General features: G+C 51.1%; 53 protein-coding genes and 1 other annotated feature (2 of these 54 running past the window's edge). All 53 genes read right to left on the reverse strand.

Features of this window, described 5'->3' with window-relative positions:
* Nucleotides 1-354, reverse strand: partial view of a polyprenyl synthetase family protein gene (locus BBD38_RS01255; RefSeq protein WP_066683653.1) — the 5' portion only. Its footprint begins 528 nt before the window's first position; 354 of the gene's 882 nt are visible here — the first part of the coding sequence; its start codon is at nt 352-354; its stop codon lies off the left edge, out of view.
* A 3-nt stretch (nt 355-357) separates the two neighbouring features.
* Entirely contained in the window at nt 358-555 is a 198-nt protein-coding gene (gene xseB, locus BBD38_RS01260) for an exodeoxyribonuclease VII small subunit (RefSeq protein ID WP_066683655.1), read from the reverse strand.
* Nucleotides 548-1,753 carry an exodeoxyribonuclease VII large subunit gene (gene xseA / locus BBD38_RS01265; protein ID WP_066683657.1) on the reverse strand — a complete coding sequence of 402 codons (1,206 nt, stop codon included), beginning with the start codon at nt 1,751-1,753 and terminating at the stop codon, nt 548-550. Before xseA ends, xseB begins: the two co-directional genes overlap by 8 nt.
* Nucleotides 1,746-2,594 (reverse strand): bifunctional methylenetetrahydrofolate dehydrogenase/methenyltetrahydrofolate cyclohydrolase FolD, encoded by an 849-nt coding sequence (folD, locus tag BBD38_RS01270; RefSeq protein WP_066683659.1) that lies wholly within the window; start codon nt 2,592-2,594, stop codon nt 1,746-1,748. The genes xseA and folD overlap by 8 nt, the downstream gene beginning before the upstream one ends.
* A complete protein-coding gene (locus tag BBD38_RS01275; RefSeq protein ID WP_066683661.1) occupies nt 2,591-3,508 on the reverse strand; it encodes a tRNA (adenosine(37)-N6)-threonylcarbamoyltransferase complex transferase subunit TsaD in 918 nt (305 codons plus the stop codon). Before BBD38_RS01275 ends, folD begins: the two co-directional genes overlap by 4 nt.
* A complete protein-coding gene (gene nusB, locus BBD38_RS01280) occupies nt 3,505-3,924 on the reverse strand; it encodes a transcription antitermination factor NusB (RefSeq protein WP_066683663.1) in 420 nt (139 codons plus the stop codon). The genes BBD38_RS01275 and nusB overlap by 4 nt, the downstream gene beginning before the upstream one ends.
* 24 nt (nt 3,925-3,948) lie before the next feature.
* Nucleotides 3,949-4,167 carry a DUF2273 domain-containing protein gene (locus tag BBD38_RS01285; RefSeq protein ID WP_066683665.1) on the reverse strand — a complete coding sequence of 73 codons (219 nt, stop codon included), beginning with the start codon at nt 4,165-4,167 and terminating at the stop codon, nt 3,949-3,951.
* A gap of 18 nt (nt 4,168-4,185) precedes the next feature.
* The gene (amaP, locus tag BBD38_RS01290; protein ID WP_066683667.1) at nt 4,186-4,740 is read right to left on the reverse strand and encodes an alkaline shock response membrane anchor protein AmaP; all 555 of its coding nucleotides are present in this window, start codon (nt 4,738-4,740) and stop codon (nt 4,186-4,188) included.
* Nucleotides 4,741-4,866: 126 nt separating this feature from the next.
* Nucleotides 4,867-5,319 (reverse strand): Asp23/Gls24 family envelope stress response protein, encoded by a 453-nt coding sequence (locus tag BBD38_RS01295; RefSeq protein ID WP_066683669.1) that lies wholly within the window; start codon nt 5,317-5,319, stop codon nt 4,867-4,869.
* An 84-nt stretch (nt 5,320-5,403) separates the two neighbouring features.
* Entirely contained in the window at nt 5,404-5,961 is a 558-nt protein-coding gene (gene efp, locus BBD38_RS01300; RefSeq protein WP_066683673.1) for an elongation factor P, read from the reverse strand.
* Between the two features lie 18 nt (nt 5,962-5,979).
* The gene (locus BBD38_RS01305) at nt 5,980-7,035 is read right to left on the reverse strand and encodes an aminopeptidase P family protein (protein ID WP_066683680.1); all 1,056 of its coding nucleotides are present in this window, start codon (nt 7,033-7,035) and stop codon (nt 5,980-5,982) included.
* 1 nt (nt 7,036) lies between these two features.
* Nucleotides 7,037-7,885, reverse strand: a complete 849-nt coding sequence (locus BBD38_RS01310; RefSeq protein ID WP_066683682.1) for a TIM barrel protein — start codon at nt 7,883-7,885, stop codon at nt 7,037-7,039.
* Complete coding sequence (locus BBD38_RS01315) at nt 7,882-9,111, reverse strand: peptidase U32 family protein (RefSeq protein ID WP_066683684.1); 1,230 nt, start codon at nt 9,109-9,111, stop codon at nt 7,882-7,884. Before BBD38_RS01315 ends, BBD38_RS01310 begins: the two co-directional genes overlap by 4 nt.
* On the reverse strand, nt 9,108-10,409 hold the full coding sequence (gene mltG, locus BBD38_RS01320; protein WP_066683686.1) for an endolytic transglycosylase MltG: 1,302 nt from the start codon (nt 10,407-10,409) through the stop codon (nt 9,108-9,110). Before mltG ends, BBD38_RS01315 begins: the two co-directional genes overlap by 4 nt.
* A 17-nt stretch (nt 10,410-10,426) precedes the next feature.
* Nucleotides 10,427-10,780, reverse strand: coding sequence for a YlbF family regulator (locus BBD38_RS01325; RefSeq protein ID WP_066683688.1), 354 nt, complete (start codon nt 10,778-10,780; stop codon nt 10,427-10,429).
* Nucleotides 10,781-10,794: 14 nt separating this feature from the next.
* Complete coding sequence (locus tag BBD38_RS01330; RefSeq protein WP_066684199.1) at nt 10,795-12,432, reverse strand: ribonuclease J; 1,638 nt, start codon at nt 12,430-12,432, stop codon at nt 10,795-10,797.
* A 149-nt stretch (nt 12,433-12,581) separates the two neighbouring features.
* Nucleotides 12,582-13,961 (reverse strand): ATP-dependent protease ATPase subunit HslU, encoded by a 1,380-nt coding sequence (gene hslU / locus BBD38_RS01335; RefSeq protein ID WP_066684201.1) that lies wholly within the window; start codon nt 13,959-13,961, stop codon nt 12,582-12,584.
* A gap of 9 nt (nt 13,962-13,970) precedes the next feature.
* The gene (hslV, locus tag BBD38_RS01340) at nt 13,971-14,504 is read right to left on the reverse strand and encodes an ATP-dependent protease subunit HslV (protein WP_066683690.1); all 534 of its coding nucleotides are present in this window, start codon (nt 14,502-14,504) and stop codon (nt 13,971-13,973) included.
* Nucleotides 14,458-15,837, reverse strand: a complete 1,380-nt coding sequence (gene trmFO / locus BBD38_RS01345) for a methylenetetrahydrofolate--tRNA-(uracil(54)-C(5))-methyltransferase (FADH(2)-oxidizing) TrmFO (RefSeq protein ID WP_066683691.1) — start codon at nt 15,835-15,837, stop codon at nt 14,458-14,460. Before trmFO ends, hslV begins: the two co-directional genes overlap by 47 nt.
* Complete coding sequence (topA, locus tag BBD38_RS01350) at nt 15,818-17,998, reverse strand: type I DNA topoisomerase (protein ID WP_082989391.1); 2,181 nt, start codon at nt 17,996-17,998, stop codon at nt 15,818-15,820. Before topA ends, trmFO begins: the two co-directional genes overlap by 20 nt.
* Before the next feature lie 66 nt (nt 17,999-18,064).
* Entirely contained in the window at nt 18,065-19,171 is a 1,107-nt protein-coding gene (gene dprA, locus BBD38_RS01355; RefSeq protein ID WP_066683692.1) for a DNA-processing protein DprA, read from the reverse strand.
* Nucleotides 19,164-20,711 (reverse strand): YifB family Mg chelatase-like AAA ATPase, encoded by a 1,548-nt coding sequence (locus tag BBD38_RS01360; RefSeq protein WP_066683693.1) that lies wholly within the window; start codon nt 20,709-20,711, stop codon nt 19,164-19,166. Before BBD38_RS01360 ends, dprA begins: the two co-directional genes overlap by 8 nt.
* 19 nt (nt 20,712-20,730) lie before the next feature.
* Nucleotides 20,731-23,988, reverse strand: a complete 3,258-nt coding sequence (locus BBD38_RS01365) for a glycosyltransferase family 39 protein (protein WP_066683694.1) — start codon at nt 23,986-23,988, stop codon at nt 20,731-20,733.
* A 13-nt stretch (nt 23,989-24,001) separates the two neighbouring features.
* Nucleotides 24,002-24,361: a YraN family protein gene (locus BBD38_RS01370; protein WP_082989392.1), complete on the reverse strand. Its 360-nt coding sequence runs from the start codon at nt 24,359-24,361 to the stop codon at nt 24,002-24,004.
* Nucleotides 24,354-24,989, reverse strand: a complete 636-nt coding sequence (locus BBD38_RS01375; RefSeq protein ID WP_066683696.1) for a ribonuclease HII — start codon at nt 24,987-24,989, stop codon at nt 24,354-24,356. Before BBD38_RS01375 ends, BBD38_RS01370 begins: the two co-directional genes overlap by 8 nt.
* 2 nt (nt 24,990-24,991) lie before the next feature.
* Nucleotides 24,992-25,831 carry a ribosome biogenesis GTPase YlqF gene (gene ylqF / locus BBD38_RS01380; RefSeq protein WP_082989393.1) on the reverse strand — a complete coding sequence of 280 codons (840 nt, stop codon included), beginning with the start codon at nt 25,829-25,831 and terminating at the stop codon, nt 24,992-24,994.
* Between the two features lie 68 nt (nt 25,832-25,899).
* The gene (gene rplS, locus BBD38_RS01385; RefSeq protein ID WP_066683698.1) at nt 25,900-26,241 is read right to left on the reverse strand and encodes a 50S ribosomal protein L19; all 342 of its coding nucleotides are present in this window, start codon (nt 26,239-26,241) and stop codon (nt 25,900-25,902) included.
* Between the two features lie 104 nt (nt 26,242-26,345).
* Nucleotides 26,346-27,083 carry a tRNA (guanosine(37)-N1)-methyltransferase TrmD gene (gene trmD / locus BBD38_RS01390; protein WP_066683700.1) on the reverse strand — a complete coding sequence of 246 codons (738 nt, stop codon included), beginning with the start codon at nt 27,081-27,083 and terminating at the stop codon, nt 26,346-26,348.
* Nucleotides 27,073-27,591 carry a ribosome maturation factor RimM gene (gene rimM, locus BBD38_RS01395; RefSeq protein ID WP_066683702.1) on the reverse strand — a complete coding sequence of 173 codons (519 nt, stop codon included), beginning with the start codon at nt 27,589-27,591 and terminating at the stop codon, nt 27,073-27,075. The genes trmD and rimM overlap by 11 nt, the downstream gene beginning before the upstream one ends.
* A complete protein-coding gene (locus BBD38_RS01400; RefSeq protein WP_066683703.1) occupies nt 27,588-27,815 on the reverse strand; it encodes a KH domain-containing protein in 228 nt (75 codons plus the stop codon). The genes rimM and BBD38_RS01400 overlap by 4 nt, the downstream gene beginning before the upstream one ends.
* Nucleotides 27,816-27,828: 13 nt before the next feature.
* Nucleotides 27,829-28,068 carry a 30S ribosomal protein S16 gene (gene rpsP, locus BBD38_RS01405; RefSeq protein WP_066518717.1) on the reverse strand — a complete coding sequence of 80 codons (240 nt, stop codon included), beginning with the start codon at nt 28,066-28,068 and terminating at the stop codon, nt 27,829-27,831.
* Nucleotides 28,069-28,138: 70 nt separating this feature from the next.
* Nucleotides 28,139-29,461, reverse strand: coding sequence for a signal recognition particle protein (gene ffh, locus BBD38_RS01410; RefSeq protein ID WP_066683706.1), 1,323 nt, complete (start codon nt 29,459-29,461; stop codon nt 28,139-28,141).
* Nucleotides 29,462-29,701 carry a YlxM family DNA-binding protein gene (gene ylxM / locus BBD38_RS01415; RefSeq protein ID WP_066683708.1) on the reverse strand — a complete coding sequence of 80 codons (240 nt, stop codon included), beginning with the start codon at nt 29,699-29,701 and terminating at the stop codon, nt 29,462-29,464.
* Nucleotides 29,702-29,863: 162 nt separating this feature from the next.
* Nucleotides 29,864-30,505 (reverse strand): MBL fold metallo-hydrolase, encoded by a 642-nt coding sequence (locus BBD38_RS01420; protein WP_066683709.1) that lies wholly within the window; start codon nt 30,503-30,505, stop codon nt 29,864-29,866.
* Between the two features lies 1 nt (nt 30,506).
* Nucleotides 30,507-31,406 (reverse strand): signal recognition particle-docking protein FtsY, encoded by a 900-nt coding sequence (gene ftsY / locus BBD38_RS01425; protein WP_066683710.1) that lies wholly within the window; start codon nt 31,404-31,406, stop codon nt 30,507-30,509.
* A 22-nt stretch (nt 31,407-31,428) separates the two neighbouring features.
* Nucleotides 31,429-34,980: a chromosome segregation protein SMC gene (gene smc, locus BBD38_RS01430; RefSeq protein WP_066683711.1), complete on the reverse strand. Its 3,552-nt coding sequence runs from the start codon at nt 34,978-34,980 to the stop codon at nt 31,429-31,431.
* Nucleotides 34,981-35,415 (reverse strand): SoxR reducing system RseC family protein, encoded by a 435-nt coding sequence (locus BBD38_RS01435; protein ID WP_066683713.1) that lies wholly within the window; start codon nt 35,413-35,415, stop codon nt 34,981-34,983.
* Entirely contained in the window at nt 35,412-36,113 is a 702-nt protein-coding gene (locus BBD38_RS01440; RefSeq protein WP_066683715.1) for a tRNA threonylcarbamoyladenosine dehydratase, read from the reverse strand. The genes BBD38_RS01435 and BBD38_RS01440 overlap by 4 nt, the downstream gene beginning before the upstream one ends.
* Nucleotides 36,113-37,897, reverse strand: a complete 1,785-nt coding sequence (aspS, locus tag BBD38_RS01445) for an aspartate--tRNA ligase (protein ID WP_066683717.1) — start codon at nt 37,895-37,897, stop codon at nt 36,113-36,115. The genes BBD38_RS01440 and aspS overlap by 1 nt, the downstream gene beginning before the upstream one ends.
* A 27-nt stretch (nt 37,898-37,924) precedes the next feature.
* Entirely contained in the window at nt 37,925-39,175 is a 1,251-nt protein-coding gene (gene hisS / locus BBD38_RS01450) for a histidine--tRNA ligase (protein ID WP_147568036.1), read from the reverse strand.
* A 61-nt stretch (nt 39,176-39,236) separates the two neighbouring features.
* Nucleotides 39,237-39,460, reverse strand: a binding site (T-box leader).
* A gap of 64 nt (nt 39,461-39,524) precedes the next feature.
* Nucleotides 39,525-41,009 (reverse strand): coproporphyrinogen dehydrogenase HemZ, encoded by a 1,485-nt coding sequence (gene hemZ, locus BBD38_RS01455; RefSeq protein WP_066683721.1) that lies wholly within the window; start codon nt 41,007-41,009, stop codon nt 39,525-39,527.
* Nucleotides 41,010-41,012: 3 nt separating this feature from the next.
* A complete protein-coding gene (locus tag BBD38_RS01460; RefSeq protein ID WP_066683723.1) occupies nt 41,013-41,633 on the reverse strand; it encodes an MBL fold metallo-hydrolase in 621 nt (206 codons plus the stop codon).
* A 1-nt stretch (nt 41,634) separates the two neighbouring features.
* A complete protein-coding gene (gene dtd, locus BBD38_RS01465) occupies nt 41,635-42,084 on the reverse strand; it encodes a D-aminoacyl-tRNA deacylase (protein WP_066683724.1) in 450 nt (149 codons plus the stop codon).
* A 12-nt stretch (nt 42,085-42,096) separates the two neighbouring features.
* Complete coding sequence (locus BBD38_RS01470; RefSeq protein ID WP_330672270.1) at nt 42,097-44,235, reverse strand: RelA/SpoT family protein; 2,139 nt, start codon at nt 44,233-44,235, stop codon at nt 42,097-42,099.
* A 16-nt stretch (nt 44,236-44,251) separates the two neighbouring features.
* Nucleotides 44,252-44,764 (reverse strand): adenine phosphoribosyltransferase, encoded by a 513-nt coding sequence (locus BBD38_RS01475; RefSeq protein ID WP_066683726.1) that lies wholly within the window; start codon nt 44,762-44,764, stop codon nt 44,252-44,254.
* A 1-nt stretch (nt 44,765) separates the two neighbouring features.
* Nucleotides 44,766-46,715: a single-stranded-DNA-specific exonuclease RecJ gene (recJ, locus tag BBD38_RS01480; protein WP_172807728.1), complete on the reverse strand. Its 1,950-nt coding sequence runs from the start codon at nt 46,713-46,715 to the stop codon at nt 44,766-44,768.
* A 177-nt stretch (nt 46,716-46,892) separates the two neighbouring features.
* Nucleotides 46,893-47,825 (reverse strand): protein translocase subunit SecF, encoded by a 933-nt coding sequence (secF, locus tag BBD38_RS01485; RefSeq protein WP_066683730.1) that lies wholly within the window; start codon nt 47,823-47,825, stop codon nt 46,893-46,895.
* Nucleotides 47,822-49,126 (reverse strand): protein translocase subunit SecD, encoded by a 1,305-nt coding sequence (gene secD / locus BBD38_RS01490; RefSeq protein ID WP_066683732.1) that lies wholly within the window; start codon nt 49,124-49,126, stop codon nt 47,822-47,824. Before secD ends, secF begins: the two co-directional genes overlap by 4 nt.
* 145 nt (nt 49,127-49,271) lie before the next feature.
* On the reverse strand, nt 49,272-53,606 hold the full coding sequence (locus BBD38_RS01495; protein ID WP_066683733.1) for a PolC-type DNA polymerase III: 4,335 nt from the start codon (nt 53,604-53,606) through the stop codon (nt 49,272-49,274).
* A complete protein-coding gene (ispG, locus tag BBD38_RS01500) occupies nt 53,603-54,667 on the reverse strand; it encodes a flavodoxin-dependent (E)-4-hydroxy-3-methylbut-2-enyl-diphosphate synthase (RefSeq protein ID WP_066683739.1) in 1,065 nt (354 codons plus the stop codon). Before ispG ends, BBD38_RS01495 begins: the two co-directional genes overlap by 4 nt.
* Nucleotides 54,668-54,679: 12 nt before the next feature.
* Nucleotides 54,680-55,702: a M50 family metallopeptidase gene (locus BBD38_RS01505; protein ID WP_066683741.1), complete on the reverse strand. Its 1,023-nt coding sequence runs from the start codon at nt 55,700-55,702 to the stop codon at nt 54,680-54,682.
* An 18-nt stretch (nt 55,703-55,720) separates the two neighbouring features.
* Complete coding sequence (gene dxr, locus BBD38_RS01510) at nt 55,721-56,866, reverse strand: 1-deoxy-D-xylulose-5-phosphate reductoisomerase (protein ID WP_066683743.1); 1,146 nt, start codon at nt 56,864-56,866, stop codon at nt 55,721-55,723.
* Nucleotides 56,867-56,882: 16 nt separating this feature from the next.
* A protein-coding gene (locus BBD38_RS01515) for a phosphatidate cytidylyltransferase (protein ID WP_066683745.1) crosses the window boundary here: on the reverse strand, nt 56,883-57,671 show its 3' portion. The gene runs 54 nt beyond the window's last position; only the last 789 of its 843 coding nucleotides appear in the window; the start codon falls outside the window, past its right edge; it ends in the stop codon at nt 56,883-56,885.

The raw sequence follows: 57,671 nt of genomic DNA on the forward strand, positions 1-57,671 counted from the left end.
TGCAAAATTAAGAAGAGCATCCCCGCATAAAATTGCAAATGCCTCGCCGAACATCACATGGCTTGTGGGTTTGCCGCGCCGCAGGTCGTCGTTATCCATTGCCGGCAGGTCGTCATGGATCAGCGAATACGTATGGATCATTTCAATTGCGCACGCAATATCGAGCGTTTCACGCATATTGCCGGATAAAAGCGCGTTCGCCATAATGTTAAGCGTAGGGCGCAGCCGCTTCCCGCCCGCCATCACACTGTAATTCATGGCGTCCTTAATCATAGGATTCACGTTGTTCAAATCCAGCAGCTCTTTCAGGCGCTGGTTCACAATTTCCGTATATTTGCTCAAAATATCAGGCATTTTTTACTCCTCGCTTTCGTCGTCGTGGATAATTTCAAGTTCCTGTTCAAATTTTTCCAGGAGTTTGGATGCTTTATCCGCGGCGGCCATTCCCTTTTTATAGAGGGAAACGGCGTCCGCAAGCTTAATATCCTCATCGGATATTTTTTCGGATATTTTTTTTAGTTCGTCAAGATATGCTTCAAGGTCCTTTTCAGGCATATTTTTTGCTCCCCGTGACACATGTGCTTACCGTGCCGTCTTTCAAAATAATCTCGACTATGTCCCCTTCCGCCACCTCGCCAACGCTGCGAAGTTCCTTGCCCTCGTGCATCGCAATGGAATATCCCCGCTCGAACGCGCTCATGGGGCTCAGGTTCTCGATCGCCGATTTATAGCTATTATACTGCATCGCACGATTTTTATAAAGATGCAATGTGCTGTTTTTAACAGTCCCGCGGTACGCGTCTATCTTCTCCTGCGCATGCGACAGGCGAAGCGCAAGCACCTCTCTTCTCAAAGAGCGCTTCCCCTGCTCGAAAACGGTCTTCTTTTCATACAATATCTGGAAAAGCCGCTGCGCGATCCCTTCCCGGAAAGCAAGGATGCCGGAATAAATGTCGTCACGCGCCGGAATAGCAAGCTCTGCCGCTGCCGAAGGCGTGGGCGCGCGCAAATCCGCCGCCATATCGCATAAGGTAAAATCGGTTTCATGGCCGACCGCGCTTACAACGGGGATGCGGGAACGGTAAACGCTCAGCACGACCTCCTCCTCGTTGAAGGCGAACAAATCCTCCGCGCTGCCGCCGCCGCGGCCGACAATCAAAAGGTCCGCGTCGGTGCTTTCATTCAGGTATTCAATCCCGCGGACAATTTCCGCAGGCGCGTCCGGCCCCTGTACCTTAACGGGGTACAAAACCAGCTTCACCTGCGGGTTCCGGCGCTGCGCAATATTGCGAATGTCCTGGACCGCCGCTCCCTGCCCGGAGGTCACGATGCCAATCTTCTTCGGATATTTGGGAAGCGGGCGTTTGCGCGCTTCGTCAAACACGCCAAGCTTGCTCAGCTTTTCCCGAATACGCTGGAACCGCGCATATAACTCGCCGAGCCCTACCCGTTCGACTTCCTTTACAACAATCCGGTAGTTCCCATTTTTCCGGTAAAGCGAAACTTCCCCGCGTACGAGGATCGTCTGTCCCTCGACAATCGCATCAGAGCATTCGATTGCCTCCGCGCAATTGAACAAAAGGCAGCCTACGGAAGCCATATCGTCCTTCAGGACAAAGTACAGCGTATCGTGCCGCAGATTCACATCCGTTACTTCCCCGCGTATCCAGATTTCCTCCAGAAACGGGTCGCCGGACAGCTTGTCCGAAACATAAGTATTCAGTTCGTGGACGGAAAGGACAAGCTCATCCATACATTTCTCCCGCGTCCACCGTGTTTTCCATCAGCATCGTAATCGTCATCGGGCCGACCCCGCCCGGAACCGGGGTAATATATCCGGCGACCTCGCTGACCTCGTCAAACTTCACATCGCCTTTCAATTTTCCGTCCACGCGCGACGTACCGACGTCGATAACAACCGCGCCCGGTTTCACAAATTCCTTGGTCACAAACTCCGGGCGGCCGATTGCCGCCACCAGAACGTCCGCCTGCGCACAAACCCCGGGCAGGTTCTTTGTTTTGGAATGACACATCGTGACGGTTGCGTTTTCATTCAGCAGCAGGATCGCCACCGGCTTCCCTACGATGTTGCTCCGCCCGATTACCACTGCATTTTTCCCGGTAAGGTCAATCCCGGATTTCTTAATCAGTTTAATAATTCCCTTGGGCGTGCAGGCGACAAGACCCGGAAGGCCGGTAAACAGGCTGCCCGCGTTCTGCACATGGAAACCGTCCACATCCTTTTTCGGGTTAATGGCCTTCAAAATCTCGGTTTCGTCAATATGTGCGGGAAGCGGAAGCTGCACCAGCAAGCCGTGAATTTTTGGATTGCTGTTATACTGCTCTACCATGGCAAGGAGTTCTTCCTGCGTCGTTTCCTCGGGAAGACGGTTTACCTCGGAATAAATCCCGACCTCCGCACAGGCCTTTTCCTTGTTGTTGACATAAATTGTGGAACCGCCGTCGTCCCCGACCTGGATAACCGCAAGCCCCGGTGTGATTCCTTTTTCCTTCTTAAGCTCCGCGACGCGCTCCTTCAGCTGCTCCCGGATTTCCGCGGAAAGCTCTTTCCCGCTTAAAATTTGTGCGCTCATTTTTCTGCCCCCTTTTTCGCTGCCAAAACGGCGAGCCCCGCCGCGTTGTCAGAAGAATATTCTATTTCTGCAAATTGGATTCCTGCCAATTTTGAAGACAAATCATTACGGATAAGGCGGTTGCACATGACCCCGCCAAACATCAGCACATCCTGCAGCCCGGTATGGAGAACGGCGCTTTTCAGCATGCTTTCCAATGTCGCGGCAATTGCATGGAGTGCGGAGCAGCAGACATCCGCCGGGTTTTTCGTTTCGGCTGCACGAATCGCCTGCGCCTCCAGGCCGGAAATATTGCATTCCCTCCCCTGGACGCTAATCTTAAACCCCAGGTCTTTCCCGCCCTTGGCAAGCGCCTCGATATGCCTGCCTCCGGGAAACGGAAGTTCCAGCTTTTGTGCAAGCCGGTCGACAAGCTGGCCCGCGGCAATATCCTTGGTTCCGCCAATTCTTTCAATAAGAAAACCGCTATCGTTTTTTACGCGGAGAAGCTCCGTTGTACCGCCGGATACATGCATGGCAAGGAATTCCGCAGGCATCTCTTTGCCGATCATGGCGGCTGCCAGATGTCCTTCCTGGTGCGTCGAATATAGCACGGGAACCCCGGCCGCACTGGCAATTCCCTCTGCCAGCATTGTTCCCACGGTAAAGACCGGCATATAAGAGCCTTCCTGCGGGCGGGGTTTTTCGCTTACCGCAACCCCGTTTATGCTGCCATATCGCGCAATCTGGTTTTCCCGGAACAGCCGGTCAAAATTTTTGATATGAAGAAATACAGCCTGAGACTGCTGCAGGCCCTTTTGTCCCTGCGCAACCTCAAGCGGTATCTTTAAATTACATAAAATTTGCTTTGTTTCGTCCGCCACTGCAAGCGAAGTTGTATAACAGCTCGTATCAATTCCCAGATATACGGTCACTTCTCCGGCCCCCCGTTTCGGAGGTATCCTCCCAAAAGGCCGTTGACAAATTGATAGGATTTCTCCGCGGAATACTTCTTTGCAAGCTCAATGGCTTCATTAATGGTTACCTTCTGCGGAATATCCTCCATATAAAGAATCTCGTACAAAGCGAGCCGCAGGATTGCCAGGTCCACCTTTGCAATCCGCTCCAGCTTCCATGATTTGCTGTTGCTGGAAATAATCCCGTCAATTTCATCGCATTTCCCGGGGAATCCGGTAATGATGTCATTGATATAAAGCAGATTATTTTCATCCAACGAATCCGCGCCAAGAGCGTCCGGCGCATTCTCGAGGGAATCCTTGCAAAGCGTACCAGTGATGCTGTATTCATATAGAAGTTTCATTGCAGTCTCGCGTGCGCTCGTCCTGCTCATGCCAAAACAATACCTCCGTACCAGTTAATTTCTTTTTGTAAAAAGTCCCATAAACCATTCCCGAATCATCAGGCGAATATCCGGGCGCGAGCCCAGGAACGCGCCGACCCCCACGCACAGCGCAATCAAAAGCGTCGCCCAAAACCCAATTGTCAGGAACAGGATTGCGACGAGAAGGCCGATTATAATACCCCAAAATAATCCGCTGTTCTCACCATACCACTCAAAAAATTTATCTTTCATTCCCGCGCCTCCGATTTGTCAGGAAAGTTTTGCGGAATTTTCTTTCAGCCCCGTCACCATAATCTTCGTCTCATTTACCGTAATCCCGGTATGCTGCTGGATATAGGCCGCCAGTCCCGCCTGCAAATCCTTTGTTACCGCCGGGATATCAACATCGGGAAGTACGCAGATATCGATGGCAAGGTCAAGCGTATCCTCGTGCGAAGTAACGTTTGTCCGCAGCCCTTTTACATCCTTGTTCTCGTGGACATACCGTTCAACAAGCTCCTCGATTGCCTTTACGGTAATCAGGATGTTGCCGCTTTCAAACGACGCAACCCTTGCCGTTTTCGGCGCGGGAGCCTTGCCCGTTCCGAAAAACATCAGTATAAAGCTTACAATGATAACAACTACCGCAATCACCGCATACAGCACCTTAAACCAAATGGAACCATTGAGCACCGTATTTGTAAAATCCGACAGGCTGCTGCCGGGAATAAGCCCGCCAAGCGTCGCCAGAATAAATCCGCATACCGCAATCACCGCAATGAGATAAATTGTCAGGACAACGCGCGTCCCCACCTTCATTTTCATATGTTTTTCCTCCAAATGATATCGCCGAATAAAGACCTACTGAATATACCCGGCCTGCATAGACCGGGTATATTGGATTTTATGCTTAACCAAGCACAGAACCTGCCCGCCGTTGCGGGCTGCATTTTATTTTACTCTGGGGGCTTTTTCCGGCTTTTCTTCTTTGGGTTCTTTTTCCTTGCGTACGACCGGCGCCTGTTCCTTGAACTTGATCCCCTGTACGTTCAGGTTGACTTCCACAACCTTAAGTCCCGTCATGGTTTCAATCGCCTTCATTACCGCCATCTGGATATTCTGCGCAATTTCAGGAACGGGGGTGCCATATTCAACAACAATCGCAATATCTACCGCAACTTCTTCCGTACCGACTTCAACCTTGATCCCCTTGGAAAGGTTCTTACGCCCAAGCAGTTCTGTGAAACCGTCTACAAAACCGCCGCTCATACCCGCGACGCCGGGAATATCAACTGCCGCAAGACCCGCAATTGTTGCGATTACCTCATTTGCAAATGTAATCGTACCATTGCTTTCCTTTTTGACCGCGCTTGTATCCTGTGTGCTCAGTTTCGTGTCTGCCATAATTAAATCGCCTCCGATTCATTTTTATATAAAGCATTGATACCCCAAACGTTTCATAAAAAAACATATTTGTGGCAAGTTGCTTTATACGCGTTCCATATACTCCCCTGTCCTGGTGTCAATACGGATTTTATCGCCTGTATCAATAAAGAGAGGAACCATGATCTTTGCGCCTGTTTCCATAATGGCGGGCTTGTTCCCGGCGGTTGCCGTATCGCCCTTGAAGCCGGGCTCGGTCTCCGTAATCGTAAGCTCGACAAAGTTCGGAGGTTCGACGGAAAAAGCCTCTCCCTTGAAAAATTTGATCGTGACATTCATGTTTTCCGTAATATAGGGAAGCGCGTCCTCTACCTTATCATGATTCAAAGGAAGCTGCTCATATGTTTCGGTATCCATAAAATAGTAAAGCTCGCCGTCCGAATACAGGTACTGCATTTCCTTCCGGTCAATATGCGCCTTGGGGAATTTTTCCGTCGGGTTGAACGTACGTTCCAGTACGCTTCCCGTAACGACATTTTTGATTTTCGTACGCACAAATGCCGCGCCCTTTCCCGGCTTTACATGCTGGAAGTCAACAATGACCCACACCTGTCCGTCTATTTCTACTGTCATGCCTTTTCTGAATTCTCCGGCTGAAACCATACAACCATACCTCCTGTTTTATAACAAAATTAAATCTTTCGTAAACGTATAAACACTGCCCTGGCCGCCAATATGCATATCCTCGATCCGCACGCCGCCCGTTCCCGGAACATATATGCCCGGTTCAACGGTATACACCATGTTTTCTTCAAGGATTGAAGAAGAACGTGGATTCAAAACGGGAAGCTCGTGGATAAACCTTCCCACTCCGTGCCCGGTGCCGTGATCGTAATGCTTTCCATACCCGCTGTCTGTGATAATATCCCGCGCAACCGCATCTACGGCAAGCGTATCGGCCCCCGGGACTGCGGCCATCGCCGCGCTTTCCTGCGCATGCTTAACTATATCATATATTTTTTTTCGTTGCCCGTCAATATTTCCGATGCCGAAAGTACGGGTCATATCGGAACAATATCCCTGATAGCGGCATCCAAAATCAATTGTAAGCAAATCGCCTTCGCATAATTTATAGCCGGTCGGGGTTGCGTGCGGCAACGCCGAATTAAGCCCCGCCGCCACAATCGTCGGAAACGCAAGGTCCATCCCCTGCCGCTGCATGCGGTATTCAAGCTCTGCGCGAATATCGAGCTCGCTTACGCCGGGCTTGATAAACGGAAGAAGTTCGCTCAGCGCCGTTTCGTTTGCTTTTGCCGCTTTTCTGATTTTCGCGAGCTCCTCCCCTGTCTTCACCATGCGCAGCAGCAAGAGGTCGCCCGCAATATCGACGTAACTGTAATAGGGCTCGAACGTGCCCTGGTATCCTTCGAATACCTTGACCGTTACGTCATCCTTTTCAATGCCGAGCGTACGGATTGCGTTCCCGGACAGGTATTCGTTTATCCTGTTCAGCCGGTCCCCGCCGCCCGTCTCGATTACCTCCGCATTTTCCACTTCCTTGCGGGCTTGCTCCGTATAGCGGAAGTCCGTAAAGAAATAGGCTCCGTTCGCCGTAATCAAAAGCTGCGAACAGTCTCCTGAAAAATCAGTCGCATAAGCGACGTTCTGCACGGATGAAAGCAGATATGCGTCCGCTTTATCCGTATTCCTGATTGCTTCAATGATATGATTTCCCATATTATGCTTCCTCGTACATTCGTTTCATTTCCATTGCATCCCTGGCCTGGGTCCCGCTTGATTCACAGATAATAACCGGTTCCATTTTGGGGTCGGCCTTCAACAGTTCCGCAAGGGGTTCAAAAAACGGGCCCCATGTATCATCTTCAAAGGTAAGATGCATCTTTTCTCCCTTGTCCGTATATTGAATATGGGAAAAATGGACATGCATTTTATGCGTTTTTTCCTCTCCCGCGCTGTTCTTAAGGCTTTCCAAAACGGCCGAATAATCCTCTTTCGTCCGAATTCCGCCCAATGTCCGCGCATTGAGATGGCCAAAATCAATGGCCGGGTAAACACAGTCGTCAAGCCGCGCCAGGATGCCAACCTCGTCAAGGTCTGCAATCTGGTTTATTTTGCCCATGGTTTCCGCGCAATAGATAAAATTATCATACCCCTCGCCGCGCAGGATGAAAAGAATTTTTTCGAGGTTTTCACATACGTTTCCGAATGCAATATTGCGGTCCATTTTTGCGCAGGAGCCCGGATGAAACACGATCCGTTTGGCTCCAAGAAAGCCTGCCGCAATTGTTGATTCGCGGAAATATGCAAGGTTTTTTTCGAACTTTTCCGGATCGCTGTTCGACAGGTTAATGTAATACGGCGCGTGCACGCTCATGGCGATATCATATTTTTCCGCCTGTCCGCGAATTGCGGCCGCAGTATCCTCCTTCAGCTTTACCCCGCGTCCAAAAGAATACTCAAAGGCGTTCAATCCCTGTTCATGCAGCCATTTTGGCGCTTCATAGGTATGCTTATACCCTTCCTCATAAAAAGCCCGGGAGTTCCCGGCCGGGCCGAATCTTATCATATGCTTTCCCTTTCGTCATGCCTGCGTAAAAGATCGCCCGGCCGCAAGGGGTACGGGCAATTGACCTTCACATGCTGCTGCGGATGCGGAGCGCTTTCCTGCGGTGTTCCCTCCATGTCGCAAATACTCTCAACCGTAAACGACGCGTTCTCGAGATGCGGGGAGAGCACTTCCAATGTTTCCCATACGCTGAACTTATTGCGCTGCTCAACCTCCACCACGCCGGCGCACGGCGCTGAAACGACCTTTCCCGCGAAGGTATATGTCCGGGGGTCGAGGAGGCGCTGCGTATCCTGTCCTTCTTCATGCGGATTCCCAAAATAAAAACCTGTTGTAAAGCCGCGCGATGCGGATTTCACCAGTTCATTTTTCAGGCTCTCATCAAAACGGTAGCCCTGCGGATCGCGCTCATATGCGTCAAGCGCACGGCGGTATGCATGCACCACGGATGCAACATAGTAAGCCGACTTCATCCGTCCTTCAATCTTGAAGCTTGAAACGCCCGCCCCGGCAAGCTCGGGGATATGCCCGATCATCATCAAATCGCGCGAATTCATGATATAGGTCCCCTGATCGTCCTCCATAACGGGAAAATATTGTCCCTCATACCCTTTTTCATACAGGTGGTATTCCCAGCGGCAGGGCTGGGCGCATGCGCCGCGGTTTCCGCTCCTTCCCGTAAGAACCGAACTTAAAAGGCAGCGTCCGGAATGGGCAATACACATCGATCCGTGGACAAACGCCTCCAGTTCCAAATCTGCGGGAATATGTTTCCGTATTTCCTCGATTTCCGCGAGCGAGACCTCACGCGATAAAACGACACGGCTCGCGCCGCATTCATGCCAAAAAGAAGCAGACAAATAATTGGTCGTATTTGCCTGCGTGCTTATGTGTACGGAAAGCGGAATGTTGGAACGCTTTATAAGCTGTAAAACTGCCGGATCGGTTACAATCACGGCGTCGGCGCCAATCTCCGCAAGATAGCAAAGATACGGTTCCAGGCCGGGCAGGTCACGGTTCCAAAGCACCGAATTCACCGTAATATATAATTTTTTTCCCTGCGCGTGCGTCATATTGGCCGCCTGCTGCAGCCCGTCTTCCGTAAAGTTGTCCGCAAAGGCGCGCAGGCCATATTGCTTTCCTGCCATATAAACGGCGTCCGCGCCGAAATACAGGGCGGTTTCAAGCGTTTCGAGGTTCCCCGCCGGGGCGAGCAATTCGATCATTGCTCACCTGCCGAATTCGCCGAGGCCTGCGCATCGATACGCGCCCACTCGTCTCTCCATTGATCGGCAAGGGCCTCGAGTTCTTCGTTGGTATGGACAAATTCCACAACGCCGTTCTCAATATCTGTTGCAAGGAAGTAATAATATTCGTCCCCTTCCTGCATCAAATCTTCATCCGGATACAAGGCCGCCTCGATTGCAAGCCGTCCCGGGTTGCCAATTGGTCCAGCCGGAAGGCCTGCAAAACCGACTCCATTCCGCCTTGTGTTGTAAGGCGTAGGCGTAGTTAATTCTCCCGGTTCCAAAATAACCCGGCCGGTAATCCCAAGTCCGTATGCCTGCGTCGCATCGGAATCAAGGAAGTGCGCAAATTCCTCTTCCGAAGCCAAGCGGTTATGGAAAACAGCGGATACCTTCGGAAAATCCTCTGATTTCGAAGCCTCCCTCTCTATAATAGAGGCAAGCGTCACCATATCGTCGATACTCATGCCAATCTCGGCGGCACGCTCCTCATAGGTTTGCTCCTCCCCTTTCTTTTTCATGGAAAGGATTTTAACAAACTGGTCAAGCTGTTTCTTAATTACGTCCTCCGCGGTTGCATTCGTAAGATAACGGTAGGTATCGGGCGCCAGATAACCCTCGAGGAGGTAATACCTGCGCTGGTCTGCGGGCCGCGCGTCGTCCTTGGCCTTTGCTTCCGCGAGGAAAGGATATTCGTTTACAAAATTTCCTCCCGTTTTGACAAGCTGCATGTAATAATCGGTATTTTTGAGAATACCATAATTGTCCACCAGCTTCCGGCCATATTCCTTGGCTGTGCGGCCTTCGATAAACTGGATATCGATTTCCTCCACAACATTCCCCTCCTGAAGCGTATAAACGATATCGTCAAACGACATATCCGGGGACAACTCATAGGTACCGGCTTTCAGCTTGGAGGACATATCCGAAAAATCCACATACAGTTTAAAGACCTGCTTATTGCGGATCAGGTTGTTTTCATAGAGAATCTCAGCGATCGTGCTCAGGGAAGAATTTTTGGGAATCTCCACCTCGACGGCCGTGGAATCGTTCGCGTCCACCGGGTCAAAGTAATGCTCCCGGACATAATTAAACACGCCAAATACAATCAGGGCGACCACGGCAAGGCTGATCACAAAGGTCAGCAGCGGCCGCAGCTTATTCCAGGTCGATTTGGTGGAAGGCTTTTTTTTCGGTTTTTTGCCATTGGACAGGATTTCAGGCCTGTCAAGACCCATATCCCTGTCTGCATATGGATTTTCCAGTTTTTTTGCCAAGGGCTTTCACTCCTGTGTCAGTCTTCGTCAAACATGTTTGCGCCAACGTCGCATGCATCCCCGATAATTTTATAGATGTCCGAAACCAGCGTGTTAAACTTATACTCTGCCGAGAAGAACTCGGTAATTTTCGGGTTAAACTGAAGCACCTCGCCCATCTTCTGGATTTTTTCCATCAGCTCGGGCGCGGGCTCCTGTCCGGTCAGGTAGGCGGCCTGCGCCTCGAACTGGAGCTTCTTGTAGTCCTTAATCATGCGCTTGTTCTGCTCATCCTCGTAGACTTCATCCTTAACCTTGTCGTAAGCCTTGTATTCCTCGCTTTGCTTAATCAGCGAAGCAAGCTCATTCGCCTTGTCATAAACGTTTACCATAGTACAGCTCCTTTTTATACCTCGATAATGATCGGCAGGATCATCGGGCTTCTCTGGGTCATATCATACAGGTAATTTGAAATTTCCTTTTTGATAGAACTTTTAAGCGTCGACCAGTCTGAAAGGCCGTTTGCGTTGCAATGGGCGACGATGTCAATGACAAGGTCGCGCGCATGATCCAGCAAATCCTCGGATTCTTTCATATAGACGAAACCGCGCGAAACGATATCCGGCGCGGCAAGAAGCTCGCCCGTCTCGCTGGAGGTTGTTACCACGATAATAAACAATCCATCCGATGAAAGCTGCTTCCTGTCGCGCAGCACCACATTCCCGACGTCGCCGACGCCGAGGCCGTCGATGAGGACGCTGCCCGACTGCACGGTATCCTTCTGTACTCCTACCTTGCGGTTTAGTTCAATTACGGAACCGATTTCCGGGATAAAGATGTTTTTCTTTTTGATTCCCATTTTTTCCGCGAGCGCCGCATGCTTATACAAATGCCTGTATTCGCCGTGTACCGGAATAAAGAATTTCGGTTTCACAAGGGAAAGCATCAGTTTTAATTCCTCTTCACAGGCATGGCCGGAAACGTGCACCATGTCAACCGAATCGTTGATGACGCTCGCTCCTTTACGGTACAGCATATTAATCACGTCCGATACGTAACGTTCATTGCCCGGAATCGGAGACGCGGAAATAATCACCAGGTCTCCCTCTTTCACACTGAGCTTCGCGTGCTGCCCGGTCGCCATCCGCACAAGACCCGACATTGTCTCGCCCTGGCTTCCGGTGGTCAGGATTACCACCTGGTTATCGCGCAGCTTTTTCAGTTCGTCAAAACTCACAAGCATATCGTCGTCAACATTCAGGTATCCAAGCTCCCGTGTGACGTTGACAATTTTAATCATACTCCGTCCGGAAAGGCATATCTTCCGGTTAAAAATACGGGCGACGTCGATTACCTGCTGAAGCCTGTGCACATTGGAAGCAAAGGAGGCCACAATAATCCGCCCCTTGGCCTGGCGGAAATAATTGACGAACGTTTCCCCCACCTGGCTTTCCGACATCGTAAATCCAAGGCGCTCCGCATTCGTGCTGTCCGACATCAGGGCCAGAACGCCCCGCTTTCCAAGCTCCGCAAAACGCGAAAGTTCCATCACTTCCCCGCATGCGGGCGTGAGGTCGATTTTAAAATCCCCCGTATGGACAAGAACGCCGATCGGCGTCGTGATTGCAAGCGCCATCGCGTCGTCAATGGAATGGCTGACATGAATATACTCTATTGTAAAAACGCCGGCCTTAACCTTATCGCCGTTTTTCACCACATGGATATCAGGCTCGATGCCCGGATGCTCGGTAAGCTTCGCCTCAATCAGGGCCATTGTAAGCGTAGACCCGTAAAGCGGAACATTCAGGGATTGCAACACGTACGGCACGCCGCCGATATGGTCCTCGTGTCCGTGCGTAAAGAATATTCCCTTGATTTTCTGGACATTCTTCTGGAGGTATGCCGTGTCTGCGATCACATAGTCAACGCCCAGCATTTCTTCACGCGGGAACATCATGCCCGCGTCAATCACGATGATATCATTTTCAAATTCAATCACCGTCATATTTTTTCCAATTTCCCCTATTCCTCCCAGGGGAATAATTTTTACCGACGGCGCCGGAGCCTTCGTCTGCTGCTGTTGCTTTTGCTTCGGCGTCCTGCTTTTTGTTTTTCTGTTTTCCAAAATCTTTCTATCTCTCTTTTCTCTCTAATTGCTTATTAATATTATACCATAAATGCGCATGATACGCATTACAGGATAAACTTTTGCAGGTTTGTATACTGCTCTTCGTTTTTCAGGTGCTCCGTCACATAGTTTTCGTCAATAACCACATCAACGGCGGGTTCAATGCCGCTTGCGTTGAAGGAAATATCATCGAGCAGGTTTTCCATAATCGTATGCAGCCTGCGCGCGCCGATATTTTCCGTGCTTTCATTGACCACCTGTGCGAATTCCGCAATCTTTTTCAGCGCGTCCGTCGTGAATTTCAGCTGCACTCCGTCCGCCGCCAAAAGCGCTTCATACTGCTTTGTGATTGCGTTCTTGGGCTGTGTCAATATCTGTTCAAATTCTTTTTTCGTCAGGTTCTCAAGTTCCACTTTAATTGGGAAACGTCCCTGGAGCTCGGGAATCAAATCAGAAATTTTTGCCACATGGAACGCGCCTGCGGCGATGAAGAGCATATAGTCCGTCTTTACCGGGCCATATTTCGTCACCACCGTGCTCCCTTCCACAATAGGAAGGATATCGCGCTGGACGCCCTCGCGGGAAACATCCGGGCCGTTGCCCGCGCCTTTACCGGCTACCTTGTCAATCTCGTCAAGGAAAATGATGCCGTCCTGCTCCGCCCGCTCAATCGCGGTCTGCGTGACCTCGTCCATATCGATCAGCTTCTCCGCTTCTTCCTGCTCCAGTATCTTTCTGGCTTCGATCAGGTTCACCTTGCGCTTTTTCTTTTTCGGGGGCAGGATTCCTGAAAGCAGGTCTCCCATGCTCTCGCCGCCCATGCCGGGAATTTCCATTCCCATACCCTGGCTCACTTCAACTTCGATATCGATCATCAGGTTGTCCAGCTTTCCCGCGCGCAGGTTCGTGCGGATTTCATCCCTGCGGGACATACGCTTCTGTTTTTCCTCGTCGCTCTCTGTGGGCGCGGCTTCGATCTGCGGGGCCCCAAACAATGCGCCAAGCGGATTTGAGTTCTGGCGCGCCTGCTTATTGGGTACGAGGATATCCACGAGACGGTCCTCTGCATTTGCCGCCGCCCGGTTTTTCACCGTTTCAAAGCGCTGCTGCTTTACCATGCGGATAGAGGACTCCACGAGATCGCGCACCATGGATTCCACATCGCGTCCCACATATCCCACTTCCGTAAACTTGGTTGCCTCCACCTTCACGAACGGCGCATCCATCAGCTTTGCAAGCCGCCGTGCAATTTCCGTTTTCCCGACGCCCGTCGGTCCGATCATAATAATATTTTTCGGGGTAATCTCTTCGCGCATCTCGGGATCGAGCTTGCTTCTGCGATAGCGGTTCCGCAAAGCGATTGCCACGGCCTTCTTGGCCTTGTCCTGTCCTACAATATATTTATCGAGTTCCGCTACGATTTCTTTTGGCGTTAAATATGACATGCTGTTCACCTACACTTCTTCCACTGTAATATTGTCGTTGGTATAGACGCAAATTTCGCTTGCAATCTTAAGGCCCTTATATGCAATTTCTTCCGGGGAAAGGTCCGTATTCTGCACAAGCGCCCGTGCCGCCGCAAGGGCATAGGTTCCGCCCGAGCCGATCGCGCACACGCCGTCGTCCGGCTCAATCACTTCGCCCGTCCCCGAAATAATCAGCAGGTTTTCCTGGTCCGCCGCAATCAGCATCGCCTCAAGCTGGCGCATCGCCTTATCGCTGCGCCATTCCTGCGCAAGTTCAACGGCGCTTCGCTGCAGGCTTCCGCCATACTCCTCGAGCTTCGCTTCAAATTTTTCGGAAAGCGCAAACGCATCCGCAACGCTCCCGGCAAACCCGATCACAACCTTGTCTCCATAAATACGGCGCACCTTGGTTGCGCCCTTCTTCATAATGACGCTTTCGCCGAGCGTTACCTGCCCGTCTCCGGCGATTGCGCATTTATTGCCCTTTTTTACTGCCAGTATTGTCGTTCCTTTGAGTCCCATTCGTGTCCTCCGTCTGCAATCCGTATTCATGGATTGCCGCTTTTATTTTTTCCAGTGCACGCTCAGCTATCCGCGTGTTTTTTTCTTCCTTGTTCCTGATTCTCTGCCCAAGCGGCCGCATAATGCCGAAATTGATATTCATCGGCTGGAAATTGCCGGTCACCGCCCCGGAAATATGCGCGCACAGCGCGCCTGAAGCGGTGTCGTTTTCAAATTCGGGAAGCGCTTTCCCCAAATATTCATATGCAGCGAATATTCCGTTCAAAAGGCCGCTTGACGTACTCTCCACATAGCCCTCTACGCCGGTAATTTGCCCCGCAAAGCGGATAACCGGATTTTTTTTAAGCCGGTAATACCTGTCGAGTAGCTTTGGGGAATTCAAAAATGTATTCCTGTGCATAACGCCAAAGCGCAGGTATTCCGCATTCCTGAGAGCCGGGATCAATCCGAATACCCGACGCTGTTCGGGAAATTTGAGGTGCGTCTGGAACCCGACAAGGTTATACATGGTCCCCTCTTCGTTTTCCCTGCGAAGCTGTACGACGGCAAAGGGTTCGCGACCTGTTTTCGGGTCGGTGAGCCCCTTGGGTTTCAGCGGTCCAAAGAGGAGCGTATCGTGCCCGCGCGCCGCCATCGTCTCAACCGGCATACATCCTTCAAATACGCCGTCCCGTTCAAACTCACGCAAATTGGCGCAGTCTGCCGTAATAAGCGCCTCGTAAAACGCCTCGTACTCCTCCCGCGTCATCGGGCAATTGATATAGTCGTTTCCCCGTCCGTAGCGTGACGCAAGGAAGGCGCTTTCCATATCGATGCTCTCCGCCGAAACAATCGGCGCCGCCGCATCAAAAAAATGCAAATGGTCTTCCCCTGTAAGCCTTCCGATCTCCGCCGAGAGAGCCTGCGAAGTTAGCGGCCCGCTGGCTACGATCACCATTTCATCACCAAAACCGGAAAGCTTTTCTACTTCCCCGCTGAAAATCTCAATCAGCCCGTTGCCGCGAATCGCTTCCGTAACATAAGATGAAAATTTTTCCCGGTCGACGGCGAGCGCGCCGCCTGCCGCAACGCTTGTCGCGTCCGCCGCCTGCATGATAAGGCTCCCGAGCAGGCGCATTTCTTCCTTCAGAAGTCCCGCGGCATTGCAAATCCGGTCCGAGCGAAGCGAATTGCTGCAAACAAGCTCTGCAAACAAATCCGACGTATGCGCGGGCGATTTCTTTTCCGGCTTCATTTCGTAAAGCCGTACGGGAACGCCGCGTTTTGCAAGCTGGTAGGCGCACTCGCACCCCGCGAGTCCCGCGCCAATAACATTAACCTTCTTTTTTTGCATCCGTTTTCTTTTTCTGGTTCGTCACACATTCCGGATTCGAGCATTTCTTATAAGTTTTGCCGCCGTAGCGAAATTTGGCTTCCACCATATAAGCGCCGCATTCCGGACATTTTTCCTCAAGCGGTTTATCCCACGATACAAAATCGCAGTTTGGATAATTTTCACATCCGTAAAAGCTTTTTCCGGATTTACCCGCACGCTTGATGACCACTTTTCCGCCGCATTTTGGGCATGGTACGTCAATTTGCTTAATAATGGGCTTGGTGTTTTTGCATTCCGGATAATTCGGGCAGGCAAGAAATTCACCGAACCGGCCGGTCTTATAAACCATGTTGGCCCCGCATTTTTCACAAATAACATCCGAAACCTTTTCCGGCAGTTTTACGCGCTCAATATTTTTTTCGCCGGCTTCAAGGTCCTTTTCAAAGGGCCCGTAGAAATCCTCGATTACTTTTTTCCAGTCGTTGCCTTCCTGCTCCACGCCATCGAGCTTTTCTTCCATGTCGGCAGTGAACGCAATATCAACAATATCGGAAAAATTCTTTGCCATCAAATCCGTCACAATTTCGCCAAGCTCGGTCGGGATAAAGGATTTTGCTTCCTTGTGAACATATCCCCGGTCCTGAATCGTCGAAATGATAGGCGCATAGGTACTCGGACGGCCGATTCCCCGTTCCTCGAGGAATTTAATCAGTGCCGCTTCCGTATAGCGCGCGGGCGGCTGGGTGAAGTTCTGTTTGGGCGTTACCCCAAGGCATTCCAGCGTTTCGCCCTCTTCCGCCTTCGGCAGCATCTTCTGGTCGTCGTCTTCCGTCTTGGAATCGTAAATTGCGAGATGCCCCTTAAACAGGATACGCGAACCGCTCGCCTTAAAGGTGTGCCCGTTCGCATCGATATCATAGCTTAACGTCTCAAACTGCGCAGGCATCATCTGGCTTGCCAAAAAACGCGTATAAATCAGCTTGTAAAGCTTATACTGGTCATTCGTCAGGTATTGCTTAATGCTGTCCGGCGTGTTTTCGATATAAGTAGGACGAATGGCCTCGTGGGCGTCCTGCGCATTTTTACGTCCTTTATAAACATTGGGTTTTGCCGGCGCGTATTCGTCGCCGTATGTCTGCCTGATATGGCCGAGCGCCGCCTCCTGCGCCTCCGCCGATACGCGCGTTGAATCTGTCCTCATATACGTGATGAGGCCGACGGTGTTCCCGTCTTTCAGCGGAACGCCCTCATACAGCATCTGCGCAAGCATCATTGTCTTTTTCGCGGTGAAGCCGAGCTTTCCCGAAGCGGATTGCTGCAAAAAGCTTGTCGTAAACGGCGGCAATGCATTTTTCTTACGCGTACCGCTCTTTACCTTGGAAACGACAAAATCCGCTCCCTTTACCGCATCCAGCACTGCCTGGGCGTCTTTTTCCATATCCAGCTTTGCTTTCTTGCTTCCCTGGCCGTAATATTTCGCCTCGAATTCCTGTTGGTCTTTTTTAAGGCTGGCGCTGATTGTCCAGAATTCTTCCGGTTTGAAATTGCGGATTTCATTTTCGCGGTCGACAATCACTTTCACCGCGACGCTCTGTACCCGCCCGGCGGAAAGCCCTTTCCTTACCTTTTTCCAAAGCAAAGGACTCAATTTATAGCCAACGAGACGGTCAAGAACCCGGCGTGCCTGCTGCGCGTCCACCCGGTCCATATCAATGGAACGCGGATGGCTGATTGCGTTCGTAACCGCGTCCTTGGTAATTTCATTAAATTCAATCCTGCTGACATCTGTCGGGTCCAGTCCCAAAATATTTGCAATATGCCAGGAGATCGCTTCCCCTTCGCGGTCCGGGTCGGTTGCCAGATACACCTTGGAAGACTTTTTTGCTTCGTCTTTCAGGGTCTTGATTAACTGCGCCTTCCCACGAATCGTCGTGTATTCCGGTTCAAAATTATTCTCGACATCCACCCCGATTTTGCTTTTCGGCAAATCGCGCAAATGTCCGTTCGACGCGCGCACCGCGTAGCCCTTACCGAGAAACTTTTCAATTGTTTTCGCTTTTGCCGGGGACTCTACGATCACCAGCTTCTGATTGGACGCTTTCGTTTTCCCCGTCGTCTTTTTTGCCGTTTTCTTTTTTACGGTAGTTTTCTTTGCAGCCACAGCCGCTTCCTTTGCCATTCGCTTCCTCCAAATAAATCCCTATACTATATTATTATAATCCATTCGAAACATTTGTAATGTAAACTAACTGTTAATTCTGAATCGGTCGCCCGGAAGCCCCTCTATCAGCCCTTTGAGCTCCATCACGGTAAGAGCCGTATTGACATCCTTTACTGCGATGCCGGTTTCCACCGCAAGCTCCCCTGCCGATAAATTCTCCTTTAAAAGCAGATTATATATCTGCGCTTCCAATAAATCAAGCTTATTTGTTTCATTTTCGTCTTTTTGCAGCGAGGCATTGCGCTTCATTTGCCATCCCATGCCATTCATGACATCAGCCGCATTCCGCACTGCCGGCGCGCCTGAATCCATCAAATAAAGGGGCAGTTTTGCCACCGGGGATTTCAGGTCGCATATCATGGCATAAACTTCCCGACCCTGGCGCAAGGCATCGTCCACCGTAATCCGCGCCCCGCTCCGCTCGCCGCCTTCTCCCGCAATAAGCACGCTGGAAAGTCCGGACACAATCCGGTTGCGCTGCGGAAAAAATTGCGGCTTCGGTTCCGTGCCGGGCAAAAATTCCGAAATGACGGCGCCCCGCTCCAAAATACGTTCGTACAAGATACGGTTTTCAGGCGGATATATCACATCGGCTCCGCAGCCGAGAACAGCGGCTGTGACCCCGTTTGCTTCCAGCGCGCCCGTATGCGCGGCCGTATCGATCCCGCGCGCCATACCGGAAACAATTACCACGCCTTCCCCCGCCAAGCCTCCGGCAATGGAACGGGCAGTTGAAAAGCCATTTTTAGTCGGTTTCCTTGAGCCGACGATAGCACAGGACATTTCATCAAAGCAGGGCAAATTACCCTTATAAAACAAAACCGGGGGCGGATTTTCGATTTCAGCCAGGATTTGGGGATAATTTTGGTTCAAGCGGGTCAAAATGCGAATCCCCTTTTTCGAGCAAACCTCCAGGAGCCCGTCTATATAGGCTTCGTTTGCACTCGTACAAAGAGCGGCTCCCTGCCGGGCGGTAACAGTTTTGACACGCTCCGGTATGGAACTGCATTCATGGAACGCCCGCTCAAGGTCTGTAAACACATTCAAGGTATCATAGAAGCGAACCGGCCCGATTCCGTCGACGGAGGAAAGCCACAGCCAATACCGTTCTTCCTGCGTAATTTCAGTCATAGGCGTTCCCCCAATATTTCCTGTCAAGCGTACGATATTGAATCGCCTCCGCGATATGCGCCGCCTGGACGGCGTCGCTTGCCTCGAGATCGGCAATCGTACGGGCTGTCAGCATCACGCGCGTATAGGAACGCGCGCTTAGGTTCAATTTCTCATACGCGCTTCGGAGAAGCGTTTCGGCCTGCGGTTCAATTGCGCAGAAGCTTTCCAATTGTGCCGAGGAAAGCTGTGCATTGCAGAATTTCCCGATTCCGCGATACCGCCGGACCTGGATATCACGCGCCGCATTGATCCGCTTGCGCACCTCGGCGGACGACTCCTGTTTTTCCCCGCTGCGCATATCGTCGTAACGAACCTTTCCCACCTCAACATGCAAGTCGATCCTGTCGAGAAGCGGTCCTGATATTTTAGACAAATACCGTGCAATCTGGTTCGGGCTGCACCTGCATTCTGCATCCCCGGAACCGAAATTCCCGCAGGGGCATGGATTCATGGAGGCAACAAACATAAAATCAGCCGGATAAATTACCTTTGCATTGGCCCGGGAAATTGAAATAATTCCATCTTCGAGCGGCTGGCGCAGCGCTTCCAGAATCGGCCGGCCAAACTCGGGAAGTTCGTCGAAATAAAGCACTCCCCTGTGGGCAAGGCTGATTTCCCCGGGACGGCTTTTACTTCCGCCGCCCGTTACGGCAACCGCAGATGATGTGTGGTGCGGACTGCGAAACGGGCGCGTGCTTACGATTTCCTGATTCCGGTTGCGCAGTTCTCCGGCAATGGAATGTATTTTCGTGACCTCGAGGGCCTCTTCAAACGTAAAATCAGGGAGAATACCGGGCAACGCTTTGGCCAGCATGCTCTTTCCCGCCCCCGGCGGCCCGATCAGCAGGATATTATGCCCGCCTGCCGCCGCAATTTCCATTGCGCGTTTGGCCTTTTCCTGTCCCCTGATATCGCAAAAATCAACGTCCGCCCGGCCGGAATTTTTGGGCGGATTCCATTCGGATGGCGGAAAAAGCTCCGGTTTTTCCTGCTTATTCAAAATTGCCGCAAGCTCTGATAAGCGCCGGATAGGCAAAATCCGGACATCGTTGATATAGCTGGCTTCCTGTGCATTTTCCTGTGGCACTACCATCAGGTTGAAGCCGCGCTGCCTTGCTTCAATTACCATCGGCAGGATTCCGTTCACCGGACGGACGTCTCCGTTCAATGACAGTTCGCCGAATATCACCATATATTTGAGCAAATCAGGCAACACCTGGTCGCTTGCCGCCAGCAAGCCAACGGCAATCGCAAGGTCATAGACCGGGCCTTCCTTTTTCAGGTCGGCCGGGGCCAGGTTTACCGTAATCCGTTTTGCAGGATACTCAAAACCGGAATTTTTGATAGCGGAACGAACCCGTTCCTTGGACTCCTTGACCGCCGTATCCGGAAGGCCTACAAGCTCATACGCCGGAAGCCCATTATATACATCGGTTTCCACCAGGACCGGATAACCGTCAAGCCCGGTAAGACCGAAGCTCAGTACCTTTGCGAGCAATCCCCAGTTCCCCCTTTATTTAGCCATAGAACGGCCATGACGGCAGCCAGCGCAGGGCTGTCACATAATTTGTATCAAATGGAATACCTGTGATGACAGGATAGAACACGGCGAACATCACGCCGCATGCAATTACAAATCCCCACATGAATTGCTTTCCATACTTAAAATCTTTTTCAATATTCCGCAACCAGTAGACAATTAAAATAATAAGGAATGGTACGGTAGCGAAATAATGGTAAATAAACACCTCGCGCGTAACAAACCACCACGGTACAAATTGCGACAGGGCGGCGATTGCGGTAAAGGTCACGCCATGATGCCTGTGCTTGCCGCGGGCGGAATCAATTATGAGCCAGACGCACGCAACCACCCCGGCCCACCAGATAAGCGGATTCCCCATTGTGGAAAGCGTAGAGGTGGTATGATTGAGGTCGTTATGCCCGTTGAAAAACAAAACCGGGCGCACATCCACCGGCCAGCTATACCACATCGAAGAGAACGGATGCACATGATCCGGGTTGAGCGTTGAATGGTAGTTGAGCATATAGAACTGGTTCCCGATAATGCTATGATGCTCCTTTAAATCCCCGGGCACGATAAACTGATAGGCTTCCCCCTGCGTAACGATTGTGTACGGATAATAGGACGCCACATAAATGACCGCGGGTACGACAATAAAGAAGAGCACGCACCAGCACAGGATGAGCGCGACATTTGTCTTGTATTTTTGAACGATTGAGCGGTAAAGCGCCGTCCCGCCCGCATCGGAGGCCTCTCCCGTTTCGTGGGCAAGCAGTTTTTCTTTGGCGAACCGGTATTCCTGATACCTTTTGTAAAGCGTCATGAAAAAGATTACGGCGAGCCCCGCCCCTGCATAAATACACAGCCACTTGGTCGCTGCCCCGATGCCGAAAAACAGCCCGCTCAGCGCCAATGGAACAAGCGTTTTGGATATTTTCTGCCGGTTGAAATTGCTCTGTGTGAACTGGTACATAAACAAATACATGAGCATGATCCATAAGATGCTGTAGCTGTCGATTGTGCCAATCCGCGTTTGTGCAAAATGCATAAAATCGACGGCGAACAAAATCGTTGCAATCGCGGCATACTTGCTCTTCTTAAAGAGCATTTTTGCAAATATGTAAAGCACCGGAAGCATCAGCACGCCCGTAAGCGTTCCCATAAACCGCCAACCGAACGGATTCATGCCGAAAAGCTGTATCCCGCAGGCAAGAATCAGCTTGCCGAGCGGCGGATGTGTAATTTCGTAGGGCTCGATCCCGTGAATATTTTCATAGGCAGTCCTGACGTGATATATTTCATCGAAATAGAAATCCGTCATATAGGTGGATTCCTCTGGAACAAGGGCCTGTTCATCGAAAAGCACCTGCGTCGAAGCAGGAGCGACGCTTTGCGGCTCAATTAAGGCTCCCTGCGCGTCCTTGAACGCGACCTCGAGGACCGGCAGTGAACCGGAAAGGGGTTCTATCTTGATATATTTGGCATCGACATCCGTAGTATAAATCTGCCATTTATACATATTGGCAAATTTATGTTCAATTTCCGAAACCGTGGTTCCACTTTTTTCAAGCGCAATGGGCGAATAGGATACGCCGTCTTCAGAATACAAAAACCTGAAATTTCCTTCCCCATACCCGGCATAATATTCTACTGTGGAAATTTGTTCTTCCCCCGGAAGCTCTACAATGACGGATTCGTTTTCAAGCTGTACCGGGGTTTCCGGGATTTGAAACGCCCCAAGGTTGGTAAACGCAACCACGGCATATATTGCAGAAATAACAAGCATGAAAAGTCCGTCTTTTTTATTTAAGGTCTTTTTCTCTTGGAAATTCTCAAGGCGAAGCTGGGCCGGAGGCTTTTCATACGTTTCCCCTGCGGCAGGCTCCCCGGCCGTCTCTATACCGGAGGGGCCAGAATCCTCCGCCTTCTCACGCACCGGGCCCAGGGCGAGACACGTAATTACATATCCCGTATAAATAAAAACTGCAAGGCTTACCGCCGACACGCTTACCGTCCATGCAACGGGAATCAGCACCTGGTAATAATACAGAGACAGCGCCTGATTTAAAAGCAACACTATGGACACGAGCACCGTCGGCCATATGAGGCGTTTGTCTTTCATAAACAGGAATGCAAAGAGCAGCAGTATGGGAACCGGATATAAATACCGGTCATGCATTCCGTGTCCTAGCGCGAAAACCCCCATGATGATAAACGCCGCCAGCGCGAACAGGAATTCCTTTTTCGGACTTTTGAGGAACAGGAACAGCGAATAGGCGCACACAAGCGCAATCAGGATAAAGCCCCATACGTTTGCGGGCAGGCCCAGGAATATCACATTGCTTACCGGAACAAAATTCTGGCCCAGCATCGCGAACAGGTTAAAGGCGTTGAGGGACGCCTGGTCGTACTGTCCGACCGTACTTAAGAACTGTTTAACAAGCCAAAGGGGTTCCTGGCTCCCCGCAAACGGCAGCGGAATCAGGAAGAAGAGCCCCACCATTACACCAATGGAAATAAGGAGGTTCAGGACATCTTTTTTCCGGTTTTCAGATACGATGACATTTCGTATTAAAACAAACGCAAGGATTGGAAAAATCATAATCGCCTGGGGTTTCAATAAGAATGCAACTATAAACGCAACCGAAGCCCAGATTGGCCGGTTTTTCACTAAAAGGTAGATTACAAGCACCATCATCAGCGTAATGATGATATCGACCTGCCCCCAGATGGCGGAGTTGAAAATAACGGCCGGGTTAAACAATACCAGCGCGGAAAGAAGCAGTGCAACATTGGGGCGGAATTTCTCCTGCGCCAAGCGGTATACAATATAGGCCGCAAGAATATCGCAAATGATTGCCGGAAGATGGATCATCAGGGCAAAGGCCGGCCCGCCAAGATTCATGGAAAACGTATTTTGCAGGAAACCAAAGAAGTACAGCACATAGATGTAAACCGGCGGATAATCCGCAAAGAAGCCGCCGGTATAGAAATTATCGAGCCCGCCGGTATAAGAATAATTCGCCCACGCTTTAAAACAATCGAGGTCGGTTTTGTATCCCGGCATATTGTATGCGAGCGCAAGCCTTATTACAATGGCAGCCAGCACAAATACGATAAACAGCGTATCCGCCGGAACCTGTTTTTGAAAGGGATTTCTTTTTTTCCTGCCATAATATAAATAGGCGATCGCAAATAAAAAAATGATGCCCAGAACAGTGAACCATACGATCAATTCATTTTGTGCTTCCATAAACTACCACCATTTAAAGAATTCCAAATGCATTCTCAATGTAATTGAGACGGTTTCCTTCCCTCGGATAGACCTCCGCCACATCAAAGCGGGCGTTGTTGTCATAAAGCATGCGCTGCGCGATGAAACGCTGTGCGGTTTGGATCAGCATTTGCTGCTTGCGATACCCGACCGCCTCCGCCGCCGTTCCGAAGTTCGTGTTGGAACGCGCCTTCACCTCAATGAATGCAATTGTATCACCATCGAGCGCGATAAGGTCTATTTCGCCTTTACCGGAACGATAGTTTCGGGCAAGCAGCTTCATTCCCCTTCGAAGGATATATTGGCAAACCGTATCTTCCCCGGCTTTTCCAAGCCGCATTGCATCAGTCATTTTGAAGCAGCTTCCTTAAAAACGTTTTTCTGTGGATATCCAGAATGCCATACGTACGAATCGCATCGTAATGCGCTTTTGTCCCATAGCCCTTATGCTTCGCAAAAAGATATTCCGGATATTGCCTGTCATACTCCTGCATAATGCGGTCCCGCGTCACTTTGGCAACAATGGATGCGGCCGCAATCGTATAAACCCTGGCGTCCCCTTTTATAAGCGGCGTATATGGAATATCCGTTTCTATATCCATTGCATCCGTATACACATGATGCGGGCGCACTTTAAGGCTGGAAAGCGCGCCTTCAAAAGCCTTGCGCGCGGCATTCAAAATATTGATCTCATCGATCGTGTGATTATCCACGATGCTGACCGAATAATCCACAGCCTTTTTTAATATTATATCATATAATGCTTCCCTGCGCTTCTCGGAAACTTTTTTTGAATCGTCGATTCCCAGAATCAGGTCGTCGGGCGGCATAATGACACACGCTGCAACAACAGGGCCCGCAAGCGGTCCCCTGCCGGCTTCGTCGATTCCGGCAACCATATCTCCCGTTTCCCAGTGCGACCGTTCATAGGAGGTCATGATTTGCAGCTTTTCCCGCCATGCATCTTCCCGTTTTCCCATAATTACCCCGGCTTTTCCAGGGAAAGCCTGCCAAGCTTTCCATTTTTAAATTCATCGAGCAGCGTTTTCGCTCCCCGCTCCGTATCGTATATGCCGCCCTTTAAAAGAAACCCCCTTGAACGGCAGATATCTTCCAGCAGTTCAAAGTCATTTTTATCCAGGTCGTCAAGACGGTAGCGTTCCCGCAGGAGTGCGGGCGCGGTGCATTTCAAAAGACCGATCAGGTAGTACGCCAAAGCCTCTTCGTCGAGGATATCGAGCTTTACGCTGCCAATAAGCGCAACAACGGCCCCTGTCTTTTCATCCTGGAATTTTGGCCACAAAAGTCCAGGAGTGTCCATGATTTCGAGGTGATCGTCAATTTTTACCCATTGAAGAGCCTTGGTCACACCCGGGCGGTTCCCCTCTTTCAGTTTTTTTTCACCGGAAAGGCGGTTTAAAATTGCGGATTTCCCAACATTTGGAATTCCGACAATTGCACAGCGCAGCGTTTTATTCATTCCCCGTTCGCGGTAACGCTGCAAAAGAGGAGCCGCACAATCGACAATCTGTTTTTTTAAACGCTCCACATTTCCATGTGCTGCGGAAAAGGAAACGGCGCGGATATCCTTCTCTCCAAAATAACGCAGCCAGCCTGCCGTGATATTTTCATCTGCCAAATCGGCCTTATTCAGGATATAGAACCGCATTTTTTGAGAAAGAAGGTCATCGAAATCAGGATTGAGGGAGCTTTCCGGCGCGCGCGCGTCAAGGACTTCGATCACAAGGTCCACGGTTTTCAGCTTTTCTTTCAATTGCCTGCGGGCTTTTGTCATATGCCCCGGGTACCATTGAATATCCACTTTTTCCTGCTCCTTCCCCTATACATGACCCATAATAAAAAATAAGGGGGCATAAGCCCCCCGCATTTTTAAGCTTCTTTGATCTTTGCCGCCTTACCGACTCTGTCGCGCAGATAAAATAGCTTTGCCCTGCGCACACGTCCGTGGCGAAGCACTTCGATTTTGTCCACACGGGGCGAATGGATCGGGAATGTTCTTTCCACCCCAATGCCATAAGATACGCGGCGGACGGTAATCGTCTCGGAAAGACCGCCGCCTTTCTTCGCAATCAGGTATCCCTCGAATGCCTGCAATCTTTCTCTCGTGCCCTCGACAACCTTTACATACACCTTAACGGTGTCGCCCACCTTCATCGCCGGCAGGTCTGCTTTCAGCTGTTCGGCTTCCACTGCTCTAATAATATCGTTCATTTGAATTTCCTCCTTCCCCTACAGACGTTCTTACCCGCATATTCGGGCAGCGGACCATCCTAATTCAAAAAACACTAAAATTTTATCACAACTTGACCGGAAGATCAAGTTTGTTTTTTCAACCGCTCCAAAGTCTTTAAATCTTCCTTTGTGAGCTCTGCCTTTTCCAAAAGCTCCGGACGGCATACGAGGGTTTTCAGGAGGGCCTGTTCCCTCTGCCATGCGGCAATATTTTTATGATGCCCGGAAAGGAGCACCTCCGGCACATCCATCCCCTGAAACGAGGAAGGCCGCGTATACTGCGGATATTCGAGCAAGCCGCCGGAAAAGCTTTCCTCGGAAAGGGACTCGTCATTGGATAGGACCCCCGGCACATAACGCATCACACAGTCCATCAATACCATCGCAGGCAATTCACCGCCCGTAAGGACGTAATCCCCGATGGAAATTTCTTCGTCGATCAGGTGGTCGAGGACGCGCTGGTCAACCCCTTCATAGTGCCCGCACAGAATGTTCACTACTTCATAGCCCGAAAATTCCGCCGCCTTTTCCTGCGTTAAAACACAGCCCGCAGGGCTCATATAAACGTTACGCGTTTTCTTTCCCGCATATTGTTCGCCCAGGGCCGAGAAACAACTGAACAGCGGCTGCGGCATCAGGAGCATTCCCGCGCCGCCTCCAAAAGGATATGCATCGACGCGGTTGTGCTTATCTTCCGTGTAATCACGAAAATTGACGGCATTGATTTCAACCAGTCCTTTTGCGATTGCCTTTTCACACAGGCTGGTGCCCGTGAACCCGGAAAACATCTCGGGAAAAATCGTAAGACAATTAAATATCATAAACCGCAACCTCGGAAAGTTTTTGCGCATCCACCGTAATAATGCCGCTTTCGACATCCCTGTTTATGAGAACGTGTTTTACGGCCGGAAACATACACGTTCCCGTTTCCAGCTTTACCACATAAACATCCGCCGCGCCATTTTGCAGGATATCCTGCAGAAGGCCGAGTGTTTTTCCCATATCGTCTTTTACGGTACAGCCAATCAGGTCCTGAATATAGTAAGAGCCCTCCGGCAGGCGTGCGGCATGCGCCCTGTCGATATACAGGAACACCCCGCGCAATTTTTCCGCGTCATCCCGGGTATTGATCCCTTTTAATTTCAAATAGGCATACCGGGCGTCAATCCGTGCGCTTTCAATCTCCACACGTTTATATTCCGCATCCTTGAAGTAAGCGAACCCGAGTTCAAGAAAACGGGACAGGTCGTCGGTAAAGGCATCAAGCTTTACTTCGCCCTTCACCCCCTGCGGTTTCAGGATACGGCCCAACTCGAAATATTCTGTCATATGATTTCGACGATATACTTTTTGGGCGATTTTGTTGTGGCTGCCTTTACCACGGTGCGGATTGCCTTGGCGATCCGCCCCTGCTTTCCGATTACCTTGCCCATATCGTCCGGCGCAACGGTAAGCTCGAGGATAAACGCGTTATCTTCCTCACGCTCGGTTACACGGACGGCATCCGGCTCATCCACCAGATTTTTGGCAATATACTCCACCAATTCACGCATTGTGATTCACCCTTCAGTTGATCGCGCCGCTTTTTTTCAGTAAAGCGCGCGCCGTATCCGTAGGCTGTGCGCCATTGCCGATCCAGCTTTGCGCTTTTTCGTTATCCAGTTTCAGGTCTTTTGTAAGCGGATCATAGTAACCAAGCTCTTCAATATACCTGCCGTCACGAGGCGCACGTTCGTCCGCGACTACCATTCTGTAAAACGGCCGCTTTTTGGAACCCATTCTTTTCAATCTGATTTTTACTGACATAATATACCTCCAAATAATTTCATAAATGAAACCTTATTATATTTGACCGCTCTAAGCGGCATATAGCTGATTAAAATGGCATTTTCATCATGCCCCGCCGCTTCCCGCCCTTGCCGGAAAACTGCTTAAGCATCTTCTTCATTTGGTCAAACTGGTTTAAAAGCCTGTTTACATCCTGCACTGTCGTTCCGCTTCCCGCGCTGATCCGCCGCCTGCGCGACGCATTAATCACCTGGGGATTCAAACGTTCCTCCCGCGTCATGGATTTAACAATCGCCTTGGTCCGCTCCAGCTGTTTTTCATCAACCGTCATGCCTTTTAGCTTATTTCCACCCGGCATCATGGCCAGAATATCGCTCATGGAGCCCATATCCTGGAATTGCTCCAGCTGATCGAGAAAATCCTCGAGCGTGAGCTGGTCCTTGGCGATCTTCTTCTGCAATTCAACGGCTTTCTTTTCTTCAAAGGTAGCCTCCGCCTTCTCGATAAGCGACATAACGTCCCCCATTCCGAGGATTCGCGACGCCATACGGTCAGGGTAAAACGGCTCGATATCCGAGAGCTTTTCGCCTACGCCTACAAATTTAATCGGCTTTCCCGTCACCGAACGAACGGACATCGCCGCGCCGCCGCGCGTATCGCCGTCAATTTTCGTGAGGATAACCCCGTCGATTCCAATGTTATCGTTAAAAGTTGTCGCCGCATTAACCGCATCCTGGCCTGTCATTGCATCGAGAACCAGTAAGGTTTCCGTCGGATTTGCCGTTTGCTTCAGCTCTTTCAGTTCAGCCATCATTTCGTCGTCGATGTGGAGACGCCCCGCCGTATCCACGATAATCATATCGCAGCCAAGCTTCATCGCATGCTTTGCCGCTTCTTTATAGATTTTAGAGGCATTATCCTGCCCCATATCGAACACGTCCACGCCTACCTGTTCGCCTACTACATGCAGCTGTTTGATGGCCGCGGGGCGGTAGATATCGCAGGCAACAAGCAACGGCTTTTTGCCTTTCTTCTTATAGTAGCCGGCAAGCTTGGCGCAGAACGTCGTTTTTCCGGCGCCTTGCAGGCCCATCATCAGGATTACGGTAGGCGGCGTGCCTGCAAGCCTGATTTCAGATTGCTTTCCACCCAGCAGTTCGGTCATTTCGTCCCGTGCGAGCTTGATTACCTGCTGTCCGGGAGTGAGGCTTTCGAGAATTTCGGAACCGACCGCTTTCTCCGACAGTTCTTTGATAAATTTTTTAACAACGAGGAAATTGACGTCCGCTTCCAGCAGCACCAGCTTCACTTCGCGCATTGCCGCCTTGATATCCCCCTCGGAAAGTTTCCCGCGCGACGTCAGTTTTCTGAATACGTTCTGAAGTTTTTCCGCAATGCCTTCAAATGCCATTTATTTCTCCTTGCTGGCCGCAACCAGGCCAAGCTTATTTTCCATATCCATAAGTTTCGCCTGCGCCCGTTTCAGGGTGTCCAGTACGCCCTGCCTCGAAATCCCATATTCCTGGGCAATCTCGGCAAGGGAATAATCGTCGTTATAATAGAGTTCAAACATTTTCGCCTGTTTTTCCGTCAAAAATCCGCCATAAAAATCATAGTACAGGCTGAGGCTCAAATCCTTTTCATGTTTCATCACACTACCGCCGGTCAGCCACCCTCTCCCGCACATGGGAATATGCGTATTACAGCGGCTGAATGCTCTCTTAATTCAAAAAACAGATGTAAAGCACAAGACCTTTACACCTGTATTATTATACATGATTTTCGGGAAGTGTCAAGCATAAGACCTTTACACTTACAATTTCAGCAATCGTTTCCGTGAAATCGGCCCTCCATGGCCGGGATAATAAACTTCCGCCGCCGTCCGCTTTAAGAGTTCAACGCTTTGGCCTACCGCTTCAAAATCCTCCGCGATTCGCGCCCTGCTGGCTCCGCCCATATTCATGAGCGTATCGCCGACGATACACGCCCCTCCGGCTATAACGCCGATCGAGCCGGCCGTATGGCCCGGAAGCCCGATGATCCGCGCATCAACCCCGAAGGGTTCCAGCCCCTGCCCGTCCTGTAAATAGAAATCCGGTTCAAACGATTCGATATGCGTCTTATTAATATTTGATATGGAAACCTTGCGGATCAAATACCCAAGCAGCCCGCGCGAATGGATCGCGCGGATACGGTTATCGCGCACAAGCGCTTCATCCGCTTTGTGAAGGGCAATCTTCGCGCCGAATTTCCGCGCCAGGAACGCCGCATTGTACGCATGGTCAAAATGGCCGTGCGTCAGCAAGATAAGTTCGATATTCCACGGACGCAGGGCTTCCAGCAAACCCGCCCTTGTGGATTCCCTTCCCGTATCCACAAGCACTGCGCGTCCGCCATTTTCAATTACAAAGCAGTTGTCTCCGCCGAAGCGCAAATGCGTTACACGCGTGCCCATCTTATTCGAGGATGGCCCGGGCAAACTCGCGCGCGTCAAAGGGCTGCAGATCGTCCACGCCTTCGCCCACGCCGATGAAGCGCACAGGCACGCCCGTCATATCCTTGACGGCGCATACAACGCCGCCCTTGGCTGTGCCGTCAAGCTTTGTTAAGATGATTCCCGTGAGCTTAACGCTCTCGTTAAAGACTTCCGTCTGCGAGATTGCATTCTGGCCTGTCGTGGCGTCCACCACAAGGAACGTTTCACGGTTTGCGTTCCCGTATTCCTTATCGATGACGCGGTTGATTTTTTCCAGCTCGCCCATCAGGTTCTTTTTGTTATGCAGGCGTCCCGCCGTATCGACGATCAGGAGGTCGCTGTCCGCATGCTTGGCCGCATCGATTGCGTCATATACGACGGCGGCCGGGTCGGCTCCTTCCGCATATTTGATAACGCGCGTATTCGTGCGTTCGCCCCAGATAGAGAGCTGTTCTGCCGCTGCCGCGCGGAAGGTGTCCGCCGCTGCCAAAAGCACTTTTTTCCCTTGTGCGTTATAGTAGTTGGTCAGCTTGCCGATGGCGGTGGTTTTACCTACGCCGTTTACGCCCACAATGAGCATTACGGTCGGCTTCCTGATTTCGAGAGGCGGGGCGCTCATATAATCCGCAAGGATGTCCACAAGCATATCCTTGATTTCTGCGGAATCGGAGACCTTGTTCTCCTTTACCTGGTCCCGCAGCGATTCGACTACCTTTTCCGTCGTCGCATAGCCAATATCCGAAAGGATCAGTGCTTCTTCCAGTTCTTCAAAGAAGTCCTCGTCCACCTTGCGGAAATTCTTAATGACATTGTTTACCTTTGCCGAAAAATTCTCACGCGTTTTGTTTACACGTTCCTTAAGCTTATCAAAAAATCCCATTTTGAAATTTCTCCCTTGTCTCTTAAAGTTCTACCGATACGATATCTGAAACGCCCTTCTCCTGCATTGCAATACCGTAAAGCGTATCACAGATTGCCATAGACGGCTTCCTGTGCGTAATGACAATGAATTGCAGCTCTTTTGAAAGGGTTTGCAGATATTCTGAAAACCGAATCACGTTTGCATCGTCGAGCGGCGCGTCGATCTCGTCAAGAAGGCAAATCGGGGAAGGATTAATATTCAGCATTGCAAATAAAAGCGCAATTGCCGTAAGCGCCTTTTCCCCGCCGGATAAGAGGCTGATATTCTGGAGCTTTTTGCCGGGGGGTTCCGCGATGATTTCCACACCGCACTCCATAATGTCCCCTTCACCCAGCTCAAGCCGGGCATGTCCGCCGCCAAAGAGATCGTGGAACGTTTTCTGGAAGTTCTCATTAATCATGGCGAATTTTTCGCGGAAACTTTCCTTCATTCCCGACAAAAGGCCGTCAATCACAACCTGCAGGTCATTTCCTGCCGCAATCAGGTCTTCCCGCTGGAGTACAAGATTGTCGTACCGTTCGCGCACGCGCGTGTAATCCTCAATGGCATTCGGATTTACCGCGCCCATTTCGCGGATACGTTCACGGATTCCGTCGATTTCCCGTACGCCTGCCTGATAGGCAAACTCTTCCCTGCGAAATGGAAGCGCGTTTGCATAAGTCAGGCCATAATCCTCCCACAACTTATTCTGGTAGTTTTCGCGTGATAATTCGAGCTTTTCCCGGTTCGCAATAAATTTATATTTTTGTTCGATCAACAGGTCTTTCTGCGCGTTAAGTTCCTCTACCTTTTCGGCGGATTGCTCTACCTGCGCATTCCATTCGTCCCTTTGCAAAAGCTTGGCGCGCGCTTCCTCCCCCGCCTGCCGTACCCGCTCGAGGATTTCGTCGAGTTGTCCGCGGAGTTCCGCCTTGGAATGGGTCAGTTCCTTCATTTCTGCCGAGAGCGTATCATTATTTTGCTGCATCTGCCCGAGACCGTCCTTTGCCTGGGCAATCGAAGCACGCAAGTGCTCCGCCTCGCGCAAAAGGATATTTTTCTCGTTCGCAAGCTCCGACTGGCGAAGCTCCTGTGCGGAAAGGGTATCCTTGATTTCCGACGTCTGGGCCGCCACTCCTGCGGCGCGCGATTCCGCTTCTTCAAGGCGCGCCTTGAGCGCTTCAAAATCCTCCTGTGCCTGCGCCGTATCTTTCTGCAGCGCCCCGGTTGCCGCTTTCATCTGTTCGTATTCGGCTTCCGCTTCCGCCAGCCTGTCTGTAAGCCCGACGGTAACCTGTTCACTATTCGCAAACGTATCCCGGGCAGCCTGGAATTTTTGTTTTGCCTCCGCGGTTTTAATTTCCTGGTCGCGCAGCTTTTGCAGTGTTTCCTGCTGCAAGCGCTGGGCAGCCTCGCCCTTTTCCCGGCACTCCGTAAGTTCGGCATTCCATTTCGCAAGCAGTTTGCGGTTTTCCGTTACATTTTCCTTAAGTTCCTGCGCCATACGCCTGCGCGAGAGGAGACCGGTATTGTTCTTTTTCAGGCTCCCGCCCGTAATGACTCCGCCCGGTTTTATGAAGTCTCCATCCATTGTAACCGCTCGGAAAGCATAATCCGTTTTACGCATCAGCGCAATCGCGCTGTCCATATCGCGCACAATTACCGTGCGGGCAAGCAGAAAGTCAACTGCCGGGCGCACCGCGTCCGCACAGCTGATTGCTTCGCTGGCAATACACTCTACCCCGTCCATATTGAGGAAAGATTTTTCATCCTTTTGCAGGGTGCGGACTTTAAGCGATTTTGTGGGCAGAAAAGTGACACGGCCCAGATTATTTTTGCGCAGGAAAGAAATGATATCCTTTGCGTCCGTATCATTTTCCACCACTACATTTTGCAGAGCGTTGCCAAGGATCACTTCGATTGGCGTTTCATATTTTTTGGGAACGTCGACCAGTTCGGCGAGCACGCCTTTGATTTTATGCGCAATATCCGGGGCGCTTTTAGCCGCCTTAAAAAGCGAGCGGACACTGTCAAAATATCCCTCGTATTCGTCGCGCATATCGTTTAAAAGCTTCAGGCGCGATTCATCCTCGCTCAGGCAGCGCGCCGTATCGGAAGCCTTCTTTTCCGCTTGCGCCTGTTCTGCCTGTAAATCCCTGATTGCCTGCGCCGCTTCATTCATTGCGGAGCGCAGGCCCGCGCTTTTGCGGTCGCACTCCCCGGCTTCACGTTCGAGCGTTTCCGCCGTTTGCCGAAGCTGTGAAATATATGCGTCGTGGCGTTCTATTTCCGCCTGTGCCTGTTCCTTTTTCTGGCCAAGCACCTCTGCCTTGACCTGCTTTTCATTGAGGTCAATCAGCATTGTCTGCAACGCCGTACGGGCGCTTTCCACTTCCGCGCGTACGGAATCAATTCCCTCCTGCACATCGCCGGATTTCCCGGAAACTTCCTCGATTTGGGCGCGCAGAGTTAGGATTTCCGCATACTTTTCATCGATCGCGGCATTTTTCTCATTGACCTGGATATTCAGTTCCCGGAGCTTTTGCTCGCTTTCCGCAATCTGCGCCTCGTATGCATCACGTTTTTCATAATTTTCGCGCATGGCGCGCTGATTTGTATTTTCTTTTTCTTCCAGCAGATTAAGAGAGCCCTTGAGGCGCTCCTGCTCGCTCATCCGTTCGCCAAGACGCGCATTTTGCGTTTCGATCTCATCCTGAAGCTGATTGAGCTGCTTTTTTATCTCCTGGACCCGTGCGCCCTCCTGTGCAATCTGCTCTGTCAGGTCTTGGAATTCCTGTTCGTTCTCGCGAACCTGTTCTTCCGTTTTTGTGATGCGTTCGCCGGTCCGGTCGTATTGGTACAGGTAAAGGTTAATTTCCAGTTCTTTTAAGCGGTCGCGGAGCGTAAGGTAATCACGCGCTTCATTCATCTGCTTTTCGAGCGGCTCGATTTGTGAAGAAAGTTCTGAAATAATATCGTCAATCCGCGTAATGTTATCGTTGGTTTTGCGAAGGTTGCGTTCCGCTTCCTCTTTCCGGACGCGGTATTTCATGATGCCCGCCGCTTCCTCGAACACCTTCCGGCGGTCGGTGGCCTTGCTCGTCAGGATTTCGTCGATTTTTCCCTGGCCGATAATGGAATATCCTTCTTTCCCGATGCCCGTATCGCGGAACAGCTCCAGGATATCCTTCAGGCGGCAGCTGGTGTTATTGATGGAATATTCGCTTTCCCCGGAGCGGTACATTTTGCGGCGCACCGCAATCTCCGTATACTCGGATTTGATGCGCATATCCGAGTTGTCAAAAATAAGCGCAACCTCACAGTAGCCTTTTTTACTGCGCGTTTGCGTGCCGTTAAAAATTACATCCTGCATACTCGTGCCGCGCAGGTTCCTCGAGCTCTGTTCCCCGAGCACCCAACGCATGGCGTCGGCTATATTGCTTTTGCCGCTGCCGTTCGGCCCGACCACGCCCGTGATTCCCTTATTGATAATAATTTCCTTCTTGTTGCAGAAGGATTTGAACCCGTTGAGTTCGATGCGTTTCAGGAACACTTATTTTTGCTCGCTTTCCTCAATGATTTTTGTCATCGTATATACGTTTGCAAACTTCTTTTTAAAATATGGGTTTAACAGCTTCAGGATCAAAAATGCGGCGGCGGCAAAGACGATCCCAAGGATTGCGGCGAGCGCATCCCTGACCGGGAAAACATCCTGTGGGATAACATACCCAAGCCATACGCCGAAAAAGAGCATCAGCAACGGGAAAATGTATGCGATCGCCGATGACTGGAGCGCGTTTTTGGTTGTAAACTGAACCTCGACCCGCTCCCCTTCCCGCGCATGCAGCAGGTTTTTCATTGTAACGGTGATATCGTTTTGCCCGCTGAGCATGCCGCATGCCCCGCATTTGGAACATGCGGAGGTGCGTTCAAATAAAACGTATGCCGTATCGCCCGCTATTTTCGTTACAAGGCCCGATTCATTCATTCTCCCACACCTGCCAATTGCCGTATTGCCTCACCGGCCATAAGGAGCCCGCATACAGAGGGAACAAACGAAATGCTGGCCGGCACATTTTTCCCATCTTCACTTACCATCACTTTATGCGGAAGCTCGTCCGAGCATACCACCTTGAGCTTTCCTATTCCCGCCTCGCGCAGCCGTTTTCGCAATATCTTCGCGATTGGGTCGCACGTTGTCTGGAATATATCCATTATGGCAAAACGCTCCGGATGCAATTTGTTGCCCGCGCCCATAGAGGAAATGATTTCAATTTCCCGTTCGGCACAGTTTAAAATCAGGTTTTCCTTTGATTTCAGGCTGTCGATTGCATCAATAACAAAGTCAAACCCCGGCGCGAAAAGTTCACCGGCAGTGGTTTCATCGTAAAAACAATCACAGGCAACGACATTCACATTGGGATTTATATCGCGGGCCCGTTCCGCCATCACATCCACTTTTTTCCTGCCAATCGTGGAGGAAAGCGCCACAAGCTGGCGGTTGCAGTTGGACGGTTTCACCACATCGTTATCGATCAGGTACAGCGTACCCACGCCCGCCCGCGCAAGCGCTTCCGCCGCAAACGAGCCGACCCCGCCGATTCCGAATACGGCGACGGCCGATGCGCGCAGCCGCGCAGCCGCCTCTTTGCCGATCAATGCAACCGTCCTGGAATCGTCAAGCATCAGTCTTCATCTACCTTGATATGCAGCTCCCGCAGCTGCTTTTTATCCACTGTGTCGGGCGCTTTGGACATCAGGTCTGACGCATTCTGCACCTTGGGGAACGCGATTACGTCACGAATCGACTCTACGCCCGCCATCAGCATCGCCAGGCGGTCAAGGCCATAGGCAAGCCCGCCGTGCGGCGGCGTACCGTATTTAAGCGCCTCCAAAAGGAAGCCAAAGCGCTCCCACGCGTCTTCTTTTGAGAAGCCAAGCGCCTCAAACATCTTTTCCTGCAACTCGGTGCTGTGAATCCTGATGCTGCCGCCGCCGATCTCGTTTCCGTTGAGGACGATATCATATGCCTTTGCCCGTGCGTGCTCGGGATCGCTCGTCACCTTATCGATATCTTCATCCATGGGGGACGTGAACGGATGGTGCTTTGCCACATAGCGCTTTTCTTCCTCACTGTACTCGAACAGCGGGAATTCGGTTACCCACAGGAGGTCCCACGTGTTTTCCCCGATCAGCCCGAGCTTTTCGGCCAGCTTCAGGCGCAGCGCGCCAAGCGAATCATAGACAACGGAATTTTTGTCGCCGACAAAGAACAGGATATCGCCGACCTTACCGTCCAGGCGTTCCATAATCCCGTCGATTTCTTCCTGCGTCATAAACTTTGTGATCGGCGAATTGAGGCCGTCCTCGCGAATGGAAATCCATGCCATGCCCTTTGCGCCGTAGATTTTAACAAAATCCACCAGCGCATCGATTTCACGGCGCGCAAGGATATTTGCACAGCCCTTTGCATTGATCGCGCGTACGCTGCCGCCGTTCTTCACAACGGAGCTGAACACTTTAAATTCACTGCCCGCGACAATATCGCTTACATCTTTGAGTTCGAGGCCAAAGCGCGTATCCGGCTTATCGCTTCCGAAGCGGTCCATTGCCTCCTGATAGGAAAGACGTTTCAGGGGAAGCTTCACGTCAATGCCGAGGACATCCCTGAACACCCGCTGCAGCAGGCCTTCGTGCACCGCCATGACGTCGTCCGCGTCCACAAAGGACATTTCCGTATCGATCTGCGTGAATTCTGGCTGGCGGTCTGCACGCAAATCTTCGTCGCGGAAGCACTTGGTAATCTGGAAATAACGGTCGTAGCCCGAAATCATGAGTATCTGTTTAAAAAGCTGCGGGGACTGCGGGAGCGCATAGAAGCAGCCCGGATGAATGCGGGACGGAACCAGGTAGTCCCTCGCCCCTTCCGGCGTGCTTTTTTGCAGCATCGGCGTTTCAATATCAAGAAAACCGTTTTCCGTCAGGTAGGCCCGCGCGGAATTCGCAATTTTATTGCGCAGCATCAGGTTTTTTTGCATTTCCGGGCGGCGCAGGTCAAGGTAGCGGTATTTCAGCCGCAGTTCTTCACGCACCTTGCTGCCGTCTTCAATCTCAAACGGAGGCGTCTCTGCCTTGCTTAAAATCTTCAATTCCCGCACCTTTACCTCAATGAGGCCGGTGGGCAGCTTCGGATTAACCGTATCTTCCGAACGCTCTACAATTTTGCCCTTCACCGCAAGCACGAATTCACTGCGGATGCTTCCGACCTGGTCAAAGTCTCCTTCAAACATGGACTCGTCAAATACAACCTGCATAATTCCCGAACGGTCGCGCAGGTCGACAAACACAAGGCCGCCAAGGTCGCGGCGCGTATCCGCCCATCCCATCAGCGTTACTTCCCTGCCGATGTCGTCCGTCGTAAATTCCGCGCACAGCGCGGTGCGTTTCCAATCGCCTAAAAATTCTCCCATAATTTCCTCTCCCGAAATAATAATTCTTTATATCAATTTTTTGATTTCATCCTGACGTATGGCGCGCTCTTCCCCGGTTGCCATTGTTTTCAGGACAACCGTTCCTTCCGCGAGCTCGGTCTCCCCGATGACCCCGACGAATTTGGCGCCAATTTTATCCGCATATTTAAACTGCGCCTTGATACTGCGCGCACAGTGGTCCATATCCGCTTTTACTCCCCCGCGGCGCAGGTCGCGTACCAGCTGTGCCGCCCGCAGACGCGCCTCTTCCCCATGCGTACACAGGAATATGTCGGTAAGCGCGGGGCGCTCAATTTCAATTCCCTCGTTTTCCATGACAAGCAAAAGGCGTTCAATGCCCATACCAAAACCGATCCCCGGGAGGTCCGGCCCGCCGACCTGTTTTACCAGTTTATCGTACCGTCCGCCCCCGCACACCGTTCCCTGCGCGCCGATGCTGTCGGAAATAATTTCAAAAACGGTCTTGGTGTAATAGTCAAGGCCGCGCACAATAAACGGATTGACCGCATACTGAATGCCAAGTGCATCCAGGTACTTTTTCAGCGCTTCAAAATGCGCGGAGCACTCCTCGCACAGATGGTCGATCATAAGCGGCGCATTTTTCACGACCGTCTGGCAGCCCTCTTCCTTACAATCGAGCGCACGCAACGGATTGCGGTCCATACGCTCGTTACAGGACTCGCACAGTTCGCCTGCATGCCCGTGCAGGTATTCCTTTAGCAGCTCATTATACCCGGGCCGGCACTTTTCGCATCCGATGCTGTTGATATTGAGCCGCAGGTTTTTCAGGCCCAGTTCCCCGAGAAGCGTAAGCGCGATATTAATTACTTCCGCATCGATGCTCGCCTCCGGGGCGCCGAACACCTCCACGCCAAACTGGTGATGTTCGCGCAGCCGCCCGGACTGTGGTTTTTCATACCGGAACACGGGTGCGCTCAGGTAATACATCTTCGTCGGCTGGGCATTTGACGGCAGGCCCCCTTCAAGGAATGCACGCACCACGCCCGCCGTCCCTTCCGGACGGAGCGTAATGGAACGGTTGCCCTTATCATTGAAGGTATACATCTCCTTCTGGACAATATCCGTGGTATCACCCACACCGCGCAGGAAAAGCTCGGTATGTTCAAAAATGGGCGTGCGGATTTCCCGGTACCCGGCAAGCGCGGTAATGTTCCGCACAAGATTTTCGATATATTGCCATTTATAGCTCTCCTGCGGGAGAACATCTTTTGTTCCTTTTGGCGCCCTTACTGCCACGTTACAGTTACCTCCTGTATTTAAAACGATGTAAAGCATAAAAAAACAACGTCCTGAAACAGACAGGGACGAAGTTTGAATCCGCGGTACCACCCATGTTGAGAAACAAGTTTCTCCGCTCTTGCCAATAACGCCGGCCCGCGCCCGCAGCTAATTGCAAATTGCTTTCACAGCGGAAGCTCTATGGTGTTTTTCGCCGTATCTTAAACGCACAGCCGCTTCCAGCCGCGGCGGCCGCTCTCTTTCCGCAAGGCTTACGGTTACTCTCCATCTCATCGCCTTTTCCAATTGGTTTTATTATAGCGGGAAAAGACGGGAGTGTCAACAAAACCCGGGACTTTCGGCCGCTTCAAAACAGCTCTTTTTTGCGCCGTATCATTTCATCCGTACGGTCGATATAATTTTTCAAATCTTTGACATTCGGCGCGCGCTTGATAAGGTTTTGCTCCGGAAACAGCTTTTTGGAAATCCCGCCCGCTCCGAACGCGAGGTTGCTTACCGTTTCTTCCATAATATCGATATTGTAAATACATTCCGCGCCCGGTTTTGCAAAGCCGACATTTTCAAGGTTGCCGCTCATGTATTTCTGGCGGTAAAGGTAGTATGGCAGATACCCGGCTGTAAAAAGGAATTCCTGCGAAAATTCCACCATTTCCGTAACGATTCCGGGCCCCGGAAGATCGTTCTGCCGTTCCTCCGCGAATGCGGAAGACTGCTTGATCGCCAATGTATGCACCGTCACATTGGACGGGGCGAATTCCATGATATCCGTGAGCGTCTTTTTCACATCCCGGACCGTTTCACAGGGCAGCCCCAAGATAATATCGGTATTGATGTTTTTGAATCCAGCCTTGTTCGCGAGCGAAAAAGCGCGCCTGAATTCTTCCGACGTATGGTTCCGTCCGATCAATTCCAGCGTCCTGTCGTTTGTCGTCTGGGCATTGATGCTTATCCGTTCCACTCCATAATCTTTCAAAATGCGGAGTTTTTCCGGGGTTACCGTATCCGGCCGGCCCGCTTCCACCGTAAACTCGATCCGTTCCGGAAAAAGGCCGCTTACCTTTTTGAGCACTGTTTCAAGGTCATGGTCATTGAGCGCGGTTGGCGTCCCGCCCCCAATATATACGGAGCGGATGCGGTATTTTGGGAAAACCTCCTCCATGCCGTCCAGTTCGTGCATCAGGCATGGAAGATATTGATCCTTGATGGTCTCGTTAAATTTCAGGTCGCGCGAAATAAAGGAGCAATATTTGCATCTCGAAACACAGAACGGAATCCCGATATAAATATCAAGGTCCCGCGTTCCTGAATTCTTCAAAAAAGGCTCCTGCACACGGCAGATCGTTTCGGCAAGCTGCGTTTTTGGCTCCGAGACACAATAACGTTCCGTAAAAATGCGATGCGCCCATTCCGTGCCATGTTGTTTTGAAAGTTCACGGAAAAGCTTTGTGGGGCGAATTCCCGTAAGCGAACCCCACGGCATATTTTTTGGGCAGACCTCTTGCATAACACGGTAGATAAGCTGTTTTACGGCATGCTTTTTCAGCTTCTTTGCAAGCAGGGTGGGCGCCGTGATATCGACCGTATTCCCATGATCGTCCGTAAACTCCGGCTGTTCTTCGATTGCGGCGCTCCGGCTGCCTGCGGTATAGTATTCCGCCCGGTTGTGCCAGCCGGTTTCATCCTGCCAAAAAAAATGCCTCAGCACTTCGCCGGCATTCATATCGTTTTTATGTTCAAGCTGTATGATGCGTTTTTCTTCGGGCAGAAACAGCCGGATTTCCTCGCAGATGTCGTTAAAAAATGAAGGCGTTTCCGTATAAAGTGAGAACATTGGTTACCATCCCATATATGGATTCATTGCTTTTTCCTGCGCGAGCGTGGTCGGGGCGCCGTGGCCGGGATAGACGTCATAATCCCCTTCGAGTTCTTTTAAACGCTTCAGGGAATCCCTCATGGCCTCCATGCTGCTTCCCGGAAAATCTGTCCGGCCAATGGACCCTTCGAACAGGGTGTCGCCGGAAAAAATCACACCGTCTCTCAGGAAGCAAACGCTTCCCGGTGAATGCCCCGGCGTATGGAGGACACGCAAAGCAAGGTTTCCTGCTTCAACCATATCGCCGTCTTCCAGCAAAATATCCGCCGGGCCGATGCTGAACGGATTCCCCATGAGGCCCGAAAGGTTGGAACGGGCGGAAACGAGCATTTCCGCATCCCCTGCATGGATTGCGACCTTTGCATGATAGCGGTTTTTCAGTTCCTCCACCGCGCCGATATGATCGGCATGGCCATGCGTCAGGAGAATATACGCAACCCCAAGCCCGAGACGGTCAAGCTGTTCTTCGATTTCCCGGGCATCGTCCCCCGGATCGATCACGATAGCCTCTTTGGCTTCTTCATCTGCTGCAATATACGCATTTTCGAGCAAAGCGCCCGTCGTTACCGGAATTACCTTCATATCAAAATTCCCTTTTACTGTCGAGCAGAATCGTTACAGGTCCATCGTTTACGAGGGAAACCTGCATTTCCGCCTGAAATTTTCCAGTTTGTATTTTTTCATATTTTTCCCGGAATACATAGACGCATTTTTCAAACAAATCACGCGCCGAGTCCGGAGATGCGGCGCGGATATAGCTCGGCCGCCTGCCCTTGCGCGCGTCCCCGTAAAGCGTGAACTGGGAAACAACGAGTATCTCCCCGGCAATCTCTTTCACGGAAAGGTTCATGACGCCGGACGAATCCTCAAAGATACGCAGGTTGACGCATTTTTCCGCAATGTACTCCATATCCTTTTCCGTATCTTCCGCGGAAATTCCCAGCAGCACAAGAAGCCCCGTGCCAATCCGGCCAACTGTTTTTCCTTCTGTGGAAACAGAAGCGTTTTTTACCCGTTGAACCACAGCCCGCATTGCTTTGCCCCTTTAGTAATTCACGCGGAATACGTCCCGCACGCCTTTTAGGGCCTTTAGCTTATTCATCAGGTCGTTCAAATCCTGCACCGAGGTGATGTTGGAACGCAGGGAAATGGTGGCGACGCCATTTTTGGCGGAATGCGCGTTGATGGCGGTGATATCCCGCCCCATATTATACATTGCCTGGGCAATTTCCACCATCAGCCCCGAACGGTCATCCGCCACGATCTGGATTTCAACATTGTAAGAGGTCGTCTGGTCTCCCGCCCAGGCGACTTCAATCAGGCGTTCCTTATCTACATTCAGTAGATTCTTGCACTCCTTGGTGTGGACGCATACGCCGCGCCCGCGCGTAATATATCCGACAATATCGTCCCCGGGAACGGGATTGCAGCATTTTGCGAAACGTACCGCAAGGCCCGTGTTGCCTTCTACGGTGATATCCTCCTCCGCTCCCTTTCCGCTGCGCTTTACGATCTTCAGCTCTTCCGAGCCGGAGTCAATCTTATTGGCCATTTTGTACTGCTCAACCAACTTGGAAAGAATCTGGTTGGCAGACAGGGCGCCGTAACCGATTGCCGCGAACATATCGTCCTGCGAATTCAGCGTAAACCGCTTATAAAGAACGCTCAGCCAGTCCGGCTTCAGGAGCTGTTCGTACAGGTTATATCCCTGCCGTTTCGCTTCCTTTTCCAGCATTTCGCGGCCTTTAACGATATTTTCTTCTTTCAGCTGCTTTTTAAACCACTGCTTAATTTTACTCCGCGCCTGCGCGGTCTTGACAAATTTCAGCCAATCCCTGCTTGGCGTCGCCGAATTCGAGGTGATAATTTCGACAATATCCCCCGTCCGCAGCTTATAGTCGAGAGGTACGATCTTGCCGTTTATCTTCGCGCCTACGCATTTGTTGCCAATGGCACTGTGGACGCTGTATGCAAAATCAAGCGGTGTCGCCCCCGCGACAAAATCCTTTACATCGCCCTTGGGCGTAAATACGAATACATTGTCCGCAAACAGGTCGACCTTGAGCGTCTCCATAAATTCCCGGGAGTCCTTGAGGTCGTTCTGCCATTCCATCAGTTCACGCAGCCAAGCAAGCTTGGAATCCATACCGGATTCTTTTCCGCCTTCTTTATACTTCCAATGCGCGGCAATTCCATATTCCGCCGTCCGGTGCATATCGTATGTGCGAATCTGCACTTCAAACGGTTTCCCGTCCTCGCCGAGAAGCGTCGTATGCAAAGACTGGTACATATTCTGCTTGGGCACCGCGATATAGTCTTTAAAGCGCAATGGAATAGGCTTCCACATTGTGTGCACGATTCCCAGCACGCCGTAACAATCCTTGATGCTCGATACAATGATGCGGATTGCGATAAGATCGTAAACCTCTTCAAAGACCTTATGCTTTTCACGCATCTTTTTGTAAATGCTGTAGATGTGCTTGGGCCTGCCTTCTATCTCCGCCTTGATTTTCATTTCCGCAAGCTTGTCTTCCAGCTTTACAATGACCGAATTGATTTGTTTCTCGCGTTCCTCGCGCGTCGACGCGATTTTATTCGCAATTTCAAAGTATTCATCCGGATGCAGGAATTTCAGCGACAAATCTTCCAGTTCCCATTGAATTGCGCTGATGCCGAGGCGGTGCGCAAGCGGCGCATAAATTTCAAGCGTTTCCGTCGCTTTTTCGATTTGCTTATTTTCAGACTGGTATTTCAGCGTGCGCATATTGTGCAGCCGGTCAGCCAGTTTGATAATGACAACCCGGATATCGGAGGCCATTGCAAGGAACATTTTCCGAAGGCTTTCCCACTGCTGCTCTTCGCGCGTTTTAAAATCGTAATTATTGAGTTTGGTAACCCCGTCGACAAGTTTCGCAATCTCAGGCGTGAATTCGCGCCCGATGTCTTCCGTGGTAAGCTGTGTATCCTCTACCGCGTCGTGGAGGATCGTGGCAATAATCGTCGTATTATCAAGGCCGAGGTCTGCAACGATATCGGCAACCGCGAGGGGATGCGTAAAAAAAGGCTCGCCGGAATGACGAAGCTGCCCCGCATGGGCTTTCTCCGCCATCACAAACGCTTTTTCCAGCATTGGATCATCTTCAAGCTTATGCCGCCTGATAAAATCGTTATAGTATTCCGACACCCAAACTATCTCCCAATCAATATTGTACCAAGGAAAACACGTCGTACCCGTCAAGGGCGCTTCTTCCGCCAAGGTCTGTGAGTTCGATCACAAAATTCAGGGAAACAACCTTTGCGCCCGCAAGCTCCACGAGCTCGCACGCAGCCTTGGCCGTCCCGCCTGTTGCAAGCAGATCATCAAAAACAGCGACGCGCATCCCTTTTTTAATCGCATCTTTATGCATTTCAAGCTGTCCTGTCCCATATTCTAGCTGATATTCTACCTGATAAACATCCGCCGGCAATTTTCCTTTTTTGCGTACCGGGACAATCCCTTTTTTGAGCAGGTAGGCAACGGGAGAGCCAAATAGAAACCCCCGGGCATCGAGCACGACAATCATATCGACCTCCTGCTCCCGCACGCGGTTTGCCAGCGTATCCGTCACGTAGCCGAACGCTTCCGGGTCTTTAATCAGCGTCGTAATATCGCGAAAAATTACACCCTTTTCCGGGAAATCCTCTATATTCCTTATTTTTGTTTTTAAATCCATCTCAATTCTCCCCCGAAACATACATTTGATATACCGCGCTCTTGGAAAGCTCACGCTTTCCGGCATGTATCACAATGTGTATTTTATCATTTTTTTGTATTTCTAGCAAACCTATTTCCTCAAACACAACCAGGGCAAACGCAACCTTTTCTTCCGTGAGTCCGGCGGCATATTTTTCCACAAACTGTGCAAGCTGTCCTTCATCCTGGAATGAAATCCGCTTGGCCTCGATGTTTTTCAAGACGGCATAGACCTCGAGTAATTTTTCCCGGCAAATGAAATAGGCGTTCCTGTCGGCCTCTCCGGGCTGCCCTGCTTTTCCCAGATGTGCACGCGCCCGCTTCACCTTTTGCAATGGGGATTCATCATAGGAAAGGGTATTCACAATCATCTGGGGTTTCATGTCAAACGTATTAACATTAAGCGTTCCCACAACGTCGGCGCGGCCGGGCACCTCCGCGGCCTGCGTGCCGAAAATAACGGCATTTACGCTCTTTCCTCCCTTGGAAATCCGGAATTTGGCATGCTTATCTTCACCGATCGAACGGATGTCCTCGATATGCGCGCCATCAACCAGCAGTTCAACCTGCTCGTTTTTAAAGCCAAACGGACGGAGCATTTCAAATTCTGAAATCAGCGAATTCGATATCTCGGCCGGGGCAATCCGAAGGTCATAGGTTTTAAGGGGCCTGAATACTTCTTCGTCATAATGTTCCTTTAAAAATTCATTCAGGCGGTGGATAAGCTGCGGAAGGCGGTCTTCCCTGATTGTAAGCCCTGCGGCGCCCGCATGGCCGCCGAATTTTTCATACAGCTTCGCCTGGGAATTCAGCGCTTCATAAATATTGACGCCGGGAATGCTGCGCGCGGAACCGGTATAAATTCCCGGCTCGGATTCCCCGAGGAGGATGGTGGGCTTTACATACCGTTCGGAGACCTTGGAAGCTGCCAGCCCAACGATGCCAATATCCCAATCCTGTTTATACAGCACAATAATTTTATGGTCCGGCGCGCCGCTTTCTTCCTGCATTTGCATAGCCTCTGCAACTACCTTCTCCTGCCGCTGCTGCCTGTCTGTGTTGAGGGTGCAAAGCTCTTCCGCGAGTTGTTCAAGCTTTCCCGCGTCGTTTTCCGTCAGGAGTTCGAAAGCGACCTTGGCCGTGGAAATCCGGCCGGCGGCATTGATGCGCGGCGCAAGGACAAACGATACGGTTTGCGCGTCTATATTTGCGACCCGTTTGGTGCACGCTTTTTTCACAAGCGCGCCGATCCCGGGGTTCGGGTCTTCATTGAGCCGCCGCAGGCCGAGCGCCGCAATGGCACGGTTTTCACCCAACAGGGGGACGATGTCCGCAATGGTTGCAAGGGCCGCAACGTCGATCATTTCAAGGGCCGCGTCGCCAATTAATGCCTGTGAAAATTTAAACGCCACTCCGGCCCCGCAAAGAGAATCAAAGGGGTAGGCCTCGCCCGGACGTTTGGGGTTCAAAATGTAATCCGCTTTTGGCAGGATATGCGGGCATTCGTGGTGATCGGTCAAAATTGTCGCCATTCCCATCTCCCGCGCACATTCTATTTCCTGTGTACTTGTGATTCCGCAGTCCACGGTAATCAGCAGGGAAATCCCCTTGAGCCGCTCGACGTTTTCCATCGTAAGCCCATAGCCGTGCTCCATTCGGTTCGGGAGGAACACCTCCACCTTTGCGCCCATTTGGCTCAATGTCTTATAAAGGATCGCGCTTGCGGAAATTCCGTCTGCATCGTAATCCCCGTATACGCAAATTTTTCCCTTGGTTGCGATGGTATGTTTTACCGTGCTTACGGCATCGCGCATATCAGCGAATAGAAACGGATCGTTCAATTGACCGGCATCCGGATTCAGGAAGGCACGGGCTTCCTCCGGGTCTTCGATTCCCCGTGCACATAAAAGCGAAGCTGTCAGCTTTGACAATTTCAAACTTTTGCGTAAACCGTCAATTGCCAGCGGGTCGTTATTCACTTGAGGCTTTTGTTTTAAGATATACCTCATATTGTCCCCTTAGAAAAAAGACCTCCTCACAGGAGGTCTTTTTTATTTTTTGTACCACACCAGCCTTCTGCACAACATTATATGCATGTACGGCCGGGGTTATGCCTTGGCGGCTTTTTTCTTGGGCTTCGCTTTTGCTTTGACGCCCTGTTTCTTTTTCTTGTCGAAATGATCCGCAAGAACCGCCCACATCGGCGCTGCAAGAACCACGGATGAATACACGCCCGCCAACAGGCCCACAATGATCGGGAATGAGAATTCCTTAATTGTCGGGACGCCGAAAATGTACAGGCAGACGATCATAATCAGCGTTGTCACCGATGTATTAATCGTACGCGTAAGCGTTTCCTTGATGCTCGTATCGGCAATTTCCGCCCGTGTGAAACGCTTGGTGCCCATCACCTTGAGGTTATCCCTGACGCGGTCGAATACAACGATCGTATTGTTGATGGAATACCCGATAATCGTCAGGCACGCCGCAATGAACGCGCTGTTGATCTGGATTTGCAGGATGCACATGATGGCAATCATGATGCCGACATCGTGGATCAGCATGATAACCGCGCTGATACCGTTATAGAGCTGGAACCTGATCCAAATGTAAATCAGCATCAGGCCGCACGCGATTGCAACCGCAAGGAATGCATTGCGAACCAGTTCCGCGCTGGCGACGCCGCCAACCTTATCGACCGATACAATTTCCGCGTCCGGATAGGTCTGCCGGATATCCGACAGGATTGCGTCGTTTGTTGTGGACTGCAATTCATCCGTATCAAGCGTGCGCATGCGAATTTCAGCCTGCGTATATCCTTCGCCCGCTTTTACAATCGGCGAATCGCCCATCCCGTTATTATCGAGTGCCTTTTGCACCACATCCGTATCAAAATCGCCCTTGAAATCAACGGACACGATGCTGCCGCCCGTGAAGTCAATGCCGAGGTTGAGGCCGCCGTTGATGACGCCAAAGATGATTCCCAGTACGATGATAATAATTGGAATAATCAAAAACTTTTTGAAGTGTTTCGTAATCACTGCGCGCCACCTCCTTCTTTTGCCGCCTTGGCAGCTTCGCGAAGCTGCTTTGCCTTCGCCATAAATACATTGGGATTTTTGATGTTCAGATTGATAAACATCTTAAGGATTCCCCGCGTAATGACAAGTGCCGAAATCATGGATACGATGATACTGATAATCAGCGTATATGCAAAGCTCTTAAGCGTGCCGGTCCCAAATGCCGCAAGCACAATTGCGCAAATCAGCGTTGTGATATTGGAGTCAAGGATCGTTACAAACGCTTTCTGGAAGCCTCCGTTAAAAGAAGTCCGTAGTGTTTTGCCCGTCCGGAACTCTTCCTTGAAGCGTTCAAATATGATGACGTTCGCGTCGACCGCCATTCCGATACCAAGGATAATACCCGCGATACCCGGGAGCGTAAGCTGCACGCCCGGAACGCTTCCAAGAAGCAGGAGCACAAAGCATACGTACACGACAAGCGCCATACAAGCCACAAGGCCCGGCAGCCTGTAATAAATCAGTATGAACAGGAATAGGATTGCAAGGCCGATAAGGCCTGCAAGGATGCTGTTTTGCAGCGCGCCCGCACCGAGGGTCGCACTGATGGACCGGACTTCGATTTCCTGTAAATCAAGCGGCAGCGCACCGCTTTCAATCTGCATTGCAAGGTTCTGGGCGCTTTCCGCCGTAAAGCTTCCGGTAATCTCGCCTTTCCCGTTTGCAATTACACTGTTGACCTTGGGAGCCGAAATCGTTTCCCCGTCGATTGTAATTGAAATCGTTTGGTTCAGGAATTCTTCCGTGGCGGCGGCGAATTTTTCGGTGCCGGACGGCGTCAGTTCAAAGCTTACGACATACTCGAGCGTCTGGGGATTTTGCCCCGCCTGTGCGCTCGCGATATCGCTTCCCTCCAGGACCGTATTTCCATTCGGGTCCACAAATTCCAGTTTAGCGGGCGTTCCTATGAATTCCGCCACCTCGTTTGGGTCCTGGATTTCGCTTGTGCTGTTGATCGGGATTTCCACACGAATCCGGTCTGTTCCCTGCTTGGTCACAGTGGCCTCCGTAAAACCCTTTGCGTCGAGCCTGTCCCGGAGCACCAGCATTGCGCCATCCATCTTTTCGTCAAACTTATCAACCGACGTATCAGTTGCCTGGTAAACGGTGTATACACCGCCTGTCAGGTCCAGTCCCTGTTGGATACCATTGAGCGGCTTGACTTCATAAATTCCAACACTGAAACCGTTGATGACAACAAAACACAACAAAGCGATGAGTACGAATGTTACGATGATGCCGACTAAGCTACGTTTTTTCATCAATGTTCCTCCTACCTTCTAAATTGTCAGACAAAATCAAGCCTTTGTCCGCTGTGATAAAGAAAAACCGCACAGGTGCAGTTAAAAAACTCACCCTAATATTATATAGCTGTGCAGGTAAATAGTCAATTGCAAAACCTCGGCCTTAAAAATCGAAAAGGCTTAGCTGGTTGGTTTGCGAAAGCCCCGTAAGGGTGCCCATTTTTTGCATTTCATCAATTACGGAAGAGGAAAGCTTGGCCCGCTTCCGTAAATCTTCTATGGAAATAAAAGCGCCTTTTTCCCGCTCTTCCACAATTTTAGCCGCCGCATTCCCTCCCAGTTTTGGAATGGAAAGGAACGGCAAACGCAGCCCGTCTTCCTCGATCAGGAATTTTTCCGCATCCGACCGTTTGAGGTCCACCGGAAGGAAATGATATCCGCGCAAATACATTTCACACGCCACCTCGAGCATGGTTGCCATGTTCTTTTCGTTCGCCGTCGCGTTTCCGTTGTTTTCGATTATCTGCCAATTTTTCTTAATGTCCTCAATCCCGCCAAGAACATAGGATGCGTCGAAATCATTGGAACGCACCGTAAAATAGGACGAATAAAACGCTTCCGGATAATGCACCTTGCAATAGGCAATGCGGTACGCCATGATAACATAGGCCACGGCATGCGCTTTGGGGAACATATATTTGATTTTTTTGCAGGACTCGATAAACCAGTCTGCGATATGCGCGTCGTCAAGCGCCTTTTGCATGTCCTCCGTGAAGCCGTTTTTTGCGACCTTCCCTTTTCGTGTTGCCTCCATGATAAAGAATGCCATTCGTTTCTCCACGCCTTTATCGACCAGGTAATTCATGATGTCGTCGCGCGTACAAATCGCTTCCTTCAGCGTACAGGTCCCGGCCTTAATCAGGTCCTGCGCGTTTCCGAGCCATACGTCCGTGCCGTGCGACAGGCCGCTGATCCGCACGATTTCGGACATTGTCGTCGGTTTCGTGTCCATCAGCATCTGGCGCACAAACTTTGTGCCGAATTCCGGGATGCCGAGTGTCCCGGTTTTTATTCCCAGCAAATCCTTGGATTTTAAACCGAGCGTTCCCAGGCCGGAGAACAGCTTCATCGTCGGCTTATCATCCAGCGGGATCGTAAGCGGGTCAATTCCCGTCGCGTCCTGCAGCAGCCTGATGATGGTCGGCACATCATGGCCGAGGATATCGAGCTTAATCAGGATGTCGTGCATCGAATTGAAGTCGAAATGCGTTGTGACCCATTCCGCCTCCGCCGAGTCGGCCGGTTTCTGCACCGGCGTGAAGTCGTAAACCTCCATATCATGCGGCACAATCACAATGCCGCCGGGATGCTGCCCCGTCGTCTTTTTCACGCCGGAAACGCCCTGTACAAGGCGGTTGACCTCCGCTTCGTTGGCCTGCGTGCCCGTTTGTTCGAGGAACTTTTTCACATAGCCATAGGCAATTTTATCTTTTACGGCGCTGATTGTCCCCGCACGGAACACATGCCCTTTGCCGAACATCACTTCCGTATATTTATGCGCGGTCGGCTGGTATTCGCCCGAGAAATTCAGGTCAATATCGGGCACCTTGTCCGCGTCAATGCCAAGGAAAACCTCAAACGGGATATCATAACCGTCTTTCAGGTATTTCGTTCCGCATTCCGGGCATACCGCATCGGGCAGGTCGATTCCGGAGGGATATTTTTCCTTGTCGATATCGAAATCGGAATGTTTGCAGTTCGGGCACACATAATGCGGCGGCAAAGGATTTACTTCCGTAATTCCCGTCATAGTTGCCGCAAGGCTGGACCCGACCGAGCCCCTCGAACCGACGAGGTATCCGTCTTCATTGGACTTTTTCACCAAAAGGTGGGCGCTGTAATACAGGACCGAGAATCCGTGCGAAACAATGGAATCCAGTTCGCGCTTCAGGCGCGCCTCAATCAGTTCGGGAAGCGGATCGCCATATTTTTCTTTTGCCGTCTTAAATGCGAGCTCTGTAATGTTTTCCGCTGCGTTCGGCAGGCTCGGCATTGCCGTCTCCGACTGGAAAAGTTCGATTTCCTCCGTCATGTCTGCGATTTTGTTTGAATTCTCCACAACCACTTCACGGGCCGTTTCTTCCCCGAGATAGGCAAACTCTTTTAGCATTTCGTCTGTTGTCCGCAGGTAGAGGGGGGCTTGCTCCGTATCGTCGTATCCCTGTATCTGGAAAATGATGCGGCGGAAATACTCCTCATGCGGGTCGAGAAAATGTACGTCGCAGGTCGCTACAGTCGGTTTGTCGAGTTTCTTTCCCAGTTCCACGATTCGCTTATTGATACGCCGGATATCTTCGTTATTGGCAAGGATGCCTTTTTTCACCATAAATTCGTTGTTTGCCGTGGGCTGTATCTCAAGGTAATCATAAAAGGATGCTATCTTTTCCAATTTCTTTTCATCGGCGCCCGCCAGCATTGCCTGGTAAAGCTCTCCCGCTTCGCAGGCCGAACCGACAATAATACCTTCCCGGTGCGCATCGATTACACTTTTGGGCATACGCGGCTTGCGGTGGAAATAGTCAAGGTGCGCAAAAGATACGAGCTTATAAAGGTTTTTTAAGCCCTGCTTATTTTTGCATAATAAAATAATATGATAGGTTTTCGCATTTTTCCCGGTTGCGTGTTCCGCAAACATTTTGTTTACGCCGTGCATATCCTGCGCGTCCTGTTTTTCAAATTCACGGAAACATTCCAGCATGATTTTGGCAGTACATACCGCGTCGTTGACGGCCCGGTGATGTTCAAGCGGGATATGGAGATGCGCCGCCACCGTATTCAGCTTGTGGTTTTTGAGTTTCGGAAACGCAAGACGGCACAGGGCGAGGGAATCTACAACCGTATTTTCATACGTAATTCCAAACTGTTTTGATTTATGAAAAATAAACTTGGTATCAAAATCCGAATTGTGGGCGACAAGAACCGCATGGTCGCCGCAAAAATTCCGGAATTCCTCGAGCGCTACCTCAGGCAGGGGCGCGTCCTTCACCATATCGTCGTTGATTCCCGTCAATGACACGATTTTCGGGGGGATCGGCCCGCCGGGCTTCACAAAGGTTTGGAACCGGTCGGTAAGTTCCCCGTTTACAACGCGCACCGCGCCGATCTCCGTGATATCGCAGTTGATATGGGAAAGCCCGGTGGTTTCAATATCAAACACCACATATTCATCCTGAAACCCCTTGGGTATATCCGAATCATAAATACGCTTTGAATCGTCGATCATATAGCCTTCCACGCCGTAAATCAGGTGGATACCGTTTGCTTTTGCCGCATTGGCAGCATCCGGGAATGCCTGTACGACGCCGTGGTCTGTGATGGCGATTGCCTTATGGCCCCATTTTGCGGCGCGGGCAACAATTTTTTTTACGTCCGAAACGCCGTCCTGGGCAGACATCTGCGTATGTACATGAAGCTCCACGCGCTTTTCTTCAGCCTTGTCTTCCCGGTCTTTATGGTTTGACTTCTCAATTTTCTGGGCCTTGACCGTTTTTTCATGTTCAAAGCTGTCGTCTGCGCACAGACCCGTCACGACAACCCATTGGCCCTTTTTAGGCGCGGTAAGCCGCGTCTTATATTTATTGCTCTCTAAAAAAAAGCAGGTGATACTGGAGGTGTAGTCGGAGAGCACAAATTTATGCTTAATAAGTTCCCCGTTCTTAAGCTCCCGGTCCTCCGTATAAACGACCTCGCCTTCGATCATAACGCGCGTATCGGGCGCAAGGTCACACATTTTTGTAACAGCACTGCCTGCAGCCGCTTTTTTAGGCTCTCCCGCTGGAAAATCGGCAGGCAGCGCCTGCGGCTCTGATGAAGCCGGCGGAGCCTCCCAGGGCGGCGGCGCCATTTCATGCCCCCCGCCAGGGCGCGGCGAGGCCTTCCTGGCCGGGGCGGCGCTTTGCGCGCTGATCGCTTTCTGCACCTCCGGCGAAGGTTCGTAATCGCTGGGGGTATCCTCGGCCGTGCCGATACGCACCCCCATTTCCATACCATATATATCGCGCAGAAAATGCTCGGCAAGTGTATCGAGCTTCATTGTGCTGATAATGCCTTCAGCCATTTTTGTTGCGCAGGAAATTTCTAAAATCCGGTCCCCCGGCGTTACTTTGGCCGGCTGGATAAAGGGCATGACCGTCGGTTCCGACAGGATTAAATAATCCTTCAGGTATTGCTCCAGAATTTTTTCTTCCCGAAGCAGTTCCGATGCGTAATGAGACTGGTCGAGTGAAACCTTTACTTTTTCATCGCAGGATTCCTCCAGCGCCCGTTTTGTTTTCAAAAAATCAAAGGGTGAGAGATGCTCCGACGTTTTGAAGAAGGCTTTCAGCACCTCTTCTTCCGAAATAAACTCCACCCGGTCAAACTGTACTAAATTTGAAAAACGCTTATCTTTGCTGATTTTGTCAATTACCTTTGTAAGGTTCTTTATAAGCGCGTTCAACGTCCTTCGTTCCTTTCCTCTACAATATCCAGTATCATCCGCCTCAGTTCCGGCAATATATCGAATTCATCGACTTTTTTGATAATTTCCCCATGCGCAAACAGCAGGCCTTCCCCGCGGCCTCCGGCAATTCCGATATCTGCCTCCCGCGCCTCGCCCGGTCCATTGACCGCGCAGCCCATGACGGCGATTTTCAGCGGGATTTTGATATTTTGGGTAAACCGTTCGATGCTTTCCGCTATTTTTTCTATATCGATCGTACAGCGCCCGCATGTCGGGCAGGAAATAATTTCCACCCCTGATTTACGAACGCCGCAGCTCTTTAAAATATCCCGCGCCGCATAAACCTCCTGGACCGGGTCGCCCGTTACGGATACGCGCAATGTATCGCCGATTCCATCCAATATCAGCGCCCCCATGGCAATGGAGGATTTGATTACCGCCATATGGTACGTCCCCGCCTCCGTAACGCCGAGATGCAGGGGATAATCTGCCGCTTTTGCAATTTTGCGGTAAGCCTCGACGCATACCGCCACATTGGAGGATTTAATAGACACTACAATGTCATTAAATTTCATGCGTTCCAGGACCCGTATATTTTCGAGCACGCTTTCAATCAGCGCATCCGCGGTGGGACCGCCATGTTTCTGCAAAATTTCTTTCGACAGGGAGCCTGCATTGGCCCCCACGCGGATCGGGATATGCGCAGCCTTCGCAGCGTTTACCACGGCGGCAATTTTATCTTTCCCACCGATATTACCGGGATTGATGCGAATCTTGTCCGCTCCGTTCTCAATCGCCGCAATTGCCGCCTGCGCGTCAAAATGAATATCCGCAACCAGCGGGATTGAAATGGCATCCTTAATTTTTTTCAGGGCAAAGCCGCTTTCCGCATCCGGTACGGCGCAGCGGACAATTTCGCACCCCGCTTCTTCGAGCGCATGAATTTGCGCTACCGTCTTGCGGACATCCCTGGTATCCGTATTTGTCATGGATTGAATCGCAATCGGATTTCCGCCGCCGATTGCGACATTTCCAATTTTTACTTCCCTTGTTTTCATTTTAACCACCCTCTACAATATCAACCGTTGTACATCCTGGAATATCAGGAAAATGGCAAGCCCGAAAATAAGCACCATGCCAATCAGGTTGAGCGTCCCCTCCACCTTGGGCGACGCCGGTTTCCTGCGGATTCCCTCCACGGCATACAGGACAATTTTCCCGCCGTCCAGAGCGGGTATGGGCAGCAGGTTTACAATAGCAAGGTTGATGCTCAGAAGAGCGGTCAGGTTTACCACCTGGTCCCAGCCGATCATCGCCGCCTGCCCGACCATGCTCGCAACGCCTACAATGCCCGACATGTTTTCCATGCCCTGCCCCATAAAGAACAGGTTCCCCAGCGCCATGACCATCTCCCGCGTTACCAGGAATAGCCATTTAAAGCTTAAGGCAACCGCTTCAAAGAAATTGAACGTACGCGGCTCGAGCGAAAGGGACATACCGGTCAGTTTCCTGCCATCCACCTCTTCCTCTTCATAGGGGATGCTGAAGGAATGCTTCTGCCCGTCCCGTTCCACTGTAAGTGAAAGCGCATCCCCCTGTTCCGCGCCATATGCATCCTGTAAATCATATGTAAAATCGATGCGGACTCCGTTCATCTCCCGGATAATATCGCCTTCCATAATTCCCGCTGCCTGCGCGGTGGAATTCTGTTCAAGCCCCGTGACAACGGGCTGGGCGTTCCCCACGGTCATTAAAAGAACCGCCGCCAGAACGACCGCGACAATCACATTCATCAGCGGCCCCGCAATAATTGTCAGAAAACGGCTTTTCAGGGACGCCGCGCGGAAGTCGCCCGGTACGGGGTCCTTTTCCTCGTCGTCCGCGAATTTATTATATCCGCCGATAAAAAACGGGCGGATTGAAAATTCAGTTTCACCCCGGTGCCATTTGATAAGCTTCGGACCAAAGCCGATGGCAAACTCCGCAACCTTAATACCGCGTTTTTTTGCTACGATATAGTGTCCGAATTCATGCGCCACAACCAGTGCCGTGAGCACCAGCAGCGTTACGACAATGCTCAGTACAATCTGCAATCATTTCCCTCCAAGCGTCTACAACAGGGCATCCACATAGGCCCTGACATCTTTATCCAATTCCAGTATCCCGGAAATTGTCTCCGGGATAACTCCGTGAAACCTCTTCATGCTGTCCCCGATCAATTCGTATATCCTGCGGAACTCAATCTTTCCTGTCAGGTATCCGGCGACCGCTTCTTCATTCGCCGAATTATAAACGGCGGTAGTGTCCGTCCTGATGGCTTCAAAGGCGAGTGCAAGACAGGGAAAGCGTTCCATATCCGGTTCCAGGAATTCCAGCTTGCCAATTTCATAAAAATTAAGCGGCTTTACGCATGGGTTTTCCAGCATTTCCGGAAAAAGCAACGATTTCTGGATCGGCATACGCATATCCACCGGGCCCATTTGAGCCGTCACCGAGCCGTCTTTCCATTCTACCATCGAATGTATGATGCTTTGCGGATGGACCAGCACCTTAATCCGTTCCGCGGGCATTCCATACATAAAATGCGCCTCCATTACCTCCAACCCCTTATTTGCGAGCGAGGCCGAGTCGATCGTAATTTTCTGCCCCATGGACCACCGCGGATGTTTCAGCGCCTTTTCCAGCGGTGCATGGTCTATTTCATTTTTGTTCCAGTGCAGGAACGGACCCCCGGAAGCGGTGATCCACAGGCGCTGTACCTCCGATACGTCAAACCGGTTGTTAAGGCATTGGAACAGGGCTGAATGCTCGCTGTCTACGGGCAGGACCAGCGTTCCCGTGTCACGGATCATTTTTTGTACGAGCCTTCCGCCGCATACAAGGGATTCCTTATTTGCCAGGGCAACGGTTATTCCATGTTTCAGGCATTCTTCAAACGCCGGGAGTCCGGCAATCCCCAAGACAGACAGGACAACCATATCCGGCTCCCCGATCGTACAGGCCTCCGTCAAAGCGTCCGGGCTCGAAAGAATCACCGGTTCGTAATCAAGGAGCGCTTTCAGCAGCCCAATATCCGCATCCGCCCCGGTAACGGCAACATATTCCGGTTCCAGCTTATTTGCTGTTTTAGCCAGCGTTTTTATGTCTTTATGGGCAGAAACGCACCCCACGTGAATCCGATCCGGGTATGCGCATGCAACATCCGCCGCCTGCTGTCCCACAGAGCCGGTCGCCCCTAATATCGTTATGTTTCTCAAGCACTTTCTCCTCAATCTATGATACCAACCCGGCGATTGTTAAAATAAACACGGCCGGGATACAAAACAAAATACTGTCCATCCGGTCCACTATACCACCGTGACCCGGTAAAATCTTTCCAAAATCCTTAATATTCAGTGAACGCTTTATGAACGATGCGGACAGGTCGCCAAGCTGTGAAATTGCCCCGAGCGCCGCGCCTGCCGCCATGAAGCCGACAAGGTTTTTTCCGCCCCAAAACAACAATGTAATCAAAAGCGCCCCGATAAGGCCGCCTGCCACACCCCCAACGCTTCCCGCCACGGTTTTTTTGGGGCTGATCTGCGGGCATAGCTTTCGTTTCCCGAATGCCATGCCGACAAAATAGGCAAATGTATCCGAAAACATTGCAGGCACAAGCACCATGAGGAACACCACAAGCATGCGGTAGTAGTCCCCGATATTTCCTAAAATCAGCATGTAAAACAGCGCGAAGAACAGCTGCGGATAAACAAAGGTGAAGATCGTATTCGACGCGCTGTCCGCAGAATGCCGCCCGGAAAACATCGAGACAATGAAGACAAGCATAATCAGCACAACAAAGGTGCAAAGCAGCATTAAGGGCATCCATGACGCATAATCCATTCCCTTTTGCAGCAAAATAAAAAAGCCGACAAAATAAGCTGCCAGTACTACGGCAAATGCGTAGGAAAGAAAGGTTACGACCGGTTTTCCGTTTTGATCCAGTGCGCGCACAATTTCAAACTGCGTAGCAAGGGCAAGGACAGCCGCAAGCACGATCATCACCCAGCTTTGGAAAATCGC

Source organism: Christensenella intestinihominis (assembly GCF_001678845.1).
Taxonomy (GTDB): Bacteria; Bacillota; Clostridia; order Christensenellales; family Christensenellaceae; genus Christensenella; species Christensenella intestinihominis.

Excerpts from the sequence above, each read along its gene's own strand:
- xseB (WP_066683655.1), bottom strand. The coding sequence starts at position 555 with ATGCCTGAAAAGGACCTTGAAGCATATCTTGACGAACTAAAAAAAATA.
- xseA (WP_066683657.1), bottom strand. The coding sequence starts at position 1,753 with ATGGATGAGCTTGTCCTTTCCGTCCACGAACTGAATACTTATGTTTCG.
- folD (WP_066683659.1), bottom strand. The coding sequence starts at position 2,594 with ATGAGCGCACAAATTTTAAGCGGGAAAGAGCTTTCCGCGGAAATCCGG.
- nusB (WP_066683663.1), bottom strand. The coding sequence starts at position 3,924 with ATGAGCAGGACGAGCGCACGCGAGACTGCAATGAAACTTCTATATGAA.
- BBD38_RS01285 (WP_066683665.1), bottom strand. The coding sequence starts at position 4,167 with ATGAAAGATAAATTTTTTGAGTGGTATGGTGAGAACAGCGGATTATTT.
- amaP (WP_066683667.1), bottom strand. The coding sequence starts at position 4,740 with ATGAAAATGAAGGTGGGGACGCGCGTTGTCCTGACAATTTATCTCATT.
- BBD38_RS01295 (WP_066683669.1), bottom strand. The coding sequence starts at position 5,319 with ATGGCAGACACGAAACTGAGCACACAGGATACAAGCGCGGTCAAAAAG.
- efp (WP_066683673.1), bottom strand. The coding sequence starts at position 5,961 with ATGGTTTCAGCCGGAGAATTCAGAAAAGGCATGACAGTAGAAATAGAC.
- BBD38_RS01305 (WP_066683680.1), bottom strand. The coding sequence starts at position 7,035 with ATGGGAAATCATATCATTGAAGCAATCAGGAATACGGATAAAGCGGAC.
- BBD38_RS01310 (WP_066683682.1), bottom strand. The coding sequence starts at position 7,885 with ATGATAAGATTCGGCCCGGCCGGGAACTCCCGGGCTTTTTATGAGGAA.
- BBD38_RS01315 (WP_066683684.1), bottom strand. The coding sequence starts at position 9,111 with ATGATCGAATTGCTCGCCCCGGCGGGGAACCTCGAAACGCTTGAAACC.
- BBD38_RS01325 (WP_066683688.1), bottom strand. The coding sequence starts at position 10,780 with ATGGTAAACGTTTATGACAAGGCGAATGAGCTTGCTTCGCTGATTAAG.
- hslU (WP_066684201.1), bottom strand. The coding sequence starts at position 13,961 with ATGTCATATTTAACGCCAAAAGAAATCGTAGCGGAACTCGATAAATAT.
- hslV (WP_066683690.1), bottom strand. The coding sequence starts at position 14,504 with ATGGGACTCAAAGGAACGACAATACTGGCAGTAAAAAAGGGCAATAAA.
- trmFO (WP_066683691.1), bottom strand. The coding sequence starts at position 15,837 with ATGCAAAAAAAGAAGGTTAATGTTATTGGCGCGGGACTCGCGGGGTGC.
- topA (WP_082989391.1), bottom strand. The coding sequence starts at position 17,998 with ATGGCAAAGGAAGCGGCTGTGGCTGCAAAGAAAACTACCGTAAAAAAG.
- dprA (WP_066683692.1), bottom strand. The coding sequence starts at position 19,171 with ATGACTGAAATTACGCAGGAAGAACGGTATTGGCTGTGGCTTTCCTCC.
- BBD38_RS01365 (WP_066683694.1), bottom strand. The coding sequence starts at position 23,988 with ATGGAAGCACAAAATGAATTGATCGTATGGTTCACTGTTCTGGGCATC.
- BBD38_RS01370 (WP_082989392.1), bottom strand. The coding sequence starts at position 24,361 with ATGACTGATGCAATGCGGCTTGGAAAAGCCGGGGAAGATACGGTTTGC.
- BBD38_RS01375 (WP_066683696.1), bottom strand. The coding sequence starts at position 24,989 with ATGGGAAAACGGGAAGATGCATGGCGGGAAAAGCTGCAAATCATGACC.
- rplS (WP_066683698.1), bottom strand. The coding sequence starts at position 26,241 with ATGAACGATATTATTAGAGCAGTGGAAGCCGAACAGCTGAAAGCAGAC.
- trmD (WP_066683700.1), bottom strand. The coding sequence starts at position 27,083 with ATGATATTTAATTGTCTTACGATTTTTCCCGAGATGTTTTCCGGGTTC.
- rimM (WP_066683702.1), bottom strand. The coding sequence starts at position 27,591 with ATGACAGAATATTTCGAGTTGGGCCGTATCCTGAAACCGCAGGGGGTG.
- BBD38_RS01400 (WP_066683703.1), bottom strand. The coding sequence starts at position 27,815 with ATGCGTGAATTGGTGGAGTATATTGCCAAAAATCTGGTGGATGAGCCG.
- rpsP (WP_066518717.1), bottom strand. The coding sequence starts at position 28,068 with ATGTCAGTAAAAATCAGATTGAAAAGAATGGGTTCCAAAAAGCGGCCG.
- ffh (WP_066683706.1), bottom strand. The coding sequence starts at position 29,461 with ATGGCATTTGAAGGCATTGCGGAAAAACTTCAGAACGTATTCAGAAAA.
- ylxM (WP_066683708.1), bottom strand. The coding sequence starts at position 29,701 with ATGAAACATGAAAAGGATTTGAGCCTCAGCCTGTACTATGATTTTTAT.
- BBD38_RS01420 (WP_066683709.1), bottom strand. The coding sequence starts at position 30,505 with ATGGGCACGCGTGTAACGCATTTGCGCTTCGGCGGAGACAACTGCTTT.
- ftsY (WP_066683710.1), bottom strand. The coding sequence starts at position 31,406 with ATGGGATTTTTTGATAAGCTTAAGGAACGTGTAAACAAAACGCGTGAG.
- BBD38_RS01435 (WP_066683713.1), bottom strand. The coding sequence starts at position 35,415 with ATGAATGAATCGGGCCTTGTAACGAAAATAGCGGGCGATACGGCATAC.
- BBD38_RS01440 (WP_066683715.1), bottom strand. The coding sequence starts at position 36,113 with ATGCTTGACGATTCCAGGACGGTTGCATTGATCGGCAAAGAGGCGGCT.
- aspS (WP_066683717.1), bottom strand. The coding sequence starts at position 37,897 with ATGGGAGAATTTTTAGGCGATTGGAAACGCACCGCGCTGTGCGCGGAA.
- hemZ (WP_066683721.1), bottom strand. The coding sequence starts at position 41,009 with ATGTTCTCACTTTATACGGAAACGCCTTCATTTTTTAACGACATCTGC.
- BBD38_RS01460 (WP_066683723.1), bottom strand. The coding sequence starts at position 41,633 with ATGAAGGTAATTCCGGTAACGACGGGCGCTTTGCTCGAAAATGCGTAT.
- dtd (WP_066683724.1), bottom strand. The coding sequence starts at position 42,084 with ATGCGGGCTGTGGTTCAACGGGTAAAAAACGCTTCTGTTTCCACAGAA.
- BBD38_RS01475 (WP_066683726.1), bottom strand. The coding sequence starts at position 44,764 with ATGGATTTAAAAACAAAAATAAGGAATATAGAGGATTTCCCGGAAAAG.
- secD (WP_066683732.1), bottom strand. The coding sequence starts at position 49,126 with ATGAAAAAACGTAGCTTAGTCGGCATCATCGTAACATTCGTACTCATC.
- ispG (WP_066683739.1), bottom strand. The coding sequence starts at position 54,667 with ATGAAAACAAGGGAAGTAAAAATTGGAAATGTCGCAATCGGCGGCGGA.